Origin of the sequence: Pedobacter sp. ASV1-7, assembly GCF_040203335.1 — a bacterium.
GTDB lineage: Bacteria > Bacteroidota > Bacteroidia > Sphingobacteriales > Sphingobacteriaceae > Pedobacter.
Map to the genome: position 1 here is coordinate 57,672 of NZ_JBEHBV010000008.1, position 57,671 is coordinate 115,342.

The 57,671-nt window shown below is 36.3% G+C and carries 44 protein-coding genes (1 of these 44 only partly in view); 40 read left to right on the forward strand and 4 right to left on the reverse strand.

Translation table 11 applies throughout. The features are described from left to right. The 35 genes from ABDJ41_RS17635 to ABDJ41_RS17805 all read left to right on the forward strand — a co-directional run. A protein-coding gene (locus ABDJ41_RS17635; protein WP_349787402.1) for a SusC/RagA family TonB-linked outer membrane protein crosses the window boundary here: on the forward strand, window positions 1–3,143 show its 3' portion. The gene continues 115 nt to the left of window position 1, outside the view; 3,143 of the gene's 3,258 nt are visible here — the last part of the coding sequence; its start codon lies off the left edge, out of view; the stop codon is at window positions 3,141–3,143. 15 nt (window positions 3,144–3,158) lie between these two features. Beyond that, the gene (locus ABDJ41_RS17640; protein ID WP_349787403.1) at window positions 3,159–5,021 is read left to right on the forward strand and encodes a RagB/SusD family nutrient uptake outer membrane protein; all 1,863 of its coding nucleotides are present in this window, start codon (window positions 3,159–3,161) and stop codon (window positions 5,019–5,021) included. Window positions 5,022–5,038: 17 nt separating this feature from the next. Beyond that, complete coding sequence (locus tag ABDJ41_RS17645) at window positions 5,039–5,992, forward strand: DUF5017 domain-containing protein (RefSeq protein ID WP_349787404.1); 954 nt, start codon at window positions 5,039–5,041, stop codon at window positions 5,990–5,992. A gap of 37 nt (window positions 5,993–6,029) precedes the next feature. Then, window positions 6,030–6,941, forward strand: coding sequence for a hypothetical protein (locus ABDJ41_RS17650; protein WP_349787405.1), 912 nt, complete (start codon window positions 6,030–6,032; stop codon window positions 6,939–6,941). Between the two features lie 26 nt (window positions 6,942–6,967). Then, a complete protein-coding gene (locus ABDJ41_RS17655; protein ID WP_349787406.1) occupies window positions 6,968–10,594 on the forward strand; it encodes an FG-GAP repeat domain-containing protein in 3,627 nt (1,208 codons plus the stop codon). A gap of 35 nt (window positions 10,595–10,629) precedes the next feature. Further along, window positions 10,630–11,325 carry a DUF1961 family protein gene (locus ABDJ41_RS17660; protein ID WP_349787407.1) on the forward strand — a complete coding sequence of 232 codons (696 nt, stop codon included), beginning with the start codon at window positions 10,630–10,632 and terminating at the stop codon, window positions 11,323–11,325. A gap of 13 nt (window positions 11,326–11,338) precedes the next feature. Then, entirely contained in the window at window positions 11,339–12,655 is a 1,317-nt protein-coding gene (locus ABDJ41_RS17665) for an acetylxylan esterase (protein ID WP_349787408.1), read from the forward strand. 126 nt (window positions 12,656–12,781) lie between these two features. Next, entirely contained in the window at window positions 12,782–13,927 is a 1,146-nt protein-coding gene (locus ABDJ41_RS17670) for a prolyl oligopeptidase family serine peptidase (RefSeq protein ID WP_349787409.1), read from the forward strand. Between the two features lie 132 nt (window positions 13,928–14,059). Next, the gene (locus ABDJ41_RS17675; protein ID WP_349787410.1) at window positions 14,060–17,278 is read left to right on the forward strand and encodes a SusC/RagA family TonB-linked outer membrane protein; all 3,219 of its coding nucleotides are present in this window, start codon (window positions 14,060–14,062) and stop codon (window positions 17,276–17,278) included. Window positions 17,279–17,292: 14 nt separating this feature from the next. After that, window positions 17,293–19,161 (forward strand): RagB/SusD family nutrient uptake outer membrane protein, encoded by a 1,869-nt coding sequence (locus tag ABDJ41_RS17680; RefSeq protein ID WP_349787411.1) that lies wholly within the window; start codon window positions 17,293–17,295, stop codon window positions 19,159–19,161. A gap of 35 nt (window positions 19,162–19,196) precedes the next feature. Continuing rightward, window positions 19,197–20,147 carry a DUF5017 domain-containing protein gene (locus tag ABDJ41_RS17685; RefSeq protein ID WP_349787412.1) on the forward strand — a complete coding sequence of 317 codons (951 nt, stop codon included), beginning with the start codon at window positions 19,197–19,199 and terminating at the stop codon, window positions 20,145–20,147. Window positions 20,148–20,151: 4 nt separating this feature from the next. Next, window positions 20,152–21,276: a right-handed parallel beta-helix repeat-containing protein gene (locus ABDJ41_RS17690; RefSeq protein WP_349787413.1), complete on the forward strand. Its 1,125-nt coding sequence runs from the start codon at window positions 20,152–20,154 to the stop codon at window positions 21,274–21,276. 7 nt (window positions 21,277–21,283) lie between these two features. After that, entirely contained in the window at window positions 21,284–23,671 is a 2,388-nt protein-coding gene (locus tag ABDJ41_RS17695; protein ID WP_349787414.1) for a hypothetical protein, read from the forward strand. 140 nt (window positions 23,672–23,811) lie between these two features. Continuing rightward, window positions 23,812–25,017 carry an Nramp family divalent metal transporter gene (locus tag ABDJ41_RS17700; RefSeq protein ID WP_349787415.1) on the forward strand — a complete coding sequence of 402 codons (1,206 nt, stop codon included), beginning with the start codon at window positions 23,812–23,814 and terminating at the stop codon, window positions 25,015–25,017. Between the two features lie 15 nt (window positions 25,018–25,032). Then, a complete protein-coding gene (locus tag ABDJ41_RS17705) occupies window positions 25,033–26,049 on the forward strand; it encodes an NAD-dependent epimerase/dehydratase family protein (protein WP_349787416.1) in 1,017 nt (338 codons plus the stop codon). Beyond that, entirely contained in the window at window positions 26,049–27,113 is a 1,065-nt protein-coding gene (locus tag ABDJ41_RS17710) for a dihydrodipicolinate synthase family protein (RefSeq protein WP_349787417.1), read from the forward strand. The genes ABDJ41_RS17705 and ABDJ41_RS17710 overlap by 1 nt, the downstream gene beginning before the upstream one ends. Before the next feature lie 25 nt (window positions 27,114–27,138). After that, window positions 27,139–28,521, forward strand: coding sequence for an enolase C-terminal domain-like protein (locus ABDJ41_RS17715; protein ID WP_349787418.1), 1,383 nt, complete (start codon window positions 27,139–27,141; stop codon window positions 28,519–28,521). Between the two features lie 37 nt (window positions 28,522–28,558). Then, complete coding sequence (locus ABDJ41_RS17720; RefSeq protein ID WP_349787419.1) at window positions 28,559–29,332, forward strand: SGNH/GDSL hydrolase family protein; 774 nt, start codon at window positions 28,559–28,561, stop codon at window positions 29,330–29,332. Window positions 29,333–29,335: 3 nt separating this feature from the next. Next, window positions 29,336–30,478, forward strand: a complete 1,143-nt coding sequence (locus ABDJ41_RS17725; protein WP_349787420.1) for a plastocyanin/azurin family copper-binding protein — start codon at window positions 29,336–29,338, stop codon at window positions 30,476–30,478. Further along, window positions 30,475–31,968 carry a DUF7133 domain-containing protein gene (locus tag ABDJ41_RS17730; protein WP_349787421.1) on the forward strand — a complete coding sequence of 498 codons (1,494 nt, stop codon included), beginning with the start codon at window positions 30,475–30,477 and terminating at the stop codon, window positions 31,966–31,968. The genes ABDJ41_RS17725 and ABDJ41_RS17730 overlap by 4 nt, the downstream gene beginning before the upstream one ends. A 107-nt stretch (window positions 31,969–32,075) precedes the next feature. Next, complete coding sequence (locus ABDJ41_RS17735; RefSeq protein WP_349787422.1) at window positions 32,076–32,435, forward strand: c-type cytochrome; 360 nt, start codon at window positions 32,076–32,078, stop codon at window positions 32,433–32,435. 205 nt (window positions 32,436–32,640) lie between these two features. Beyond that, complete coding sequence (locus ABDJ41_RS17740; RefSeq protein ID WP_349787423.1) at window positions 32,641–33,855, forward strand: Gfo/Idh/MocA family protein; 1,215 nt, start codon at window positions 32,641–32,643, stop codon at window positions 33,853–33,855. A gap of 44 nt (window positions 33,856–33,899) precedes the next feature. Then, a complete protein-coding gene (locus ABDJ41_RS17745) occupies window positions 33,900–34,475 on the forward strand; it encodes a DUF5017 domain-containing protein (protein ID WP_349787424.1) in 576 nt (191 codons plus the stop codon). Window positions 34,476–34,486: 11 nt separating this feature from the next. Next, a complete protein-coding gene (locus tag ABDJ41_RS17750; RefSeq protein WP_349787425.1) occupies window positions 34,487–35,782 on the forward strand; it encodes an acetylxylan esterase in 1,296 nt (431 codons plus the stop codon). Between the two features lie 57 nt (window positions 35,783–35,839). After that, window positions 35,840–37,240, forward strand: coding sequence for a polysaccharide lyase 6 family protein (locus tag ABDJ41_RS17755; protein ID WP_349787426.1), 1,401 nt, complete (start codon window positions 35,840–35,842; stop codon window positions 37,238–37,240). A 7-nt stretch (window positions 37,241–37,247) separates the two neighbouring features. Beyond that, a complete protein-coding gene (locus ABDJ41_RS17760; RefSeq protein ID WP_349787427.1) occupies window positions 37,248–38,780 on the forward strand; it encodes a glycoside hydrolase family 26 protein in 1,533 nt (510 codons plus the stop codon). Between the two features lie 103 nt (window positions 38,781–38,883). Continuing rightward, window positions 38,884–40,086: a hypothetical protein gene (locus ABDJ41_RS17765; RefSeq protein WP_349787428.1), complete on the forward strand. Its 1,203-nt coding sequence runs from the start codon at window positions 38,884–38,886 to the stop codon at window positions 40,084–40,086. A 257-nt stretch (window positions 40,087–40,343) separates the two neighbouring features. Continuing rightward, window positions 40,344–41,360 (forward strand): Gfo/Idh/MocA family protein, encoded by a 1,017-nt coding sequence (locus ABDJ41_RS17770; protein ID WP_349787429.1) that lies wholly within the window; start codon window positions 40,344–40,346, stop codon window positions 41,358–41,360. A gap of 60 nt (window positions 41,361–41,420) precedes the next feature. Continuing rightward, window positions 41,421–42,776 carry a Gfo/Idh/MocA family protein gene (locus ABDJ41_RS17775; protein WP_349787430.1) on the forward strand — a complete coding sequence of 452 codons (1,356 nt, stop codon included), beginning with the start codon at window positions 41,421–41,423 and terminating at the stop codon, window positions 42,774–42,776. Between the two features lie 9 nt (window positions 42,777–42,785). Next, window positions 42,786–44,120 (forward strand): sugar MFS transporter, encoded by a 1,335-nt coding sequence (locus ABDJ41_RS17780; protein WP_349787431.1) that lies wholly within the window; start codon window positions 42,786–42,788, stop codon window positions 44,118–44,120. Between the two features lie 19 nt (window positions 44,121–44,139). Then, window positions 44,140–45,549, forward strand: a complete 1,410-nt coding sequence (locus ABDJ41_RS17785) for a putative oxidoreductase C-terminal domain-containing protein (RefSeq protein ID WP_349787432.1) — start codon at window positions 44,140–44,142, stop codon at window positions 45,547–45,549. Between the two features lie 113 nt (window positions 45,550–45,662). After that, window positions 45,663–46,892: an N-acetylglucosamine-6-phosphate deacetylase gene (nagA, locus tag ABDJ41_RS17790; RefSeq protein ID WP_349787433.1), complete on the forward strand. Its 1,230-nt coding sequence runs from the start codon at window positions 45,663–45,665 to the stop codon at window positions 46,890–46,892. Window positions 46,893–46,896: 4 nt separating this feature from the next. Next, window positions 46,897–47,655, forward strand: a complete 759-nt coding sequence (locus ABDJ41_RS17795) for a glucosamine-6-phosphate deaminase (RefSeq protein ID WP_349787434.1) — start codon at window positions 46,897–46,899, stop codon at window positions 47,653–47,655. A gap of 122 nt (window positions 47,656–47,777) precedes the next feature. Further along, window positions 47,778–48,842 carry a LacI family DNA-binding transcriptional regulator gene (locus ABDJ41_RS17800; protein ID WP_349787435.1) on the forward strand — a complete coding sequence of 355 codons (1,065 nt, stop codon included), beginning with the start codon at window positions 47,778–47,780 and terminating at the stop codon, window positions 48,840–48,842. Window positions 48,843–48,845: 3 nt separating this feature from the next. Then, the gene (locus ABDJ41_RS17805; RefSeq protein WP_349787436.1) at window positions 48,846–49,499 is read left to right on the forward strand and encodes a carbohydrate-binding family 9-like protein; all 654 of its coding nucleotides are present in this window, start codon (window positions 48,846–48,848) and stop codon (window positions 49,497–49,499) included. A gap of 3 nt (window positions 49,500–49,502) precedes the next feature. Here ABDJ41_RS17805 and ABDJ41_RS17810 read toward each other — a convergent pair whose 3' ends face one another. Then, a complete protein-coding gene (locus tag ABDJ41_RS17810; protein WP_349787437.1) occupies window positions 49,503–50,198 on the reverse strand; it encodes a YdcF family protein in 696 nt (231 codons plus the stop codon). A 137-nt stretch (window positions 50,199–50,335) separates the two neighbouring features. Here ABDJ41_RS17810 and ku point away from each other — a divergent pair, with 137 nt between their 5' ends. The 3 genes from ku to ligD are packed head-to-tail and all read left to right on the forward strand — an operon-like array spanning window position 50,336 to window position 53,641. After that, a complete protein-coding gene (gene ku / locus ABDJ41_RS17815) occupies window positions 50,336–51,100 on the forward strand; it encodes a non-homologous end joining protein Ku (protein WP_349787438.1) in 765 nt (254 codons plus the stop codon). A gap of 14 nt (window positions 51,101–51,114) precedes the next feature. Then, the gene (locus ABDJ41_RS17820) at window positions 51,115–51,720 is read left to right on the forward strand and encodes a DNA polymerase ligase N-terminal domain-containing protein (RefSeq protein WP_349787439.1); all 606 of its coding nucleotides are present in this window, start codon (window positions 51,115–51,117) and stop codon (window positions 51,718–51,720) included. Continuing rightward, window positions 51,698–53,641: a DNA ligase D gene (ligD, locus tag ABDJ41_RS17825; RefSeq protein WP_349787440.1), complete on the forward strand. Its 1,944-nt coding sequence runs from the start codon at window positions 51,698–51,700 to the stop codon at window positions 53,639–53,641. Before ABDJ41_RS17820 ends, ligD begins: the two co-directional genes overlap by 23 nt. A gap of 4 nt (window positions 53,642–53,645) precedes the next feature. Here ligD and ABDJ41_RS17830 read toward each other — a convergent pair whose 3' ends face one another. After that, window positions 53,646–54,233: a DUF4142 domain-containing protein gene (locus tag ABDJ41_RS17830; protein WP_349787441.1), complete on the reverse strand. Its 588-nt coding sequence runs from the start codon at window positions 54,231–54,233 to the stop codon at window positions 53,646–53,648. 448 nt (window positions 54,234–54,681) lie between these two features. Between ABDJ41_RS17830 and ABDJ41_RS17835 the strand changes: the two genes are divergently transcribed. Both ABDJ41_RS17835 and ABDJ41_RS17840 read left to right on the forward strand, forming a co-directional pair. After that, window positions 54,682–55,152, forward strand: coding sequence for a hypothetical protein (locus ABDJ41_RS17835; protein ID WP_349787442.1), 471 nt, complete (start codon window positions 54,682–54,684; stop codon window positions 55,150–55,152). Window positions 55,153–55,162: 10 nt separating this feature from the next. Further along, on the forward strand, window positions 55,163–55,537 hold the full coding sequence (locus ABDJ41_RS17840; protein ID WP_349787443.1) for a GreA/GreB family elongation factor: 375 nt from the start codon (window positions 55,163–55,165) through the stop codon (window positions 55,535–55,537). A 64-nt stretch (window positions 55,538–55,601) separates the two neighbouring features. On the opposite strand, the gene ABDJ41_RS17845 is transcribed toward ABDJ41_RS17840, so the two are convergent. Both ABDJ41_RS17845 and ABDJ41_RS17850 read right to left on the reverse strand, forming a co-directional pair. Further along, window positions 55,602–57,017, reverse strand: coding sequence for an aminotransferase-like domain-containing protein (locus ABDJ41_RS17845; RefSeq protein WP_349787444.1), 1,416 nt, complete (start codon window positions 57,015–57,017; stop codon window positions 55,602–55,604). Between the two features lie 44 nt (window positions 57,018–57,061). Beyond that, window positions 57,062–57,445, reverse strand: a complete 384-nt coding sequence (locus tag ABDJ41_RS17850; protein WP_349787445.1) for a GNAT family N-acetyltransferase — start codon at window positions 57,443–57,445, stop codon at window positions 57,062–57,064. Between the last annotated feature and the right edge of the window lie 226 nt (window positions 57,446–57,671).

The window sequence follows — 57,671 nt, forward strand, 5'->3', positions numbered from 1 at the left end:
ATGCTTCAGCCAATTTAAAAAGCAAGCTATTGCAGCAGCAGACTGTAGTAACGGGTAAGGTTACTGATCAGGATGGTATTGGGATACCTGGAGTAACGGTACAGGTAAAAGGTACGACAAACACTCGTACTACTAATGAATCTGGAAATTATAGTATAAGTATCCCTAAATCTGGCTCTACGCTAGTATTTACTTATATAGGTTTTAAAACAGAATCGAGATTAATTACAGATCAGAAGGTTGTGAATATTAAACTGACTTCTGAATCAACTACGCTAGATGATGTGGTGGTAATTGGATATGGATCTGTTAAGAAAGTCGATTTAACCGGATCTGTAGGTCAGGTGGATATGAAAGATATGATGGAGGCTCCTGTTGGGAATTTTGAAGAAGCTTTAGCTGGTCGTGTAGCTGGTGTACAGGTATCCTCGGCTGACGGACAGCCAGGGAGTTCTATGGAGATCGTTATTCGTGGAGCTAACTCTTTAACTCAGAGTAATGCACCTTTATATGTGATTGATGGTTTTCCTATGGAAAATCCTGATAATGCAGCCATTAATCCGGAAGATATTGAATCCATTAATATTCTGAAAGATGCTTCGGCAACTGCGATTTATGGATCAAGAGGAGCAAATGGTGTAATTATCATTGAAACAAAAAAAGGAAAGATAGGTAAGCCCGTGATTTCATTTAACGCTTCATTAGGTTTTCAAAAGGTGCAAAAAACTATGGATATGATGTCTCCATGGGATTTTGTGAATATGCAAATGGAAATTAGTCGTACTAGAACAAGAGAGATTTATACTAAAGCCGACCTGGATCCTTCAGATCCATTATATGATCCTGAAGGCAGAACCCTGGAAGATTATCGAAATATGAAAGGTATTGACTGGCAGAACATCATATTTCGTAATGCTTTGATGCAGAATCATAATGTTTCTATACGGGGAGGAAACTCAAAAACTAAATATTCCTTATCAGGTTCTCTTTTTGATCAGCAGGGAATTATATACAATTCAGGTTCAAAACGTGCCCAGGGAAGAATTACTATTGATCAAACAATCAGTAAACGGATGAGAGCAGGTATAACAGCAAATTATAGTGAGAATATAAGATATGGTCAACCAGTTAATCTTGGTGGTGGTGGTACCTTTACATCTTATTTGTTATATCAGGCATGGGCATATAGACCTGTATCTGGTACTGACGGATTAAACCTAGAAGAGATAGAGGATGACGATGCTGAATATGTGAATCCATCAGATTTGAGATTTAGTCCGAAAGTAACTGCCGAAAACGATTATACACGTACCAACAGCACTAGTTTTTCTTCTAATGCATATCTAGAATATGACATACTTAAAAACTTGAAGTTTAAAGCCACTGGATCAATAAGTAACTCATTGACCGAAGCAAAACGTTTTTATAATTCATTGACTCCACAGGGAAGTCCGAGAAATAATGGATTAGCAAGACAGATAAATGGATCATATGGTTACGTAGAATCTAATGTATGGTCGAATGAGAATTACCTGACCTATAATGCAACACTTAAAAAACATCATAAGTTCAACATCGTTGCAGGATTGTCTTTTCAGGAGGGGCTAGCTGAGTCCTTCGGCTATTCATCTGAAAGGATAACCCAGGAGGCACTTGGAATGTACGGATTGGAATATGGTAATCTTTATGGAAAAAATGCTAGCGGCGGGGAATTTGGATTGATGTCTTTATTCGGAAGAATGGAGTATAATTATAAATCAAAGTATTTAGTAACAGCAACTATGCGATCTGATGGCTCTTCAAAGTTTGCTAAGGGAAATAAATGGTCAAGGTTCCCATCTGCTGCAGTGGCTTGGAACTTGAAAAAGGAGAATTTTATGGCTGGAATTGACTGGCTTTCTGAAAGTAAATTCAGGCTTGGTTATGGAGTTACAGGTAACAACAGGATTGGAAATTACGATTACTATTCGCAATTGACTTATAATGTGGGAAACACTTATCCTTTTAACAACAATGGTACACCTGATGGTGCAATTGTTCCTTCTAAAGTTGGAAATGAGAACTTGAAGTGGGAAAGTACTGAGCAAATGAATATTGGGTACGATTTGGGGCTGTTCAAGAACAGGCTGAGTTTAACAGTAGACTATTATCGTAAAAAAACCAAAGATTTATTATTGAATGCTGACCTGCCTTCGGCAACTGGATTTCCGAGGACCTTTAAAAATATTGGTTCCATAGGAAATAATGGCCTGGAATTTACATTGAGTACTACTAACATCCAAACCAAGACTTTTTCGTGGCGTTCAAATTTCAATATAGCATTCAATGAGAATAAGATTTTGGCACTAACACGTAATCAGGAGAGCTTGTTTTCATTAATGTCAGTTGCCCAGAATAGCGCCAATCTGTATGTTTCCAGGATTGGATATCCTGCTGGAATGTTTTATGGTTACATATGGGACGGTATCTACCAGGTAGAAGATTTTAATCAGAGTAGCTCCGGTGTGTATAGTTTGAAAAGTAATGTACCAACTAATGGTAGTGCGAGAGAGGATATACAGCCTGGCTATATCAGGTATAAGGATATAAATGAGGATGGAATTGTTGATAACAAAGATATGACTATAATTGGTCGTGGACAACCCATCCATACAGGAGGGTTTTCAAATAACTTCTCTTACAAAGGCTTTTACTTAAATATATTTTTGCAGTGGTCATACGGAAATGATATTTTCAATGCCAACCGGATGATGTTTGATGGTAATTATATCAACATATATAATGTAAACCAATATGCAACCACAAATGATAGGTGGACTCCTGAAAACAGGTCGAATACATTGTTCAAAATCGGGGGGCAAGGTCCTGCCGGTAATTTTTCTAACAGGGTATTGGAAGATGGTTCTTATCTGCGTTTAAAGACGGTTTCTTTAGCTTATACGATTCCAAAATCTATTACTAAGCAGCTTAAAGTAAATAAAATAAGTTTTAAAGTTGCTGCCCAGAACCTGCTGACTTTTACTAAATATACAGGAATGGATCCGGAAGTATCAGTTAGACATAGTGTTTTAACCCCTGGTTTTGATTATTCACCATATCCACAAGCGAGAACAATCACTTTTGGCTTAAATGTTATTCCTTAATTAAAATTGAATATTATGAAAAGTAGATATTATTTTTTATTGACACTATTAATTTTAAGTGTTAGTTCCTGCAAAAAGATATTGGATAAGGAACCTTTGGATTTTATAGCTGATATGAGTGAATATTACAATACTCCGGAAAAGCTGGAATCGAGTATGTTAGGTATTTATGATGTGCTCCAATCTGGGGACCTGTATGGTTTTCAAATGCTTTATATTACTGGTTTTGAAGCGGACGAAGGATATTATAATAGGGAGTCACCTTCTGATGGACCACATATGAATAGCTTTTCTGCCGGGAACTCCAGGGTTAACAACTTCTGGTCAACACTCTACAGAGGGATTGGTAGGGTAAATACCTTATTAAGATTTGCAGATTCTAATCCTGATATTGATATGAAATTTAGAGATAAAATAAAAGGTGAAGCGAAGTTTTTAAGAGGATACTTTTATTTTATGTTGGTACAGAATTTTGGTGGAGTGCCTCTGATACTTGAGCCCTTGGGGAATGTTGATGATGTTGATATTCCCAGAGTAACCGCTAAACAGGTGTATGAACAAATTATACAAGATATGGAAGAGGCGGAAAAGGTAGTTCCGGGAATCAGAGAATTGGGTTTTGGTGGTAGGGTGAGCAAATCAGCCGTACGTGGTATCTTAGCCCGGGTTAATTTACATATGGCAGGTTACCCAGTAAGGGAAACAACAAGATTTGCTGAAGCAAGGAAATGGGCCAAAATGGTTATGGATGATAAAGAAGCGAGTCACTCTTTAAACCCGAGTTTCAGCCAGATTTTCATCAACTATGCACAAGACAAGTATGATATTAATGAAAGTATCTGGGAGGTTGAATTTACAGGAAATGGAACTGGTGGTGCATACTCAGAAACTGGCGGTGTAGGCTATTTAAATGGTCCACAATCTACAAATACAACAATTGGAGACAGTTTTGGTGGGGTTAAAGTAACTTCTAAATTGTATAAGTCTTATGAATTGAATTATGGCACATTAGCTGTTGGCGACTTAAGAAGGGATTGGACTATTGCAAACTTTACTTATAGTGGTGCTAATAAAACATTTATCACTTCTACAACACCGGCTAACCTGTATACCAGATTTTGTGGTAAATTTAGAAGAGAGTTCGAGACGCTTACCCCAAAACATAGAACACAAACTCCCCAGAATTTTCCTCTACTTAGATTTTCCGATGTCTTGCTAATGTTTGCGGAGGCTGATAATGAAGTAAACAATGGACCAGGTCCTGATGCTATTGAAGCTGTAAATAAAGTAAGACGTCGCGCCCTGGCGATTGGAGGCATTAAAAACTTTGGTATAAATGCAGCTGGAACGGGTTATAAGGCACCACCAACTATTAAATTGATAAATGGTGGCGGAACAGGTGCATCTATAAAAGCTACAGTTAATACTGCTGGAGGAATTTCTGCTCTTACACTTGATATTGACCCTGTAACTGGTGTTAAAATGGGTTATAATTATGTAGGTAATAACTTATATGTAGAGATAACACCAGCAACATCCGGAGGAACAGGTGGTAGAGCAAATGCACGTATCTGGCAGGAGGCAGAAGCTAATATGACTACTGCTCAAACTTCATCAGCAGAGTCCTTTAGTGAGTTTATTCAAACTGAGAGATTAAGAGAACTTGCTTTTGAATGCTTAAGAAAAGGCGATTTACAAAGATGGGGAATTTATGTTTTTGAAATGAAAGCTGTAGCTACACATATTGAAAGTAGTGGCTTAACTGAAAGGTTCTATTACCAGCCATACAAAAACACATGGAGTAAACATAATTTATGGCCTATACCGGCTAGAGAAATGAATCTGAATAATAAGCTGGTTCAAAATCCTAGCTGGTAATTAATTAATTGTATATCATGAATAGAAAAATTGAAACCATTATATTAAGTGCTGCCTTACTGGTATTTGGCGCTTGCAGTAAAGATATTCCATTGACACCTGGGCTAGACCAGTTTAATGTAACTTCTTCAGCCTTGACTTATAAATTAGGGGATACTGTTAAATTTTCACTTGTAGGCAATCCAGATCTGATTTCCTTTTATTCTGGGGAATTATATAAGCAATATGAGTATAAAGAAGGCCGGGATATTACTCTGGGTGAGGCAGAACTTTCATTTAGTTCAGCATATCCTCCATTAGCTGCAGGTTCTCCAGCTCCGCAAGTAAACCCCTTATCAGTGATGTTATCTACGGATTTTAATGGTAAATACAATAGCTATGAAAATGTAGATAAGGCCACTTGGACGGATATCACCAATAAATTTGTTTATGGGGATAACGCGACTTATAAAGCTTCCGGTAAACTAGATATTACAAATTATATTGTTCCCGGAAAACCACTTTATCTGGCTTATAAATATGTGACTAAGCCTATTGCTGCAAATGGCCCTGCAAGGTCATGGTATGTATATAATATTGAGTTGACCAGTAAATCTATTTATGAATCACATTTGCTGGGTAACCTGATCAGTTCTGAATTCAAGCTTGTTGAAAAAGTACCTTCGGTCCCTTCTTTGTCTACTTATACTACTACGCGGATTACTTTGTCCCCATATAGATATGTAGAAACAACAGATCCGGACCCTGGAACTGAAACCTGGGCAATTAGTAAAGCTTTTAATATGGAAATTTTAGATAAAGGCCCTGATAGACCATTTATTATCAAAGGAAATGAAGATGCAAAAGTTACCAACTTTTCACATGTATATACAGAAGAAGGAACGTATAAAGTCCACTTTATTGGAACGAATGCAAATGTAGATGGAAGCGATAAAAAGGTTATTGAGATGACAATTAAAGTTGTAAAGTGATTTTTGAAATCAACAATATTTAATTAAAAACAAAAAGATGAAAAAGACACTCTTAATATTATCATTATTGATAAATGGCTCAGTATGGGCTCAGACAGGCTCCTGGACAAATAGTGGTAGCAGCTGGGTTTATAATTGGGGAAAAGGTGATGGTACTTTAGGAAAAAACGTAAAAGGTGATGAGCTTCATCATGTATCAACTTCCGGAAGTAAAGCAACCTTTTTACCTATACCTCCATCAGGTTCTGTTATGGTCTCATCTGTAACAGGTACCCCATCCTTTACTTTAGCAGGGTCTGGTGATGCTGCGGGATTAAAAATAAATGGATCAAGTAACAATGGTTCCGCTGTTAAGTTTGCTGGTTACGATATTCAGAATGCAACTCAAGTAGTTAATCTGTCTTTCACATTAGATCTGGAGAAAACTTCGGCAACTAAGGAGAACTGGTATTTTGTATTGGGAAGAACTGCAGCATTATTTAATCAGCCTAAAATGGGACTTGCGATTAATAGGACAGGTACTTCATCAAATACTTCAATTTTTGCCTGCTTCAGATTAATACTGGATCCAACAAAACCTGATAACATGAGGTTTCAGGTCCGTACTCATGCTGATTTAGCTGATGAGGTAGGATGGACTGGAACGAATGCTAATGTGTTTAAAAAAGGAAGCTCAAATAAAGTAGAGATTTTTTGCAATAACTCTTCGGCAGTTCAAAATTATAATATGGGAGGTAAGGGAAATAGTCTTGATGCAAGAAGTTATCATATCTGGGTAAATGGCAAACAGGTTGGTGGAACCTATGCCGGTAATGGAATGCCTGCCAAACGAAATATTGATGCCTTTTTGATCATGTCCAGAGATGCCAGTATGACTGGAGAAACAGCTGATAATGCTGCTGCAATTACTGTCAAAAATGTAAAGCTTAATTATTCGGCCGTAAAATAGATTAATGCATTTTAAAAAATAAAGAGATGAGACAAATATGGCTCGGAATAATTCTGGTAGGGATGATGTGCCCCAGGCTAAATGCTCAAGGGATGAAGCAACAGAATCTGTCAAAGCTGACACAAACTATTACAAAGTCATTGCCTGCGGAATTAAAGGCTTATTTTCCTCCTGAATTTATAGCAATGGCCAAAGGGAAAACGGCCAATGCTGTTATCGTAAAGGGTGATCGGGAAGGAAGTGCTGAAGCTGCACTAACAATTCAGCAAGCATTAAAGAAAAATTGGAAACTGGAATTCCCGATCGTAGATTGGGAAACTGCCAGAAAAACAAATGTGAATTTGATTTTATATGGTGGTGTAACTGATAATACACCATTAAGACAATTGAATGCAAATTCAATTTTGGGTAACAATACACTTGGTTACGAACTTAGAACTATACCTAATGCCCTGGACTGGAAGAGAGATGTTATTTATATCGGAGCACATAATGATCAGGAATTAAAAGAAGGACTATCAGTTCTAACTGAGAAGATTAAAAATCCTGAAAGGATACCTTATCTGGTCGCTTGTAAAGGATGGGATAAACCAGCTGATCCGGTAGCAGTTGCTGAGATGGTAGATAAGGTAAAAAAGCATTATGAAAACAGTGGAAGTTATGTGCTTTCGCAGACAGTGATCAGTGAAATGTTAAAACAGGTCGCAAATTTGTATAAGATGACCAGTAATGATGTATATGCGAAGGCGTTTGCTGATATGCAGAATTTTATGTTTCAAAATTATGGCAAAACATTGAACGGACGTACAGAAACACCTCCAAGTTTTACCTTTCATTTATATCCTCAGTTTCTTTATTCGATTGAAAATTCAAAAGCATTTACTGCCGGGGACAGGTTGAAATCAGCCGAATTTATCCGTAAGATGGTAGAGGAAATGATGCTGCATTGGGAAATGAAAATCCCATTGGATTTGTATAAGAATTCAAAACAGGATTATTTAACCAATCATGCTTGTTTTGCTTCACGTTCTGTTTCTTCATCATCCAGATATCTGCTTGCCAGGTATGATTATGCACCTGCCATATTTTGGAAGGAAGTAGCAGATAATGCATTTGCAGGAGTAGCACCAAACCCTTTTTCACCTGAGGATGCTGCCGGTTATCAATATCTTGTTTACCAGATATTTATTGATTATGCAATGGCTAGTGGTCAATATGATCTTAGCTTTTTTAAGAATCCTCGTTTTGTAAGTTATCTTGATTATTCTAAATTTCAGTTCAATCATCTGGGCTATACTGCGGGCTTTGGTGATGCTTATCCGATAGGACATAATAGTGCTTATCCAATTTTAAAACAATCGATGGATATTCTTGGTGATAAAGAGTCTGAGTATATAATTAATCTCATTGAGGGTAGAAGCCCACATTTGGTAAAGGGTAATCAGAAACAAATTGAAAGTATTCAGCCTCCTGGAAAACATACTATTGGATTAAACTATCAGGAAGTCGTACCATTTAAACAGCAACAATATGGTGTAGAAAATTTTTATAAAAAGCCAACTCTGGATAAAGGGGTGATTAGAAGTGGCTGGGATAAGTATGCTGATTTTATTTCACTGACAGGTATTAACGGAGATGGTTATAACCACAGTCATTTTGATGCGAATGGAATTAGTCAGTATATTTCTGGCGACAGACTTTGGTTATGGGAAGGTGATTATATTAAAAAGTTTCCTAATGATCATAACTCAATTGTTGTAAGTAAAGATGGAGAGTTAACTGACCAGAGCAGGAGCTTGAGTAAACGTCGGAAATCTTCATTATCGCAAGTATTGGCAGCAGTAAATAATACTGAGAGAACATCATCAATATTTTCCTTATTACTTGAAGATTATAAGGGAGTGAACTGGACAAGGAATATTAATTATGCTTCCAAAAATGGTTTTTGGGTAATTGATGAATTGGATATAACACAAGATGGCCGTTATATAATAGAAGCCAATTGGAGAAGTACCGGGACAATGGTTCAGCAAGGGCAAACCGTAGCTTTTACACAAAAGAAATCTGATGATAAGCAGATTGCAAATCATTTCTTTATTACTGAAGGTAATGGTGCTACTCAATTAACTAAGTCGGTGTGGGATGCAGGTCATGGTCGCAAAGATGGAAATTTAACTGGTTACCTATTTTCTGATAGAAGTACGAGGTATGTCATTCAGCGTATGGAGGGTAATTATAGAAAAGGAGATAAAAAGTTATTTGTTAACTTTTTACATGCTATTCCCGGATCGGCTCCAAAAGCTCCTGTACTGAAAAAAATATCGCCAACAGCATTCTTAGCTGAAAGTACAGGTGTGTTACGCCTGGCTGTTATTAATAATTATAAAGGGGAGAATATTGATATTCAGGCTGAAGCTTGTTTTGTCGGACCAGAAGGAATTGTAGCTCGTGGTGCTACCCGGATTAAAGTGGGAAGTATTGATTGGAAATCAGATACTAAAAAGGACATTGCCATTGATTTACCGGCTGATTTTAATCAGGTTCAACTGAGTCAGCTACTAGGTAAAATGATGCCTGAAGCCGAAGAATTAAAACCAAAACCTATCACTAATTTATCTGTAAAGGAAATTAAAATAGCAAGCAAAGATATTTATAAATCAAATGTAAGTGTGATCGCTTCTGGAGATGAAAGATTTGCTATTGGATCCAGAGATGGAGTATTTAGCATCACTGATCTGCAGGGCAAAATGTTGGCTAGTTATAAGTTTCCGAGACCAGTAAGTGCGATTACTGCTGTTCTGACTCCTTCTGGGTTATTTTGGGCAGTTTCAACTGCTGCACCGGGTGATGGAAAGATTTATTACTTAAATAGTGAGGCCGAAATTATTTGGGAAAGGAAGATTCCTGTATATCAGAAACGGAATGGCACGGTGACTACTTTGTTTACAGCTAATGTTGGTGATTTAACTGGCCCCGCGATTATTGCTGGTTCTGAAGCATGGCATTATTATGCTTTTTCTGTTAGTGGCAAGCAATTATGGAAGCAAACAATTTTCCATGGGGCAACAGTTGGTGCTGCGGGTGATATGGATGGTAATGGAATTGATGATATTGCTGCAGGTACGGAGTATTATTACCATTCAATTATACAAAACGGAAAAGTAATGCCACATAAGGTTACTTCTCCATGGGATTATTCGTTAGCAATAGCTGATTTGAATAATGATGGATTGAAAGAGGCTGTATTTGGAAGGGGAGATGGTTATATATATGTTCAGGCAGTTGATAAAAATCCGGTAAAAACATGGAGGTTAAATGTAGGAGGAAAACCGACAGCAATTGTTGCATTAACTGATCAAACCGAAAAATTAGCTGTAGCTAATGAACTTGGGAATATAGTTTTTGTTAATGGAACAGGAGAAGCTACCGGATCGGTTAACTTACCAGCAGGTTTAACGGACATGAAAATGTGGAAGAATCAATTACTTGCATTATGTATGGATGGCTATGTGTATGCTGTTGATCTTAAAGGGAAAGTTTTAGCAAAATATCCTTATACGGTGGATAATATGTCTATTTATGAACCCAAACTTGCCGTGAGTGAAGAAGTAGCTCTTGTGTTTTCTGGAAATAAAACTTTTACTATTAAATAATGAAAGCCTGCTTTAGTCTAATCCTATATATAATCATGTTTAGCTCCATAAGAACATCTGGCTTTCCTTATGAAACGCACCAATCTGGTTCTGTTTTGGATACAGTGCTTGTGGGAGGAGATAAGTATCAGGTTAAATGGCTCATCAAAGAAAATTTTATGGATAGTAACTGGAAAAACAGGTGGGAAATAGAAAGTACCGATGCCATAGTCAAAGTATTAAATGGAAAGCTATTTATTACAGATCATGGGATTGGTACTACGCTTTGGAATAAAATGGAATTTCCTGAAAATTTGATTGTTAAATATACAGTAAGGGCAGAAGGGAAAAAAGAAGACAATAAGACCAATTTTAATTTATTCTCTCATGCGAAGGGAATCGATGGGAAATCATTGGTAATTGGAAAAGATAGCAAAAGAACAGGTGCATATAGCCAATACCATAATGTTCCTAATTATATCTCAACATTTACATTTAAACATTCAAGGATAAGAAAAGATCCAGGCTTCATTTTATTAAGTGATAGCAAGGAGTCTTCTGTAACAGAAAAAACCTATCAAATTGTTTATGCTGTTAGTAATGGGCGTATCAGATATTATGTTGATGGAAAAAAAATACATGATGTAACAGATGATTCTCCCCTTGAAGGTGGTAAAGTTGGAATTAGAACCTGGGATACGGAAGCCTGGTGGGATGATATTGAGATTGGGATGATCATAGAAAAAAGATAAAGACAATAATATTATGGTATTTAAAATTAAGTTACATCGATTATTATATGTTGGAGCATTAATATTAATGGTTTTCCAATGTAGTATTTCATCAGCTTATGCACAACCTAAACCCGAATTGGTAACCGTTAATGTTTCTGCTGATCATAAAGACTGGGTTTATAAACCTGGGGAACAGGTTAAGTTTCTTGTTAACGTCTCTCATAAAGATACGCCTCTTGAAGATATAAAAATCAATTATGAAGTTGGTCCTGAAAAAATGCATCCCGTAATTAAAGATAGCACTGCATTGATAAATGGAAAGTATGAGATATCTGGTGGGACAATGGATAAATCTGGTTTTCTTCGATGTGTAGTTACTGTGAAGTTCCAGGGGAAGACCTATAGAGGCCTAGCTACAGCAGCTTTTTCACCGGAGCTTTTGCAACCGACAACTAATGTACCGGTAGATTTTAAAGAGTTTTGGGATAGAGCAAAAGCTGAAAATGCAAAGATACCGATGGATCCTAAACTGAGGTTACTGCCTGAGCGTTCTAATGATTCTATCAATGTGTATGAAATTAGTGTTCAGAATTTTGAGGCTGGTAGCCGGATTTATGGGATTCTTTGTGTTCCGAAAAAAGCAGGAAAATATCCGGCAATATTAACTGTTCCAGGCGCCGGGGTAGGGCCAAAAGCGGGTGATCTGGGAATGGCTGCCAAAGGATTTGTTACGCTCCAGATAGGTATTCATGGAATTCCGGTAACAATGGCAGATAGTGTATACAAAAGATTGGCAACTGAGGAGAAGTATAAGAGATACCGTGTTTCTGGTATAGAGCATAGGGATAAGTTTTATTTTAAAAGAGTGTTTTTGGGTTGTGTAAGAGCAATTGACTTTATATATAGCTTGCCAGAGTTTGATGGCCAGAATCTGGCTGTAGCAGGTGGTAGTCAGGGTGGAGCTTTGACTATTGTAACAACTGCGCTGGATAACAGGGTCAGATACCTTGTGGCTTTTGCTCCTGCAATGTGTGATTTAACAGGTTATTTGCATGATAGAGCCGGAGGTTGGCCGCATACATTTAATGCTAAAACCTATCAGACCAAAAACAGGATTGAAACCTCAAAATATTATGATGTAGCGAATTTTGCCCGATTTATTAAGGTTCCTGGATTTTATAGCTGGGGCTTTAATGACGAAACTTGCCCACCAACTTCTATGTATTCAGCGTATAATGTAATTACTGCTCCAAAAGAACTTTTCATAGCCAAAGATGCCGGACATTGGTATTATCCGCTGCAGAATAGAAAGAAAAGCGCCTGGCTTATCAAAAAAATGATTAATTAAAGTATATAAATAAAAAAATAACTATATTCGGGTACGCACCCGGATTTGCTTAACAACCAAATATAACTTTTTTTACAGAGCACTTATTAAGTATTAACCACTCTATAATGGCTAAAATAATGAACGATGATAATTAAAAAAACAACCCTCCTTTTTGTAATAGTTATATTCTCTGTGCAGTTAAAAGGACAGGGAATTAAACGAACAGAGTCTCCAGCAAAGAAAAGTACCTGGGAAAAGATTTCACCCTATTTTTCACCAACCGCTAGCTATAAAGATGAATATGGTAAATTCAGGTCACCGCTAAAGTTTTATAACGGTGCAACTGTAAAGACAGCTGCCGACTGGTCCAGAAGACGTAAAGAAATTGCCGATAAATGGAATGGTATGATGGGTAAATGGCCACCTTTTCTTAAAGATCAAAAGATGGAATATTTAGATACCATCAGAAAAGATGGATTTACTCAATATAAAGTGCGCTTTAAATGGACTCCAAATGAAGTAACAGAAGGTTATCTTTCAGTACCGGATGGCAAAGGTAAAAGACCTGCAGTAATTACTGTTTTTTATGAACCTGAAACAGCAATTACGAAAGGAAAGCTGGAGCGTGATTTTGCATATCAGTTAACGAATAGAGGCTTTGTAACTTTATCTATTGGAACTAAACAGGCTTCATTGGACAAAACATATTCTATTTATTATCCAAGCATAGAAAAAGCGCAGATCCAGCCACTTTCTGCTTTAGGATATGCTGCTGCAAATGCATGGTATGTACTTTCAAAAGCCCCAGAGGTAGATGCAGAAAGAATAGGTATTATGGGACATTCTTTTGGTGGCAAATGGGCAATGTTTGCTTCTTGTCTGTTTGATAAATTTGCTTGTGCAGTTTGGTCTGATCCGGGAATTGTGTTCAACGAAGCAAGGGAGTCCGTTAATTACTGGGAGCCTTGGTATCTGGGATATTATCCAAAGCCATGGCGAAAAAGAGGACTGATTACTAAAGAAAATCCAGTAAAAGGACTTTATCCAAAATTAGTTGCTGAAGGTTTTGATTTGCATGAGTTACATGCATTAATGGCACCCAGGCCTTTTCTAGTGTCGGGAGGCTCTGAGGATCCGGAATCACAATGGATACCATTAAATCACACTATAAAAGTAAATAACTTATTGGGTGCTAAAAATCGGGTAGCGATGACAAATCGCCCGCTACATTCTCCTAATCCGGAATCCAATGAGGTTGCATTTGAATTTTTTGAATATTTTTTAAAATAGCATATGATATAAGAAGTGTGAAATTGCTTATAGATAGTTTTACTAATTAATGTCGGGTACGTACACATTTGTACGTGCCCATCTCGAAATAACAGAATCATTTCATTATCAATCATTAAAACCTAGTACTGTATGAAGAAGAAATATCTCTGGTATACGAAGATCTGCCTCTGTGCTGTTTTCTTTGCAAGCTGCTGGATTCTTCCCCAGAAAGGAATGAGCCAGTCTTTAAAAACAATAACAGGCACAATTCTGGATGCTGATACGAAGGAACCAATTCCGGGTGTCAGTATCTTTCTAAAGAGAACCAATGTCGTTGTCTCATCAAATGTTGAAGGTAAGTACTCCATTAAAGCAGGTGCTAATGATCTTCTTCTTTTTTCATTTCTTGCTTATGAAAAACAAACAATTCAGGTAGGAACGAAAACCTCTATTAATGTTTCTTTAAAACCAGAATTGAATTCATTGAATGAAGTAATGATAACGGGGTACAGCTCTGTTCGAAAGGCTGATTTAACAGGTTCTATTGGCCAGGTAAAAATGGATGATCTGGAAAAGGCTCCTGTACTATCTTTTGATCAGGCGCTAGCAGGCAGGGTTGCAGGTGTTCAGGTTTCTTCAGGAGATGGGCAACCGGGATCAGAAGGAATCAATATTGTTATCAGAGGCGCGGGGTCCTTAACTCAATCTACAGCTCCATTATATGTTGTTGATGGATTTGCTATTGAAGGGTTTGATGCGGGTAGTTTAAATATTGATGATATAGAATCAATAAACATATTAAAGGATGCTTCTGCTACGGCTATTTATGGGGCCAGAGCCGCAAATGGTGTAATTCTTATTCAAACTAAAAGAGGGAAATTAGGGGCGCCCGTGATTAACTACAGTGGTTCATTTGGATTTCAAAATGTGAACAAACAAATGGAAATGATGAGCCCTTATGAATTCGCTAAATACCAGGTAGAAAGAGGGGGAATAACTGCAAAAAAAACTTATACACCCGGGGATTTTCTTCCAACAGAAGATGGTTATAAAGAAGGTGGTAATACATTGGAGAGTTATAGGAATATTAAGGGGATTAACTGGCAGGATCAAATTTTTCAAACTGGCTCTACATACATTAATACGCTATCTCTACGAGGTGGTACAGCGCAAACAAAATACGCTATTTCCACCTCTTTGTTTAATCAGGAAGGTGTAATTATACATAGTGGCGCTGATAGAATCACAGGTAGAATAGCGGTGGATCAGACTATAAATAATAAGGTAAAAGTAGGGATCAATGTGAACTATAGTAATTCACCAACGTATGGTCAGATTGCTGCAGCAAATGCTGGATCTGCTGGTCATGCATATGGTTATTTAATGTATGCAGCATGGGGTTTCAGGCCAATTACAGGAAGAGAAACACTTGATGATGGTATTGATGAAGATTTTTTATATGAGGAGGTTGATGAGGAAGCCGGTACAGGTTCTGCAATGTCAATAAATCCTGTACAGTCTTTAAAAAATGAAGATACCAAAAGAAGAAAAATTGGTCTCAATACCACTGCTTATTTAACTTATGATATTAATAAATATTTGACTTTTAAGCAAAGTGGTGGTTATAATTCATCAGATTCTGAAGGTTATAATTTTTATAATACCAGAACAAATCGAGGGTCTCCAAGAGCGTCGGATCGAGGAGTCCAGTCTGATCTTAGTTTTGCTAAGATGAATACATGGATTTCTACATCAACATTACAATATAAGCAAACGCTAAGAAAGATTCATAATCTTGACGTTTTATTGGGGGCTGAATTTCAGGGTGTAGAAACTAAATCATATGGATATGGAAGTCAGCTGATTCCGAACGAATCTTTAGGTTTGAGTGGAATGGATGAAGGGCTTCCGGTGTCTCAACGGGTTACACTTTCAAATAATAGGTTGGCCTCTTTTTTAGGAATAGCATCTTACGATTATAAGTCTAAATATTTGATTAAGGTAAATTATAGAGCCGATGGTTCTTCTAAATTTATGGCTGGTCAGAACTGGGCATTTTTCCCATCCGGATCAATGGGATGGAGGATTAGTAAAGAGGATTTTATGAAAGAACTAACTTTTATTTCTGATGCTAAGCTACGAGCCAGTTATGGACTGACAGGGAATAACAGGGTGACAGATTTCCCATATCTCACTACAATTTCAGGAACAAATATAGCCCAATCGTATTCATTCCAGAATAACAGCCCAACAAGGGGGATGTATCCAAACACATTAGGCAATAGAGATTTAAAATGGGAAACTACGGTTCAGGCAGATTTAGGATTAGATCTGTCCCTATTTAAAGGAAGAATTGAACTAACTACCGATGTTTACCGCAAAACAACTAAAGACCTTTTGTTAAATGCCAATATTCCGGAAATATTTGGCTATACCAAATTTTATAAAAATATAGGTAAGCTACAGAATGAAGGGCTTGAATTTACCTTAAGTACGATCAACCTAAAAAATAAAGACTTTAGCTGGTCCAGTTCTTTTAATATCAGTTTTAATAGAAATAAAATAGTTGAACTTACCAATGACGAAAGCAGAATGTACTCGCAGGCGTCATGGGATAATCTTCACAATGGTTCCTCTTTATGGGTTGCGCAGGTTGATCAGCCGGTGGCATTGTTTATGGGATATATATTTGATGGAGTCTATCAATATGAGGATTTTAACAAAGTCGGAAATCAATATATTCTAAAGAGCACAGTGCCTAATAGTGGTAATACAACAACACTGCCTGGTGATATCAAGTATCGTGATGTAAATGGTGATGGAATTGTAAATAGTTCAGATCAAACTATTATTGGAAATCCTATGCCTAAACATCAGGGGGGATTTGGTAACGATTTTAGCTACAAAGGTTTTAATTTAAATGTGTTTTTGCAATGGTCTTATGGCAATGAGATTTTTAATGCAAACAGGATCTATTTTGAAGGTGGAAGACCACAGAGTGCTAGAAATCAATTTGCTAGTTATGCAGATCGATGGACGCCTGATAACCCAAGTAACACACAATTCAGAGCTGGGGGTCAGGGTGAGCTTGGTAGGTACTCATCTAAATATATTGAAGATGGATCGTACTTACGTTTAAAAACAGTTGCATTATCTTACAGATTTCAACCAAAGCTGCTGAAAGTAATTAAAGTAAAAGCATTAAGTATAAACGCAACTGCCCAGAATTTGTGGACGCTGACCAATTATTCAGGAATGGATCCGGAAGTATCCACTCAACGTTCATTAGGTGCGTTAACTCCAGGGTTTGACTGGTCAGCTTACCCTAGAGCGAGAACTATTGTTTTTGGTGTTAAAGTCACATTATAATTAAAGAAATTGTTATGAAACGTATAACCTTATTATATAGCATTGTTTTAATATTGACAACTTTAAGCTCATGTAAAAAGTTTTTGGGTACTGATCCACAAGACTTTCTAACTCCTAAAAGTTTTTATGATACAGAAGAACAGCTAAACCTTTCACTTGCTGCAGTATATTCCCCATTAGGCGATGCAGCCTTATATGCAGGTAGAATAGGAAGGAGTGGTCTTGATGCAGACGATGGTTTTTATGATCGTTCTACAGATATAACCGGAGTTTCTTCTTATAATGTAGCTGCGGCTGACCCAAATGTTCGTTCCTGGTGGTCTACCTGTTATAGGGGGATTAACAGGGCAAATTTGTTGCTGGCAAATATCGATAAACCGGTAATGAACGAAACCAATAGAGCGGTTATTGAAGGTGAAACGAAGTTCCTTAGAGCGTATTATTATTTTTTGCTGGTCAGTAATTTTGGGGATGTTCCATTACTTTTAAACCCTACTGAAACAATTGAGACGACTGCAGTACCTCGTACTCCTTTGAAAGATGTGTATGCAAAGATTATTGCCGATATGGAAGATGCAGAAGCTAAAGTTAAAACTGCTCAAGCTGTAGGATTTGGAGGTCGGATAAACAAATCGGCTGTCCGTGGACTATTAGCACGTGTAAATTTGTTTATGGCTGGGTTTCCACTTAAGGACGAAACAAGATATGCAGAAGCACATAAATGGGCAAAAATGGTTAAAGATGATGCAACACATGCATTGCTGGGAGATTTTAGCCAGGTGTTTATCAATTATGCCGCTGATCTTTATGATATTAGAGAGAGTCTCTGGGAAATTGAGTTTTTTGGAAATACTCAAGGAGTGTTCCGTGAAAGTGGGCAGGTTGGAACTAATCTTGGTATAACTTATAACTCAGAAACGACAGCTAATAACGATCCAAATCAGGCTTATGGTTACGGATTTCTTAATGCTACCGGCGTACTTTGGCAGAAATATGAAAATCCTACTTCATTATTTTCATATGATTTGCGTAGGGATTGGTCAATTGCTCCTTTTACACTGGGAGCAGGTAATCCTGCAAAGGAAACACCAAGGCCAATCACCGAGATCTATCAGAGAGATGCAGGGAAATATAGAAGAGTTTACGAGACAGTTTTTCCTAAAGAAAAGAACTATTCACCTATGAATTATCCGGTGTTAAGGTTTTCTGATGTATTGCTGATGTTTGCTGAAGCAGATAACTTTATTAATAAAAAAGCAACGCCTGAAGCTATTGAAGCTGTGAATATGGTAAGAAGAAGAGGCTATGGTAAATATCTTAATGGAATTGGACAGAACTCTCAAAGCATTAAAAGTATTACAATTACAAAAGCAGGATCGGGCTATACAACACCTTTAACAGTAACTATTACTGGTGGCGGAGGAATTGATGCAAAAGCAACAGCGACTCTGGCAAGCGGAGGAGTTTCAAAAATTACACTGACGAACCCAGGCAAGAAGTTTAATGGAACACCTATTACAATAAGTTTTTCAGGCGGATCCGGGACAGGAGCAGAAGCAACTGCAACGTTGACAACTAATACAGATGCTGATTTAACAGCAGATAAAACAACTTCTCAAGAGGTTTTCTTAAAAACTATTCAAGATGAGAGATCCAGAGAATTATGTTTTGAAGCTTTAAGGAAAGGCGACCTGGTACGTTGGGGATTGCTGGTCGAAAATATGAAGATTGTTTATGCTCATATTCTGGATAGCACTTTGCCTTCTACTATGGAATATATTCAATGGCCTTATAGAAATGTTTCGCAAAGGGATGTGGTATGGCCAATTCCCGCTTTTGATATGGGATTGAACTCGGCTCTTGTGCAAAATACAGGATGGTAATTGTTAATTATAAACCAATATTAATTTAACAGATCATGAAATTTTATTATATAGTTGCTTTAATGGCTTTTGTATTGCTAAATGCCTGTACGAAAGTAGAAGTGAAAGAACCTGATTTTATCGTTACCCCCAGTTCAACTACGGCAAAGGAAAATGAAGAAATCACCTTTAAGTTCTCTGGAGATCCTGATCAGATTACATTTTATTCTGGCGAGGTTTTAAACGATTATAATTTTAAGTCAGGGAGAATTTTAGAATCAACAGGATTGGATGTTTCTTTTGCTACTCATGTAGCTTATGGTACACATCCTAATTTACTTTCTGTATGGACTTCTACCGATTTCAATGGTAAATATACGATAGATGATGTTTTGGCAGCAACATGGACTAATGAGATTACCAGTACTTTTATTCTGGCTCCACATTCTATGAATACTACAGATGGAGCACAGGCAGTTAAATCAGGTGTTAAAAGTTTAATGCCACTTGCAGAAGAAGGAAAACCAATTTATATTGCTTTTAGATATAAGAAGAAGCCGGATACAGATCCTCAAGGCGGTGGTCAGAGGAATTGGTTTGTTCGTGATTTCAAAGCAGAAGGCCAAACTGAATTGGGTAAAAAAACAGTGGCCGATGGTAAAAGTTTTACGCTTGTATATGATAAGAATTTTACTAGTGATGATGTGGCAGTGAAGAATAGTGTAATTAATGCTGCTTCAGGAGTAATGACAATTAGAATTCCAAGTTCTATGGGAACATTAAATGCAGAGGTATGGAGTGTTTCGCCTGATTTAAATACTGGCAAAACTGATTTAGGGCCAGATAGAGGAGTTCCGATAAAAGGATTTGTAGATATTAGGGCTTCTGAATATAAATATACTTTTAAAAAGGAGGGGACTTATAAGGTCACTTTTGTTGCCTCGAATGCCAATATATATGGAGACAAAGAAATAATCAGACAAATCGATATAACCATAACCAAATAAACACATGAAACTATTCTCACTTCTCCTGGGGCTTTTGATCGCCGGGGTTTTTAACACAAATGCTACCGTTATAAAATATGTAGCTCCTGCACCTTCAGGCAATGCAAGCGGTAGCTCTGTATCTGATGCAGCAGACTTTCTGGATGCAAAGTTTTGGTCTGAAGTTCAAAATGCATTAAAGAAGGATCAGGTCATAGTAAAGTTTATCAGCGGAGATTATGTACGAGCATATACTGAGAAACCATTAGTATTGGATAAAATGGGAAATTCTAAATATCTTTTATCATTAGAAGGTGATAAAGATAATACACTGTTCAATGTTCCGGTTGGTCATCCGAAAAAGGCTGTGCTTATTGATGTTAAGAATTCTGAAAATATAATGATCAAAAACTTTCGCTTTACTGGTAATGGAAGTTTAGGTTATGCTCTGCGAATTACTTCCACCACAGGAAATACAACTAAGAATATTCGTGTTGAAGACTGTATATGGACAGATATGCGTGGTATTATTTTCGGAACAACAGGTGTACATCAGAAAGGAACAAGTAATGTTACCTACAGGAACTGTACGTTTAAAAGGGTAGGAGTAGATAGTCATTCTCATTTTATGTATCATTCTTATCATTCTTCCAATATCAATGTATTAGATTGCTATTTTGAAGATTGTACTGGAGATTACGTGCGTTTCAGAGCAAATTGTGATCGTGGAACTGTAAAAGGATCAACCTTTGTAAGAACTAAGGATTTTCCTGTGTATCCATTTATTTCTATTCCATTATTTAATAATGTTGATCCCGGAGATGAAACTTTTGCTACCAATTATGTTTTTACCGGAAATAGTTTTAAAAACACAAAAAATGCAATTGCTTTTCATCATTATGGATTTGATCCGCAAGGCTATAATTACTTGCTAACTGCGGAAGAAGGTCAGATTTTAACGGCAGGAACAGATGCAGAGAAGAGAAGTATGGTGTTAAATAACTTCAAAGTTGATCTGGAGAAAGTAAAAGTAGGAAACAATAAATATGAGGATATTACATCAAGGGTAGTTTTCGGAAGTTTTCCAAACTATGGGGCGAAAAGTAAGGGCTGGAAAGGCTGGGCTGATATTAGTTCATTGATTAAGTAATTTACACATGGAAAAGAAATTGAATCAGGACCAGTTACTGAGTAGAAGAAAGCTGCTAACTACACTTGGAATTGTAGGAGCTACTGCAGCTTCTGGAACTGCACTAGGAAATACTGGTGTTGCAATGCCTGCGAAAAAGGAAAGATTGGAAAGTTATGGTAGTGTTGTTGAAATGCTGAAAGACCAGTCACTTAAAGAAGGAGCATTAGTACAAACTTATGGTTATTATAATGCTGGTGATGGCGGTGCAACAAATTATAAAATTGAAAAGGCAAAGTCTGATGATAAGAAGGACATTGATTTAGGATTAAAATTAAACAATGGGTTGATTGCTGTTTTAATTAATGTTCAAAGTGTAAATTATAAGATGTTTGGTGCTGTGGGGGATGGAGTAAATGATGATAGCATTCAGATTAAAGCCGCGCATGATTATGCAAATGCACATGATATGCCTGTTATTAATTTTAGTGGTGAATATTGGCTCAAAAAAGCAAATAATGTAGAAATATATACAAATGTAGATTGGGGCAGTAGCATATTTCATATTGATGAGACTACAAACACCCCCGGTAATGGAAGGTTTAAAATCTTACCGCGTAAAGCCACCATAAAAATTGAACTTAGTGAAAGTGAGAAGAAAAGCTTTTTGAGTAGATTTAAACCTGGTGTTAAAGTGATACCAGAGCTTGCTGCTTTTAAGAATTGCCTGGTAAATATATCTGATAAGAACGATAAAATAGGTTTCCGTGCAGGGGCAAAGTTTGACGGGCAGTCCTGGGCCCGTGAAGAATTGTTTTATGTAGAAGAACATGGAAGTATTATAGGTGATATTGCCTGGTCTTTTAAGGATTATACTAGTTTTACTGCATTCCCGGCTGATACTAGTTATTTAACCGTTAATGGAGGTACTTTTTATTTATCGGGCGACAGTCCGGGGACTAAATATGTAAGAAACGGATTTGCTATATCAAGGAGCCGTACCATTATTCAAAATCAATGGGTTGGTCTTGAACCTGGTAAATCAGATATCTCAATGAGTCCACGCAGTGGATTTTATTCTTACTCCAATGTTTATGATGTAAAACTTGAAAACATAAGACTGATACCTTATGAACAGGATCGGGAAGGGACTGCAAGAGATGTTTCAGCAGGAACTTATGGAATTGGCGGAGCAAGAATATTGAATGCATTGTTCAGAAATATAACTGCAGAAGGTGGACCAATACACTGGGGTGTTTTTGGTACTAACCTTAATAAAAATTTTAGGGTCGAAAATTGTAAGTTAAACCGTATTGATGTTCACTTTCATTGTTGGAATTTATATATAAAAGATTCTTCAATTGGATATAGAGGGATTTCCGTAACTGGTGGTGGAGATTTATCTATAGAAAATACTTCTTGTTTCAGTCGCAGTTTTATAAATTTTAGAAGAGATTTTGGTTCAAAATGGGATGGGAATATCTTAATGCGCAATTGCCGTTTTATTCCTTCAACATTAGGCGAAACTTCAGTTCTGGATTTTAATCCACAGGATTTTGATTATAAGTATCCTTTGGGTTTTGGTCGCTCAATAATTGTTGAAAATCTGCTGATTGACTTTAAGACAGTATCTGATTCTGTTGCTGCATGTTGGTTAATGAAGATCCCGGCTTTTTCTAAGACTAAATCAGGTCATAGACTATTTTTTCCAAACTATGTTGAGTTTAGAAATGTAATGGTGCAAGGAAGAGAACAAGGAGTAAGGCTGTTTGGGATTATAAATCCACAAAATTATCAGGTAGATAAGGTTGGTGGTTATGATGGAGCTCATTTAAATTCAAATTCACAGATTGTATTTAACCAGGTTCAATTAGAGGATTTATCTAAAGTGGCTAGCAGAAAAATAATACCTTTTCATTTTGTAATTCTTGGCGATAAGAATAATAAGTATGAGGATCAATATGCACTTTACCCGGAAATTAGAATGGTAGATTGTAAAAATGTAGTGGCAATGTTTGGTGATAGCAAAGTAGATGTTGCTTTTGATCGATGCTCCTTATCTAGTGTATCAGGAACTAATGAAGGGAAAATGCCAGGAAGATTTACTTTCAATAATTGTTTATTTAGACCGACAAGTAAGTCCGAAATGACACATTATTATCTTTTAAAAGCTGAATTGGGGACTAGTTTAACAAATTGTACTATTTCTGCGCCTGTAATTAATGGGGTGCACAAACCGGAACAAATAGATCGTTTTGATATTATAGTGCCGAATAAAACCGTTCGTTACAATCATTTAAATACACAATTGGGAAATGACATTATTGCTTATTATAAACAGAAAGGACTTGCAATTAATCCTAAGTTTATCAGTATGCTGAAAAGTCACCATCAGCTGGAAGCAGAGAATATTTAAGTAGTTTTTAAAAAAACTGCATAAGTTTTTTAAAATAATAGATTTTTCAAATTTTTATTAATAGATTCGGGTACGTTAACGGAATAAAGTAATTCAACATTATTTAACCTGATTAACAATAACCGAATTAAACCATATGTATGATATCAACACTTAAAAAGGGACTATTATCTCTTGGGCCCGGAATTATTACTGCCGCCTTAGTCTTTGGACCAAGTAAAATGACGATTACCTCAAAATTGGGTTCCGATTATGGCTATAACCTGCTTTGGATAGTAGGAGTGGCTATTTTTTTTATGGCAATTTTTACCCTTATGGGAGCAAGAATAGGGGTGGCCAGTAATCAATCTCTGCTCAATACGATTCGTCTTAAATGGGGAAATTCTGCTGCTGTAGCTATAGGTATTGGGATTTTCTTTGTGGCAACTTCTTTTCAGGCTGGTAATTCTATTGGAGTAGGTATTGCTGTTGGAGAGGCTACAAATACTTCACACATTTTATGGATTGTAATTTTCAATTTACTAGGAATAAGCCTGCTTTTCTTTCGTGCCTTTTATAAAGTTCTCGAAAAGCTGATGATTTTTTTGGTTGCACTTATGCTTTTTGCATTTGTAACTACACTCTTTTTTGCAAAGCCAAGTATATCGGGAATAGCTGGCGGACTTGTGCCGCAGCTTCCTATGGGTTCAACTGGTTTGGTTATCGCTTTTTTTGCTTCTTGCTTTTCTATTGTAGGTGCTTTTTATCAATCTTATTTGGTTCAGGAACGTATAAAACTCAATCCAGAAATTAAAGAGAAAAATAGCAATAGCATTACAGGTATTGTGATTCTGGGAGTTATGAGTGCTATTGTTATGATTTGTGCTGCTGCAGTTTTAAATGTTAAGGGTATTAAAGTAAATAATGCTTCAGATATGGCGAGAGCATTAGAGCCTTTATTTGGACATGCTGCTGCTTCTTTCTTCCTTGTAGGTCTTTTTGGAGCTTCCTTTTCTTCTTTGGTTGGTAATGCAACAGTTGGGGGGGCTTTATTAGGTGATGCTTTCGGACAAGGAAGTCAGTTGAATTCAAAGATGGTAAAGATCTTTATTGCCTTAGTAATGATATTTGGCGCTGCAATAGCCATAAAGTTTGGTAAACTTCCATTGGAACTTATTGTTTTTGCGCAGAGTGTTACCATATTCCTGGTACCATTTATTGGTATTGCCATGTATGCCATTTCTAATGATCCTAAAATTATGGGTAAACATGTAAACTCATTGTCTGTGAAGATAATTGGAGCAATAGGTTTACTGATACTGATTTTCCTGGCACTAAGTAATGTAAAAGAACTTTTTTTTAAATAATAAACGCGTAAGACAATGACTGAACTAGAACAACTGGAACAAGAATTATTAAGGCCATCTGATAGATTGATAGCTGATCTGTATAAAATTGAAGGTGACATTATGTTACTTGGAGTTGGTGGGAAAATGGGGCCAAGTATGGCAATGTTAGCTAAATCAGCAATAGAGCAAGCAGGAATTAAAAAACGTATTATTGGTGTATCCCGATTCTCTGATGCATCAGCCCGTGAAGAACTGGAGGCTGCAGGTATAGAGACTATAGCTGCAGATTTATTAAATGAAGACGATCTTGCTGCTTTACCTGATGTACCGAATATCATTTATTTGGCTGGTACTAAATTTGGAACTACAGGAAAAGAAGCATTTACATGGGCTATGAATGCTTATTTGCCTGGTCGTGTGGCTGAGCGCTTTAAAAATTCCCGTATTGTTGCATTCTCAACTGGTAATGTATATCCGTTTACTCCAGTAACCAGTGGCGGAATGTCGGAAGAAAATCCGGTAGCACCTGTTGGTGAATACGGACAATCTTGCCTTGGACGTGAACGTATATTCCAGTATTTTTCAGAAAAGAATAATACTCCGACTTTAATTTATAGACTTAATTATGCAATTGATTTACGTTATGGCGTATTATTAGAGATTGCTAAATCTGTAAATGAAGGAAGACCTATAGACTTAACTACCGGAACTGTGAATGTTATTTGGCAGGGTGATGCAAATGAGATAGCCATTCGTTCATTATTGCATTGCAGTACACCTACAAAATTGCTGAATGTAACTGGTCCTGAAACCCTTTCAGTAAAATGGCTTGCAGAACAATTCGGATTATTACTAGGTAAAACACCATTATTTGAAAATGAAGTACAGCCTACTGCACTATTGAATAATGCCTCTGAAGCACATAGACTTTTTGGTTATCCAAGAGTAACTATCAGAGAAATGATGGAGATGACAGTAAGCTGGCTACAAGGTGGTGGAAAGATTTCTAACAAACCAACGCATTTTCAAGAAAGGAAAGGACAGTTTTAATGACAAATCAACTAAAACCTGAATTAAAACAATTTTTGGATGCAGGAACTTTCATTCCTGCCCATCCACTGGCATTAACTGCTGATCGTAAGCTGGATGAACAAGGTCAGCGACTGCTTACTCGTTATTATATGGCTGCTGGATCAGGTGGGATTGCGATTGGTGTGCATAGTACTCAGTTTGAAATTAGAGATCCAGAAATTAATCTTTATGAAACTGTTCTTAAACTCGCTGCTGAAGAGATAGATAAAGCAAATCTTGATCGTCCTTTTATAAAAGTAGCCGGAATTTGCGGACCAACAGAGCAGGCAGTTCAGGAAGCAAAAACAGCACTTAAATATGGATATGATATAGGTCTTTTAAGTATGGGAGGGCTACAGGGATGGACAGAAGCAGAGATTATTGATCGTGTTAAAGCCGTTGCTGAAGTAATGCCCGTATTTGGGTTTTACCTTCAACCTAGTGTAGGAGGAAGGATTTTTACTTATGACTTCTGGCTGCAATTTGCTGAAATTAAAAATGTAGTGGCCATAAAGGTAGCTGCTTTTAATCGTTACCAGACATTGGATGTAGTAAGAGCAGTTTGTCATTCAAGCAGAAGAGAAGAAATAGCACTATACACAGGTAATGATGATAATATTGTTGCAGATCTATTAACTCCCTATAAATTTGAAATTAATGGCCAAAAGATTGAAAAGGAATTTGTAGGAGGTCTTTTAGGTCATTGGGCTGTTTGGACGCATGCTTCTGTAGCTTTATTAGAAGAGATAAAAAACTGCAAAGCCAATGGGCGTTCGAATGTGACATCATTGTTGGCTAAAGGTGTGGAAGTTACTGATATGAATGCTTCAATATTTGATCCTGCACATGCTTTCCATGGCTGTATTCCTGGAATTCATGAGGTTTTAAAAAGACAAGGATTAATGAAAGGAATCTGGTGTCTGAATCCTGATGAGAAGATGTCTGAGGGACAGGCAGAAGAAATAAGCAGAGTTTGTGCAGCCTACCCACACTTAATTGATGATGATTTTGTAAAGGATTTTCTTAGTAAACAATCGTTTTAAAATGTAAAGTTGGTTGCCCCAGAAAATGATGGACAGAAGACAATTTTTAAAAAATACAGGACTTATTACAGCATTTTCCGGAGGCGATTTTTCCGAAATTATTCATCCTATACCACAAACTATGAAGAATATTAAGGTAATTAAAACGGACTCAGATTTTGAACGTGAAAAACTTGTACGACCATTTGGCTTTAAAGGAGGGTATCTTTCAGAGCTATGGCAGGTAGCTTCAAAGTTGGAATCTTCATCAGGACATAGTAAAATAGGTGTTGCAACTCAAAGTGTGTTGTATGGAGATGCCGATTTGTTTAGTAGTTACTCTGAAGCTGGAGGAAATGCATTAATGTATCTGGTAGTCAATAAAGCCCTGGAATTAATTAAAGAAACTCCTTTTACGAATCCTGTATCTTTACTTGATACCATATTTCCGGAATTGCTTGTTCAGGCTGAACAAATAACAGGGAGACAGGATCTGAATGTTAATTTTATATACAACGCTCTGGTTAGTACAGATAATGCCGCCTGGTTATTATATGCCGCCGAAAATCAATTCAAAAACTTTGATGAAATGATACCTGAAAATTATAAAAAGGGGCTTTCTCATCGTAATGATAAAGTGGCTATTATGTATCAGATACCTTACGGTATGCCGATGCAGGAGATAAAAGATGCAGCAAAAGCCGGCTTCTTTGTTTTTAAGATAAAGACAGGATACCCAGGTAGTCAGGAAGTAATGTTGCAAAATGACATGGAAAGACTTACTGAAGTACACAAAGCGCTTAAAGGACTCAGGACAAATCAAACTAAAGATGGTAAGCTTATCTATACTATGGATGCAAATGCCAGGTATGAGCGTAAGGAAACCTTAATGCGGTATCTTGATCATGCCAAAAAGATTGGTGCATATGAGCACATTCTTTTTTATGAAGAACCATTTACAGAACATAATGAAGAGAATGTTTCGGATGTAGGCATCAGGATTGCAGCAGATGAAAGTGTGCATAATGAAATGGATGCAATACGCAGAATTGAACAAGGTTATGGAGCGATGGTATTAAAGGGAATAGCGAAGACACTTAGTCAATCAATGAAAATAGCCAATCTCGCTGCAGAACGAAAAATTCCTTGTTTGTGTGCAGACCTCACTGTAAATCCAATTTTGATTGATTGGAATAAAAATCTGACAGCACGTTTAATGCCTTTTCCTGGAATAGAGATGGGGTTCATGGAAACCAATGGAGATATGAATTACCGGAACTGGAAAAATATGCTGGGGTATCATCCTCAATCGGGGGCTTCATGGACAAAAGCAAGGAATGGTGTGTTTGAATTAAATGATGATTACTATAAGCGTAGTGGTGGCATTTTTGAACCTTCGGCACATTATACTGAAATGTTTAATCCATAAATTCATTATAGGCATTTTATACTGATAACAAAACAAAATGACTGAACAAAATAATACCTCAGACAGACGGAGTTTTCTAAAAAAAATATCTTTGGCAGGGGCTATGACACTTGGTATTCCTGAAATTGTATCCGCAGCTTTAATAACTGAAAAGAAAGCTGATAAAGTAAGCTTAAGAGCAAATGATATTATTCTTTTTCAAGGTGACTCTATTACGGATGCTAAAAGGAAAAGAACTGATCTGATTTTCAATAGTGCTCAGGGAATGGGCTCGGGATATGCCTTTCTGGCAGCATCAGAATTGCTGAGTAAACACTTTAATAAAGATCTCAAAATATATAATAGAGGTGTTGGTGGCGATAAGGTATATCAATTGGCTGACCGATGGGAAGAAGATTGTATGAAATTAAAACCTACTGTATTAAGTATTCACGTAGGTGTAAATGATCACTGGCACGTGAAATCAAAAGGATATACTGGAACTATAAAGACATATAGGGATGATTTTAAAAACTTGTTAGACAGAACAAAACAAAAGAATCCAGATGTACGACTTATCATAGGAGAGCCATTTGGTGTAGCTGGAATTAAAGGAAATTATGAAGTATGGGATCCTGCGTTCAAAGAATTTAGAGTAGCTGCTAAAGAAATAGCCGATCAGTATAGCGCATTCTTTATTCCTTATCAAAAGGTTTATGATATGGCACAAAAACAGGCGCCTGGTATATATTGGACCTGGGATGGTGTACATCCAACAATGGCCGGGGCGCAGCTGATGGCACAGGCATGGTTAACTTCAATTAAAGGATAGAATATGTGCTTGAATAAAAATTATATTTTGCTATTGGTCTTCGGGCTACTTAGTCTTAAAACAAAAGGACAGGCTGTTAATAATGCGGTGAAAACCATTCAAATGAAGGTAGAAACCGGTTTGCAATTTGATGTAGTGCGCTTTAATGTCAAACCTGGTCAGGCAGTCAAAATTGTATTTGAAAATACAGATGACATGGATCATAATATGCTCATTACTAAACCTGGTGCACGTGAAGAGGTGGTTATGGCAGCTTTGAACCTAGGTGAAAAAGGCCCTGAATTGAATTATATTCCTAAATCAGATAAAGTGTTATGGTCTGTACCGGTAATTTCTCCTCATCAGAAAAAAACAATCGAATTTATAGCACCAAATGAGCCTGGTGTTTATCCTTATGTATGTACTTATCCAGGCCATGGCTTTGTAATGTATGGTGCTATGTATGTAAATGCGACGGGTAAAATGCCGGTATTGGAAAAGGATATGAATATCCCTCCAAATAGAAGAGGTGCAGAGATGTCCGATGGAGAAAAACATGACGATATGCATGCTGGGCATAAAATGCCAGTGTCTCCTAAACCTTTGCATCCTTATAAACCGGTAGCACCCTATTTGTATCGGGTGTTTATTGCCGGCGCAAGTCCGGCGGCTATTGCTGTGAGTTTACCGGATGATTTGTCTTACTGTTGGGATGCTGGAACTTGTCGATTACGTTTTGCATGGAAAGGTGGATTTTTAGATAATTCAGAGTTATGGAAAGGTAAAGGTGATGTTTTAGCAAAAGTAGTTGGTAAGATATATTTTAGAGATAATGCTTTCCCTTTTCGTTTAGCTGAAAATGGCAAAGAACCTGTAATAGCTTATAAAGGGTATAAGTTGATTAATCGTTACCCTGAATTTCATTATACAATAGATGGAATGTCAGTATATGAAATGATTAAGCCTGCCCATAATAAAAATGGCTTAATAAGAACATTCAGAATACCTAAAGCAAATAAAACAGTCTGGTTTTTTACTGATGAAAAAGACGGTGTGAAATACGCATCATCCAAAGGTAAATGGACTAAAAACAAACTTAAGCTTACTGCGACTGAAGCCAAGGGCTTTACGATTACCTTAACTGCAAAAGAAGGAGCTGAATTATGAAATTAAAATTAATCACAGGATTATGTATTGCAGTTCTTTTTACCAGTGCTGTTAACAAACATGAAGATCCGGAAAAGAAAGTGTCATATCGGGTAGAGACCATAAAAATGCCTGAAGGTTTAACCAGTGAGAATGGTGCTGTTGAGTTTTTACCAGATGGACGTTTGGTAGCTTGCTTCACTCGTGGTGAGGTCATGACTTATAATACCAAAACAAAAAAATGGAAATTATTTGCAGAGGGCTTTCATGATCCACTAGGCATATTGGTAATCAGTAATAGTGAAATGTTGGTTATTCAACGTCCTGAATTAACCAGAATCAAAGATACAGATGGTGATGGGGTGGCAGATTTGTATGAAAATGTCACTGACGCCTTTGGCATATCTGGAAATTATCATGAATATAATTACGGGCCTGTTAAAGATAAAAATGGTAATCTTTTTATTGCACTAAACTCATCTTCACCAGGTGGAAGTATGCGATCTGAAGTTAGAGGGAAAATTGATACGATGGGTAGAGATGGTGCTAATGGATTGCGACAAATGTTTTCTGCAGTGCCTTATCGTGGATGGATTATGAAACTTACACCAGATGGGAAATTACATCCATATGCTTCAGGTTTTCGCTCACCAAACGGACTTGGTTTTGATAACAAAGGAAATTTGTTTGCTACCGATAATCAAGGTGATTGGGTTGGAACTAGTCCTCTTTTTCATATCAAAGAAGGAAATTTTTACGGGCATCCGGGAAGTTTAATCTGGACAAAAGGTTGGAATAAAGGAAATCCTTATCATCTGTCAAAGGATGTATTAAATGGAATGCGTACAAAAGCAGCAGTCCTTTTTCCACATGGTATAATAGCTAATTCTCCCACTCAACCATTGTGCGACAATACAAATGGCAAATTCGGACCTTTCGGTGGTCAGCTTTTGATTGGAGAGATGAATAAAGAACGTATTGTAAGAGTAATGTTGGAAACTGTTGATGGTGAAATCCAGGGAGCATGTATCCCATTTTTAGATGGTCATGGCCTTAGAAAAGGAAACAATAGAATTGCTTTTGCACCAGACGGAAGCCTTTATGTAGGTCAAAATTCTCATGGCTGGCTTGGAGATGAAGGAATTCAAAGAATTATTTTTACAGGTAGAACACCTGTTGATGTGTATACCATGAGTTTAACAAGTACTGGCTTTGATCTGACTTTTACTCAGCCTATTGATCGTAATACGGCCATGAATAAGAGTAATTACAAAATGAGACATTATTACTATGAGTATCATAAGAAATATGGCTCTGATCAGTTTGGCTTAGGGAGTGATTTGATAAAAAATATCACAGTATCTGCTGATGGGAAAAAAGTTTCATTGACAATTGATGCGTTAAAGGCAGGATATGTATATGAATTGGGCTTGGATAATATCAAAAGTCAAAAAGGAGAACCACTTGATAATAAGTTGGTTTGCTATACATTAAATAAATTAAGGAAATAAAAACAATGAAAATTTACAAGAAATTGAAAATATTTAGATATTTATTCAATTGATAAACAGAAATATTATATTTTAGCTGAAACACATAATCCTAAAATACACACAAAATGAACAGAACCTTAATATTTTCATGTTGCTTTGCTATCGGTTTATTAGGTAGCGGAGTGGCAAAAAGTCAAGCGACAGATCCAAAAAAGGATATAGAACTTGGTAAAGCATTGATAGCAAAGTCTGACTGTTTTGCTTGTCATAAACCTGATGGTAAACTAGTAGGACCATCATATGCTGATATCGCAAAAAAGTATAAGAACACAGAAGCTAATACTACAATGTTAGCTGGTAAAATAATCAAAGGAGGTAGTGGTACATGGGGGCAAATTCCAATGGCTGCACATCCAAAAATTACTCAGGTAGATGCGAAGAAAATGGTAGCATTTATTCTTTCTCATAACGCTGAAAAAAAATAGACTTATATTTATTATAATCGATTAGAATGCTTTATTTCATTTGATTTTATCAATTTGGGATAAAGCATTTTTTTTATAATATTTTGTTTTTATCTACAATAATATTTCATTTTTTCAATTATAATAAATATCTTCGGTAACGTACACGGTTGTGGTATCACTTTAGTATTGACAACTTTAGCATTTAACTTTTATTATCCTAAGAATGGCACATTTTAATATTTCCAGAAGAAAATTTTTATCTAACGGTTCTATAGCATTGTCTGGTCTGGCAATGGCAGGTTTACCTAATCTTGCTTTCGGGCAATATGATCAACAAGTAAGGATTGGTTTGGTAGGCTGTGGCCAGAGGGGAGCGGGAGTTGCCAGTATCATTAAAACCTTGCCCGGGATGGATCTTATTGCTTACTGTGACATTGTTGATGCGCATTTGCAGCCAATGAAACAGTATTCTAAATCCGCAAATCCAAAATACTATAAGCATTATCAGGAGATGTTAAGGAATAAGGAGGTTGATGCTGTATATATTGCTACTCCGCTTAATTTACATTATCAGATGGTGGTTGACGCTTTGGATGCCGGAAAACATGTTTACGTGGAAAAGACCATGACTTATGATATCAAGCAGGCTGTAAATCTGGTGCATAAAATGAAGGGTAAAAACCTTGTGTTACAAGTGGGACATCAATATCGCTATTACGCTATGTACCATAAGATAAAACAGATTATTGATGACAACTGGCTTGGTCAGGTTACACATATAGAAAGTCAGTACAATAGGAATGACAACTGGCGCAGACAAGTTACTGATCCTAAAATGGAACGTCAGATCAATTGGAGGATGTATCGTGAGTATTCTGGTGGTGTGATGGCTGAACTTGCGGCTCATCAAATAGATATAGCGAATTGGATGCTTGGCGGTCACCCATTGAAAGTTGTAGGATTGGGAGGAATAGACTATTGGAAAGATGGAAGAGAAACTAATGATAATGTGCGCGCCATCTATGAATATGCAAACGGAGTGAAATCCAGTGTTACCTCAATTTTAAGTAATCAAAATAATAGTTACGCTATAAGAATTCTTGGATCTAAAGCTACTCTTGATATTAGACGTGGCAGTGCTGTAATTTATCCCGAGCCAACAAAAAAAGTATTGGGTATTGTAGATGGTGTAACTGGAGCAACAATTGAATCTATAAAACCAGGACAGGGTAAGCCATTGTTGTTTGAAAGTCCAGATAATAAAAACCTAGATCCGACTGCTTATGCTTTTATGGCATTTGCTGATTGTATTAAGAATGGTAAAAAACCTGAATCAAACGTATTTACAGGACGGGATGCTGCTATAGCGGTTCATATGGGGAATGCTGCTGCAGATACGGGAGTGATGCAGTTGTGGAAGCCTGAATACTCGGTATAATAACCACCATAATAAAAATAAACCTAAACCAATAAACCAACCATATGAACAAATTCTTTAACCCAATGAAACATTGTTTTGCTTCAATTATGCAAGCATTAGTTGTTGTTTTATTTATGACATTTGCTGCATCCGCACAAAATGTGGTAAAGACAACAAAAAACAGCCTGTCATTCTCTACTCAGACTATGTTTGGAGCACAAAAAAATAATCTTACAATAGTTGTATCAACAGATTTCAATGGAGATTATACTATAGAAGGATTAAACAAAGCTACATGGACAGACATTACCAAAATGTTTGAACTGGCTGATAGCAAAGAATGGAAAAAATCAGGTGAAGCTGATATTTCAGCCTTGATTGCTTCCGGAAAACCTTTTTACGTAGGATTGAAATACATTGGTAATAAATCAAGTGTGGGACCCACTCAAAGAATGTGGGGGATTAATGACATGTATTTTAACGGGAAAGAATTGCCATCAGCAGAGTGGAAGATAGTAAATGATCCTAATAATTTTGAGGGGTCAGGATATTTTAGACCAAAAGCCGGAGGTATAGTTTTCAAATCAAATCTGTCAGTAATAAGATCTGAGAGTTGGGGTATTGTTAAAGTCATATAATCCGGTAAAATATGAGAAATCTTAATATTAAGTTACTGCCAATAGGTATACTATCGGTTATCGCATTGCAGTTGTGCATTGCTACAATAAGTCTTGGGCAGGTAAAAATTGTAGTGAATACTGATCGCCCGGACTGGGTGTATAAAGTAGGTGAGCCTGTAATCTTTACCGTTTCAGCAATGAATGGTAGTCAATTGCTAAAAGATGTTAAACTAAATTATTCTATTGGACTGGAAAGGATGGTGCCAACTAAAAGAGGTGCTTTGGTTCAAAATAAAGATCAGGAACAAATAGAGGGTGGAAGTCTGGATAAGCCAGGATTCCTGCGTTGTGTTGTAACCGCACAGATAGATGGCAAGAACTATAAGGGGATGGCCACTGCTGCTTTTGATCCTGGAAAGATTAAACCAACCACAAATATGCCAAAGGATTTTGTAGCCTTTTGGAACAAAGCAAAAGCCGATGCAGCAAAAATTCCTATGGATGCTAAAATGGAACTTATCCCTGAAAAAAGTACTGCTACTGTAAATGTTTATGAGGTAAGTTTTCAGAATTATAAATTGGGTTCAAGGATTTATGGAATGTTAAGTACCCCAAAAAAGGAAGGGAAATATCCTGCAATATTAAGGGTTCCTGGAGCTGGAGTGAGAAGGTATAGTGCAGATATTGCAACTGCAGATAAAGGGTTTATTGTACTTCAGATTGGTATACATGGCATTCCGGTAAATATGGCAGATAGTGTGTATACACGTATAGCAAATACTGAGTTAAAAGGATATCCATTTTTTAATAATAACGACCGCGATGAGTATTATTTTAAGCGTGTTTTTATGGGATGCGTAAGGGCTAATGATTTCTTGTTTGGTTTGCCTCAGTTTGATGGGAAAAATTTAGCAGTTGCTGGTGGAAGCCAAGGGGGAGCACTTACTATAAGCACTGCTGCTTTGGATACCAGAGTAAAATATATGGTTGCTTATTTCCCTGGATTATGCGACCAGACTGGTTACCTGTCTGGTAGAACAGGTGGTTGGCCACATTCTTTAAGAGATGTTAAAGTGAGTAAAGAGCAAATTGAAACCTCTAAATATTATGACATAGTTAATTTTTCCAGCTTGTTGAAAATACCTGGTTTTTACAGTTGGGGCTTTAATGATGAAACTTGTCCACCTACAAGTTGTTATGCTGCATACAATATGATAACCTCTCCTAAAGAATTATTGATTATAAAGGAAGCGGGACATGAATACAAACCAGAGCAAAGAGTAAAAATGAACGAATGGCTTGTTAAAAAGCTGTCTGGTAAATAATTGTATATTATACCTCCGATAAATGATATACAATCTGAACAGTCAAACAAGTGTATTATGGATAAAGAATGGTGCATCGCAGCCACTAAGCAGCTGGTTTTACTATTGTTTTTTTGTTTTTTTGCATCCCATGAAATTTTTGCTCAAAATGGTTCAAGAGGGATAAAAGCCAGAATTTATAAAATCAGTTCTGCTGCTGAATTATCAGCGATAATGCTAAATCCTGGTGATAAGGTAATCATGAAAAATGGAGACTGGAAGAATCAGAAGCTTATTTTTAAAGGAAAGGGCACAAAGGTTTTACCCATTGTTTTGATTGCCGAAAATGCAGGTAATGTAATACTTAATGGAAACTCATCGCTAATTATTGACGGAAGCTGGTTGGTAGTTGATGGGTTGAATTTTAGGGATGGATATACGCTGACCGAAAATGTGATTACATTTTCAGAACAATCCGAAAATTGCAGGCTAACAAATACTGCTGTAGTTGATTATAATAATCCAGAGAAGAAAGTTCGAAATAGCTGGATAGTTTTATATGGAACGAAAAACAGAGTTGATCATTGTTATTTAAAAGGGAAAACCCACGTTGGTACAACAATAGGAGTATATGTTTCGAATACGCCTAATTACCATCGGATTGATCATAATTATTTTGCAGACAGACCTCCATTAGGTAGAAATGGTGGTGAAATTCTAAGAATAGGAACTGACGTTTGGTCTATGCATGATTCATTCACTATTGTAGAAGAGAATATATTTACTCATTGTGATGGTGAGGTAGAGATCGTTTCCAATAAATCTACTAACAATACTATACGAAATAATCTGTTCTATGAAAGTAAAGGAGGATTGGTATTGCGACATGGTAATAAAGCCAACGTTTATGGTAATTATTTTATTGGAAATGGCAAAGAAGGAGCAAATGGAGTTCGGGTTATTGGTGAAGAACACAAAATTTACGACAATTATTTCCAGGATCTTACATCAGCGTTTCTAATCAGAAATGCCTGGGTTAACCCGCCACTTTTTGGTTATTGGCAGGTGAAAAATGCTGAAATTACTGGAAATACAATCATAAACTGTAAAGAAAATTTTGTGATTGGCGCAGGAAAGGATGAAGAAGCTATGCTCCCACCAGTCACTACTCTTATTAGAAATAACCTTATTTATACGAATCAGATCTTAATCTCATGGTTGGAAAAAGAAGCTGATATAACGTTTAAGGGAAATGTAGCGTATGGCATGCCTGATAAAGATTTACCAGTTGGGATTAAAATTTTAGATCCAAAGCTAAAGCGAATTAAATATGGAATATATAAGTCGGACAATGTTTTCGCTTCAACTGTCGGCTCAAAAAAAATGAATGAATTTCAAAAAGCTGTTTTTGAAATTAAAGGAATAGGCATTTCCTGGATGAAGATGCCTGAATTGTTTAAGAATAGTATGATTAAATAGCTGATAGATGATAAATTACAAATTTTTATTGCTCTATTTTCTGGTGCTTTTAGAGAGTTCAGTAATGGCACAAAAGATAACTTCAAATGCAAAACTCATTGGAAGCATAGTTTATGATGCGGAGGATAAAGGGAGTGTAACAGTTGGTAATTTAAGCATAGGTAAATTTTATCGCTTTTCAAGAGAGCCGGATACCACTTATAAAGACGAATATCCTAATAATTGGTCTGATGGTGCTAAACTTACAGATGAAGTTTTAAATACAGGCCCAGAATTGAATACTGCACAATATGTAGGATGGAAAGGAACTCGGGATTTGGAAATTACAGTAGACCTGGGGCGTATCCAAAGTCTGGAAAAACTAAATGTTAATGGGATGGCATCTGTCCAATTGAATGCACAGGAGCCAGTTGGTGCAGCCGTTTTTGTAAAGCAAGAAAAGAATGGTAAATGGGTACTTTTTGCTAAGCAGAGCTTTGCCAACAATAAGGCCAGTACTGGAAATAAACCTTTTTCTATTGAAGTTGGAGGTCCGGCAATGAAAGCAAGGTTTGTAAAGGTGGTTTTGAAACCATCATCTATTGGTGGTAAATCGGGATTGATACTCTTGGATGAACTCAGTTTATTGGGAAAAATAAAAAATACCTGGCGTTCTGTTCCAGCTGAAGGTTGTTTTCATGGAGCATTCCCTACTTCTGTAGGGTATAGCAAAGAAGAGCTTGCAGGGCGTAAAGGTATGGTTGTTGATCTGTTCGAAAAACAAGTTGGTAAACAACTTTCAATGGTATTGTGGTATCAAGGAATGGCAAAAGGAAGAGGCTTTTTGGAAATACAGAAACACAGAGAAAACCATCTGAAAAAAGACTATAACGGTGTAAGACATCTTTCTATAGGCTGGCTTCCTAAAGAATTGAAACCACTGGCGACTGGGGGATATGATGAATTTTTTACGAATTATTTTAAAGATTCAGTTGATCCGACAATATTAAAAGGAATGAACGAACCAATCTGGATAAGACCAATGAACGAATTTAATGGTGGTTGGGTGCCTTATGGATTAGATCCCATTACTTTCAAAAAAGCCTGGCGAAGAATGTATAATATTGCTGAACAGTTAGGTGCAGCTTCACATCATATTTTTGTGTGGTCGCCTAATTACCTGAGTTTTCCGGATAAAGACTGGAATAAAATGGAGAAATATTATCCAGGAGATCAGTATGTAGATTGGGTTGGGATAAGCTCTTACCCTCCGGGAAAAAAGGCAGCTAAAAGTGAAGATATGAGATATCCTATAGAAAATATTAAAGAGGCTTATGAGAAGTATGCGCATTATAAACCTTTTATGATTAGTGAAGGTGGATTCTCTGATGATATTGATCCGGTTAGGTGGGTTAGGGAATGGTTTGAATTTAAAACTAAAAGACCTAATGTCAAAGCTGTGATCTGGGAAAATCACAATGATCGTGTGATTTCACGTAGTCCAGAAGCTCTAGAACTTTACCGGAAAATGGTTCAGGATAAATATTGGTTAGCAAATTAACTATAATGCATTATTTATAGTTTTTATTATAAATAAGGGAAATGGTGCAGAATGATTATTGAAAGGTGAATTAATCAAATAATTAATCATAAAACCAATAAGCATGAAAAGATTATTATTATCAGTAACTGCAATCACTTTGATAGCATTTCAATCTTGTAGGAAGTCGGAAACACCTTCGGCTTTGCTCAATGAGCAATTAGATAGGAAATCAAATAGCGAAATTTTGGGTATACTTTCAACCACCACTATTAACGTTAATCCGTCAACCACTTTAAACACGGCATTTTGGACTGGAGTACAGACCGCATTAGCCAGTGGTCCTGTAGATGTGATTTTTGATGATGGGACTTATACTCTCGCTTCTACTATTGCTATTAATAACATAGGACATACCACTAATCTTTTAACACTTAAAACTGCAGTTACAGAAGGTGGAGCTATTTTTACAGGTTCAATTGCTACTTATTTATTTTTTACTTCATGTAAGAATATTAAAGTGGAGCGTTTAAAATTTACAGGAGCGTCATCAGGTTATGCAATGAGGATGTCAAACTGTATAGATTTCAGTCTTGAAAAATGCTTTTTTGTAGATTTACCTAGTGTAGCATATGGAGCCCTTGGGATTCATTACCCTTCAACGAACCGTGTTTTAGTTAAGAATTGTACATTTGAAAACATTGGTACTACTTCTTCTGCACATATGATTTATTGTGCTTATGGAGTGCAAAGGGTAAGTTTGGTAGGAAACTATTTCAAAAATTGTGCTGGATCATTTGTGCGTTTTAGGGGTGATCTTTCTGATAAAGGTGTAGTATATGACAATGACTTTATTTCTACAGGGACATATTTAACAGGTTTTAATCCACCATTTATAGAAATTCCGGTTTTTAACGATGTTAATCCCGGAGACGAAAAGATGGGGACTAATTTCATGATTACTAAAAATACATTTAGCTATGGTACAGTTGGATCACAGGCTACGCGTTATAATCTTGTTTTCCATAGTTCGGGTTATAATCCTACTGGGAGAACCTATTTGATCAGCACTGCTGATGCAGGATTGTTATCAAGTGGTACACTACTGCAGAAAAGAAGTGTAATGTCGGGGCAGCTTGGCCTTGATGGTGATGCTATTCGTTTTGGTGGAAATACCAATTCTAATGTACAATACAATGTGATTTACCGTTGCTGGAATGCTTATGGATCGACAGGTCCATGGACTGGACTGGCAAGTATCGGTACCGCAGTAAATTCAACAGGGCTTGCGACTACTGAAGCTGCAGCCATCGGGTATTATCCTTAAAATTAGTGTGGTCCCTCATAAGTGTCTGAATTATATAGTTATATAGGTGCTTATGAGGGATTTATTTACTTCGATGAAAAATTGTATCCAAATAAATTTGCTTGTTAAATAATTAGTGTGTATTTTCGGGTACGTACACGAATGATGGCAAGAATAAATGAGGTTGGAAAGAAAAAGGAGGATATGAACAAGGTATAAGTGTATTTTAAGATAGGTTATAAACAAAATTGTAAATTAAATTTATAGATAAAATAATTATGAGTAATTACGATCGAAGAAATTTTATAAAAATGGTAACCATAGCCGGTGCTGGCTTAGGGGTATCGGGTAGTTTAAATCCTTTGTATGCTATGTCTGGTTCACTCGCTGGAAAAAAAGTAGGAATTATTGGTCTGGATACTTCTCACGCAGTTGCATTCACTAAAACTCTTAATGCGGCAGATTCGCCAGCTATTTACGGAGGTTATAAAGTAGTAGCTGCTTATCCAAAAGGAAGTAATGACATTAAAAGTAGTGTGGATCGTATCCCTGGATATATTGAAGAAGTAAAAAAACTGGGAGTAGAAATTGTAGGCTCTATAGCGGACCTTTTAAAAAAGGTAGACGTAGTCTTTTTAGAAACAAATGATGGTCGTTTACATCTTGAACAAGCTTTGCCTGTATTAAAAGCCCGTAAACCTATGTTTATAGATAAGCCTATTGCTGCTTCATTAGCAGATGCTGCGGCAATATTTGCGGCTGCAAAAAAATACAATACTCCTGTTTTCTCTTCATCTTCATTAAGATATATAGATGGTATTGAAGAAGTGAAATCAGGTAAAATAGGTAAAGTACTTGGTGCAGAGACCTATAGTCCGGCAAAATATGAAGTGACACACCCGGATTTATTCTGGTATGGAATACATGGTGTAGAAATGCTGTTTGCAGTGATGGGAACAGGATGTAAAACTGTAACGCGTGTTTATACACCAGATGCTGATGTTGTGGTAGGTGTATGGAATGATGGAAGGATTGGTACTTTTAGAGGAACACGAAAAGGTAAAAGCGATTACGGAGGTAGAATCTTCGGTGAAAAATCGAATGCTACATTAGGTACATTTAAAGGATATAATCCATTGTTAGAACAGATTGTCAAGTTTTTTGAAACGGGAGTAGTGCCAGTGCAACCAGAAGAAACTCTAGAAATTGCTGCCTTTATGGAAGCTGCCGACGAAAGTAAAGCTAAAGGTGGTAGTCCGGTAAGTATGGAAAAACTTTTAAATAAAGCTAAATAACCAGTAGCTGTAAAATTATATAATAAGAAATAATCAATTTTAGATCTAAACACAAAACACATGAATGAACTAGATGATAAAAACAGAAGAGATTTTATAAAAACTGCAGTAACGGGTGTAGCGGCACTATCTGTTGGAGGTATTCTTCCAGGTTTCAGTGCAAAAAGCTATGCGAATATAATGGGGGCAAATGATAAAATCAGAGTCGCCATGATGGGAGTAAATGCACGTGGATTAGCTTTAGCTAATAACTTTGCAATACAGCCGAATTGCGAGATCACTTATGTTTGTGATACAGATAGCCGTGCGGCAGAAAAATGTATCAGTCAGGTAGAAAAGAAACAAAATAAACTTCCTAAAGCGCAACCTGATTTTAGAAAAGCTCTGGAATATAAAGATGTTGATGCTCTTGTGGTGGCAGCACCTGATCATTGGCATGCCCCTGCAGCAATATTAGCTTCAAAAGCTGGTAAACATGTTTATTTGGAAAAACCATGCAGCCATAATCCAAATGAAGGGGAAATCCTTTTAGGAGCAGTAAAGAAATATAAAAATGTTATTCAAATGGGTAACCAGCGTCGTTCATGGCCAAATATTGTTAAAGCGATCAGTGAATTACATGGTGGTATAATCGGAAGACCTTATTTTGCAAAGACATGGTACACTAATAATCGTCCATCTATTGGAATAGGAAAAGAAACTGCTGTGCCATCATGGTTAAATTATGATCTATGGCAAGGGCCAGCACCTCGTATGGCCTACAAAGATAATATCCTGCATTACAACTGGCATTGGTTCTGGAACTGGGGTACTGGTGAGGCGTTAAATAATGGTACGCACATGGTTGATATTGCAAGATGGGGACTTGGTGTTGACTATCCTACAAAAGTGACCTCTTCAGGTGGGCGTTACAGATATCAGGATGATTGGCAGACTCCGGATACTCAAGTTATATCTTTAGAGTTTGGTAAAAAAGGTGCCATTACATGGGAAGGTAGAAGTTGTAATGGTCGTAATGTAGAGGGAGCAAGTGTTGGTGTAATTTTCTATGGTGAAAGTGGTACACTACAGATCAATGGTACAAACGGCTATACCATTCACGATTTAAATAATAAATTAGTAAAAGAAGTTAAAAACGATGTTGTCGTTGATGCAAGAAGTCTTACCAATCCATCACAAGCCCTGGATGCACTTCACATTAATAACTTCTTTGATTCAATCAGAAAAGGAACGGCTTTAAATTCAGATATCTTAAGCGGACATCAAAGTACATTACTTGTCCAGTTGGGGAATATTGCGCAACGTACAGGTAGTACGCTTAATATTGATCCAAAGAATGGTCATATATTAAACAATAAAGAAGCGCTTAAATACTGGAGCAGAACTTATCAAAAAGGTTGGGAGCCCACTATCTAATTGTAATTCATGAAGAAAACAAATTTAGCTTCCGTAGACGTAAGTTCGTTAAGTAAGCGTGATACCGTAATTTCTATTCTGATTATTGGCTTGTTGTTTTTTATTTTCGGCTTTGTAAGCTGGGTAAATGCAATTCTGATTCCATATTTTAAAATTGCGTGTGAACTCAATAATTTTGAATCCTATCTGGTTGCCTTTGCATTTTACATCTCGTATTTTGTAATGTCTGTTCCCTCCTCATACTTGTTAAAGTCTGTAGGGTTTAAAAAAGGAATGATGATTGGTTTTTGGACGATGGCTGTTGGTGCGGCAATTTTTGTTCCTGCAGCATTTTCGCGTACCTATGAAATCTTCCTTTTAGGATTGTTTACACTTGGTTCTGGACTAGCTATTCTGCAAACCGCGGCTAATCCTTACATTACTGTATTAGGGCCAAAGGAACGTGCAGCTCAACGAATCAGTATCATGGGTATATGTAATAAAGGTGCAGGAATTCTTGCACCCCTATTATTTGCTGCTGTAATATTAAGAGCTACAGATGGTGATCTTTTTAAACAGCTTCCTTTGATGGATGAAGTCGCAAAAAATGCAGCACTTGATGAATTGATCAGAAGGGTAATATTACCTTATTCTGTTGTGGCAGCAGTATTGGTAGGATTGGGCTTATTTGTACGTTTCTCTCCTCTTCCAGAAATTAATACCGAGGAAGAAAGCGAAGATGTGGCATTAGCTAACTCTGGCAAAACCAGTATTTTTCAATTCCCACATTTAATTTTGGGCGCCTTTGGTATTTTTTTACATGTTGGTACACAGGTTATCGCAATCGATACGATTATTGGTTATGCAGGGTCAATGAATATTCATTTGCTTGAAGCTAAGGCTTTTCCATCTTATACCTTGTTTGTAACCATATGTGGTTACTTACTTGGGATTGCTACAATCCCAAGATTTATCAGTCAGGCAACTGCATTAAAAATATGTACATTTCTAGGCGCGATCTTTACCCTACTCATCATCTACGCCAAAGGCAATATCACACTTTTTGGACATACTGCTGATGTTTCTATCTGGTTTGTAGTTTTACTGGGTTTTGCTAATTCAATGGTATGGGCTGGAATTTGGCCTTTGGCTCTAGATGGTTTGGGGCGTTTTACCAAAGTTGGCGCTTCTTTAATGATCATGGGTTTATGTGGAAATGCAATAATGCCTCTTTTTTATGGCTATTATGCCGACTTATTTGATTTGAGAGTTGCATATTGGGTTTTATTTCCTTGCTATCTATACCTCATATTTTATGCAGTTTATGGTCATAAAATCAGAAGTTGGTCTTTTAAAACAGCTTAAACAATTTAAAAACTATTTTATGCTTTCAAGTAAAAATTATAGTTATAAGTACGCGCAAAAACGTGTTTCGCTAGTACTGGGAATGCTTGCAATGTTGGCTTTTGGATGTCAGAATAAGGAGCCAAAAACTGATGAACTTCAGATCAATTTGCTAACCCTTGATCCTGGACATTTTCATGCTGCACTTGTGCAAAAGTCAATGTATAAGGAAATTAGTCCGATAGTGCATGTTTATGCACCAGAAGGACCTGAGGTCGAAGCTTATTTAAAACTAATTGAGAAGTACAATACAAGAGCTGAAGCGCCTACAACCTGGCAGGAAAAAACTTATAAAGGAGAAGACTATCTTCAAAAAATGCTGGATGAGAAAAAAGGTAATCTGGTAATTCTTGCAGGTAACAATCAAAAGAAAACAGAGTATATCCAAAAATCTGTAGGTGCTGGTATTAATGTACTGGCTGATAAACCGATGGTAATCGATGTAAATGGCTTTGGACAGTTAGAAAAAGCATTTGAAACAGCTGAAAAAAATAAGGTGGTTCTGTATGATATCATGACTGAGCGTTATGAAATCACAAATATGCTTCAAAAGGAATTGTCTTTACAATCAGAAATATTTGGTTCACTTGAAAAAGGGACAACAGAAAACCCTGCAATTACAAAGGAAAGTGTCCATCACTTCTTTAAATTGGTTTCAGGAGCTCCATTAATTCGTCCACAATGGTACTATGATGTAAATCAGGAGGGTAATGGTTTAGTTGATGTAACTACACATTTAGTTGATATGATTCAATGGGAGTGTTTCTCTGATCAAAACATTGACTATAAAACTGATGTCAATATGATCTCTGCAAAACGTTCGGCAACTGCGATCAGCCCTTCACAGTTTAAATTAAGTACAGGCGCTGCAGAATATCCTGCTTTCCTTAAAAAGGATGTAAAGGATAGCATACTGAATGTATACTCCAATGGTGAAATGAATTATACAATTAAAGGAGTACACGCAAAAGTATCTGTGATTTGGAATTTCCAGGCACCGGCTGGAGCAGGAGATATCCATTATTCGGTAATGAGAGGAACAAAAGCAAATCTGGTTATCAAGCAAGGAGCAGAGCAACAATACAAACCAACTTTATACATTGTTCCTTTAAAAAATAATGAAGCAGGATATGAGGCTAGTCTGAAAAAAGCTTTTGAAAAAGTAAGTAAAATCTATCCTGGTTTAGCACTAAAATCTAATAAAGAGGGCTGGGAAGTTGTTATACCTGAAACATATAAAGTAGGGCATGAAGCACATTTTGCAGAAGTAACTAAAAAGTATTTGGGTTATTTAAAGGAGAAAAAACTTCCGGAATGGGAAAAAAATGCTTTGTTGAGTAAATACTACACCACAACAAAAGCACTTGAAATGGCCATGAAGAGTAAATAAGGTATTAATAATTAAGAACAAGACACAATTTAACAATTTACTCGGGTACGTACACAAAAACCATCATTATTGGTATATTTGTACGCAATTTCTGCCTTGAAATCACATCAATTATGCGTGACGAAAAAATAAAAATATATAACGGTACCATTATAACACCCTATCGTCTGATAAAAAATGGAACAGTTATCATAACAAACGGTATTATTACCGGTGTTAGTGAAGGGAATGCCGATGTGGCAGATGCAATTGAAATAGATGCAAAAGGTAAATACATAGCTCCTGGATTTATAGATATGCACATACATGGTGGCGGAGGTTATGATTTTATGGATGGAGATGTAAATTCCTTTCTTAAAATTGCTGAGACACATGTTAAGTATGGAACAACAGCGATGTGTCCTACTACCTTAACCAGCGAGTTGAGCAATTTATTGCAAACTTTAGATCACTATGAGGAAGCTAATAAACTAAATACTTCAGGCTCTCAGTTTCTGGGCATGCATTTGGAGGGACCTTATTTTTCCAAAAATCAATGTGGAGCCCAAGATCCAAGGTATATGCGCAATCCAGATCCTGAGGAATATAAGAAGGTACTTTATCATTCTCATTCTATCAGAAGATGGAGTGCTGCACCTGAATTAAAAGGAGCTCTTGAATTTGGAAGATATCTGAAATCATTGGGAGTAATCGCTGCAATAGCGCATACTGATGCAATTTATGAAGAGGTATTGGAAGCATTTGAAAGTGGATATACCTTAGCAACTCACTTTTACTCGGCAATGTCTGGAGTAAGTAGAAGAAATGCATTTAGGTATGCTGGTGCAGTAGAGGCAGGATATTTAATTGATGAAATGGATGTGGAAATCATAGCCGATGGAATTCATCTGCCACCACCTTTATTGAAATTGGTTTATAAAATTAAAGGTGCATCCAGAACAGCTTTGATTACTGATGCTATGCGAGCAACAGGTATGCCTCCAGGCAAAAGTATATTAGGAAATATCAATGATGGCCTGGAAGTGATTGTGGAAGATGGAGTGGCTAAACTGATGGATAGATCTGCTTTTGCCGGAAGTGTGGCAACTGCTGATAGACTGGTAAGAACTATGGTTAAGGATGCTGATGTACCATTACTGGAAGTTATACAGATGATTACTTCTACTCCAGCAAGGATATTGGGAGTGGGAAATCGGAAAGGTTCAATCCTGGAAGGAAAAGATGCTGATATCGTTATTTTCGATGCAGATATCAATATCGATATGACCATAATTAAGGGGGAGGTGATTTACAATGCAAATAACGAAATGCATAAAAATTCGTTGAGAATAATAGAAGGATAGAATAATGATTAAAGAAATAAAAAAGGATAACCTTAATATAAAAGTATTAGAAGATAGAAAATTATTAGGTGCATTAGCTGCGGAACGTGTTTATAAGCAAATTACTGAGTTGCTGAAAGATGAACCCTATCTGAATATGATTTTTGCAGCTGCACCCTCTCAAAATGAGTTTTTATCTACATTATTGGAAAAGAATATTGACTGGAGTAGGATCAATGCTTTTCATATGGATGAGTATATCGGATTGGAAGCTGATGCACCGCAGGGTTTTGGTAATTTTTTAAGATCAAGACTATTTAATAAAGTTAAATTCCGTACCGTTAACTATATTGATGGAACAGCAGTTAATCCGGTCCAGGAATGTGAGCGCTATGAAAGTTTATTGAAGCAATTCCCTCCACATATTGTTTGTATGGGGATTGGTGAAAATACACATATTGCCTTTAATGATCCTCATGTTGCAGATTTTGAAGATAAACTAATGGTTAAAGTTGTTGATCTGGATTTAGCATGCAGACAACAACAAGTTAATGATGGTTGTTTCAGTACGATTGATAAAGTTCCTGAATATGCAATTACTTTAACAATACCAACACTCTTTGCTGGTAAATATCTTTTTTGTATGGTTCCCGGACAAAATAAAGCCAAAGCTGTACACAATACCGTTACGCAAGAAATAGATGAAAAATTCCCTTCCACAATATTGCGTAGACATCAAAATGCCAATATGTTTACTGATGCAGAAAGTAGTATTTTTCTCTAGGTATCGATGAATTAATTTTAACGCTCTTTTAAAAAAACGTAATTTTGTTATTTTATAATTTCATTCATTTTATTTGATAAAATAAATGCAAATTTATATTAATAAGATTACCTGAAAAAATAATGAAGAAAACCGAAGAGAAGACATTAGTTGGCGTAAGGGAAATAGCTAGAAAGGCAAATGTGTCTATAGCAACTGTCGATAGGGTTTTGCACAATAGAACTGGGGTTTCTGCAAAAACAAAAGAGAAGATTGACGCCATTATAGAGGAGTTAAATTATAAACCTAATATCCTTGCAAGGAGATTAGCTTCAAAGCAAATCTTAAGGTTTGCTGTTTTAATTCCATCTGTTTCAGCAGAAACTGATTATTGGTCTGCACCTTTGAGTGGTGTTGAACAAGCAGAATCAGAGATTTCAGCATATGGTATCGAGATAAAAACCTTTCTTTTTGATCAGAACGATAAGAAATCATTCACAAAACAAGCTGAGAAAGTACTTGAAGCAAATTTTAACGGTGTACTTCTGGCACCAATGTTTATTGAAGAATCAAGCCGTTTTGTTGAAGAATGCTCAAAAATGAATATTCAATGTGTATTTATCAATTCGGACATTCCTGATAAAAACAGCTTGTGCTATATCGGTCCAAATTTGTACCATAGTGGTTATCTTACGGCACATATTTCTGGTTATCTTTTAAAAGAAAATGATCGGGTATTGATTGTAAATATTTCAAAAGAAATAGATAATCATCACCACTTACTTAGAAAGGAAGAGGGATTTAGGAAATATTTTGTTGACAACAATAAAACAAATGAAATTTTAAAAGTTGATATTAGAGATACAGCTTATGAATCTGTAAAAAACAGTCTATCAAAAGCATTGAAAAATAATGATATAAACTTGATTTTTGTAACCAATTCACGTGTATCTTCTGTCGCTCGTTATTTGGAACAGGAAGGTATAGAAAATATCAAATTGATAGGGTTCGACTTTTTAAACGATAATATAGAGTATCTTAAAAAACAGACAATAGATTTTCTTATTTGTCAAAAACCAATTGAGCAAGGCTATAGAGGTATAATGGCACTTTATACACATTTCGTTCATTCAGGAGCGATAGAAAAGCTGTATTATATGCCGATAGATATTATTACAAAAGAAAATTATCAGTTTTATAGAAACTAAAGTATGACGAAAGTGATTGATGTTCCCTATGTTGGGGACAATGAAAAGGATTTACATGCTCTTGATTTACTATTAAATAAACAGCCTTTACAACTTATTGATAATAGTCCATGGCCCGAATACAAAACCACTGCAAAAGCAGGCTTTTCTATAGCCCATAATGGTACTTCTATTCTGATCAGATATGAGGTTGAAGAAAAGGAATTAAAATCAGTTACAAGGGATTATAATCAAAATGTTCACAAAGATAATTGTGTAGAGTTTTTTATATCCTTTGGTACAAATGGAGTTTCTTATTATAATATTGAGCTTAATTGCTTGGGTTCGTTAAAAATTGGCTATGGAGTGGGAAGAGGGAAAAGATTACCGTTAGCTGCAGAATTTTTGGACCAGGTAAGAATAAATACTTCAATTAACTATATACGGGATAATGGTAATAATGTTGTTAAATGGCAGCTTTTGCTGAATATCCCTGCAACAGTATTTTCTGAAGATAATATCACATCTTTTAGTGGAATAAATTGTAAAGCTAACTTCTATAAATGTGGTGATGATCTTCCTGACCCTCATTTTCTATGTTGGAATCGAATTGAAGTTGAAAGTCCGGATTTTCATCGTCCAGAATATTTTGGACAATTGAATTTCCTTTCTAAATAACAGTTAAGCTACTGATAAAGATTTCTGTTCAGTAAGCGCTTTAACGTGATCAAGTGCTTCCCGGATCTCATCTATAGGGAAGTCACCTCGTTCACCATAAGTCAGTAGTCTCAAATATTCACCCCATACTAATCCACGACCATATTCTGTTTTAGACCACATTTGTCTGCTGATTGGATATTTCAAAAAATCAGTAGGTAAAGGGAGAGGAATACAATGCAGCTCAATTTCAGGAAAGTATTTCTTTAATGACAATGCTGCTCTTGTAGAAGCATAAGAATGAGATAAGAAGGTCATGCTTCTAATATTTTTGAAAGAAATGATCTTCTTAGCCTCAATTATATTTTCAATGATGTTTTTTGACTGGCTCTCTGTATAAATCCTTTTGTCTTTATATTTTTCCAACGGGATAAAAGATTTGATCTGTTCAGATTCTGCCTGGTTTTTATAGAAAGAGCCATTGTAATTGGCAATCCCACCTGTTATTAAAACCTGGTCAACAAGTTCATTATCCAGCATGTATTTGATGATGTCTGCAATTTCCATGTGTTGAACATTAGAGCCAAAAACAAAAAGCAGGTCAGACCCGGTTATGCTTTCTTCTTGAAAACATAAATCCGTTAAGGCTGAAATTAGTGCATTGTCCATATCAGGACATTCAGGAACTTTCGAAATTTCCCTTTGTAATTCTTCTGACATATAGTTAGATAGTTTTTACATAGACGTATCTTTTATAAGAATCGCTACAGGCAATGAGAAATATTTTCTCAACCTTTTATCAAACTACTTGTTTAATTATAAAACAGTTTTTGAGTTTTTATTTAAGCATTTAAGAAATGAGATCAATATGGAAAGGTGCGATAGGTTTTGGATTAGTAAATATTCCTGTCAAATTGTTTTCTGGTGTACAAAGTAGTTCGTTAGACCTGGATATGTTGGACGAACGCGACCATTCTAATATCAGATTTAAAAGAGTTAACGAAAAAACGCAAAAAGAGGTTCCCTATGATCATATTGTTAAAGGCTATCTTTTAAACGAACAATACATTGTACTAGATGAGCATGATTTTGAAGAAGTAAGGCCCGAGAAAACAAAAATGATAGAGATTGAGAGCTTTGTAAATATCGCTGAAATTAATCCGATTTATTACGAAACGACCTACTATACACAGCCTGAACCACAGGGTAAAAAGGCATACAGCTTATTATTAAAAGCACTTGTTAAATCAAAAATGGCAGGTGTAGCACGATTTGTTTTACGAAATACTGAGAACTTGTGTGTGATACATCCCTTAAATGGAATTATTGTTATTACTAAGATTCGTTTTCAGGAAGAAATTCGAGATACCAAAGAGATGGAAATGAAGGGGGGTGTAACCATCAATCCAAAAGAACTAGAGGTGGGTTTGGCTTTAATCAAACAATATACCACCACTTTTAACATCGATGTTTTTAAAAATGACTATTCCGCTGAGCTTTTAAAAATCATTAAAGCAAAAGCAAAAGGACGCAGGGCAACAGTCAAAAAGATTAAGCCTAAGAAAGCAGTAAGTGAGGATCTGTATGAGCAACTAATGGAAAGTTTAAATAAAAAAGCCTGATCTGATTTTAAGATATGTCTTTAGAGAAATATAAAAAGAAAAGAGATTTCAGTAAAACTGCTGAACCTGGTATTGCAAGTAATAAAGCTGCGGTAAAAGGTAAAGTAATTAAGGGGACTGAAAAAGACAAAACTCTTGTATTTGTAGTCCAAAGACACCATGCTTCTCATTTGCATTATGACTTCCGTTTGGAAATGGATGGAGTGCTTAAAAGCTGGGCAGTTCCGAAGGGGCCATCCTTAAATCCTGAAGATAAACGTCTGGCGATGATGGTGGAAGATCATCCTTATGATTACCGTACGTTTGAGGGAGAAATTCCTGCTGGAAATTATGGAGGTGGTGTAGTCAATATATTTGATTCCGGAACCTATACGGCATTAAATGGTGGCACGGAAAAGGATTTGAAGCATGGTCTTCACAAGGGTAATTTAAAATTCAAGTTGGATGGAAAGATTTTAAAAGGAGAGTTTGCGCTGGTTAAAATTAACAGTTCAGAGCAAAACGCATGGCTGTTAATTAAGCACAATGATAAATATGCCATTCAAAAGAAGTTTAATATTGAAGATCTCGTGTCTGCTGCTATTAAGAAAAGTGGACTTGATTTTAAAAAAAAAAGCTAAAGCGGGATCCAGACGATTAGTAGCTGATAAAGTTAAAGAACAGGATGAAACTGATCAGGATATTTATAAGCCAATGCTGGCTAAATTATCTGCTGAAGTATTTGATGATCCTGGTTGGATTTATGAACATAAATTAGATGGTTACAGGGCCCTGGCTTTTATTACGATTAAAGGCGAAGTCAAATTGATCTCAAGAAATGGAATTGATTTTGGTAGTAATTACCCAACAATTATTGAGGCCTTAAAAAATCTTGGGATAGATGCCGTAATTGATGGAGAATTGATTGCAGAGAATAATAAAGGAAAAAGTAGCTTCCAGTTACTTCAGCATTATGACCATACAAAAGACGAAGCTATACTCAAATTCTGGGTATTCGATCTATTGTCTTTAAATGGACAGGACCTTCGTGAAATGGAACTAATAAAACGGAAAGAGTTATTAAATACGATTATTAGCCAACTAGCCAATCCACTGGTACTTTATAGTAAACATATTACGGAAAGAGGAAAATTACTTTTTGAGGAAGTCAGGAAAGAAGGAGGAGAGGGCATTATTGCAAAAAATGGAGCAAGCCATTATTTCAGTGGAAGACGATCTGAATCCTGGTTGAAATTTAAGTTAGAACAATCTCAGGAGGCGATCATTATTGGCTATTCAAGGCCAGAAGGTGAACGTCAGTATTTTGGTTCACTAGCCTTAGGTATGTACAATAAGGGAGAATTGGTTTACATTGGTAATTGCGGTACAGGGTTTAATGAAAAGAGCCTGAAATTAATTTACGATCAACTACAGACACTGATTATTGAGCAGAAGCCTATTGACCAGAAAGTCCACAAAGAGCATAATTTTACATGGGTTAAACCAGAATTGATATGCGAAGTGACATATGCTGAATGGACTGCAGATAAACATTTACGTCATCCAGTATTTAAAGGAATAAGAACAGATAAAGAAAAGGAAGATGCGATTGCAGAAGTACCATTGATTTCAAACGAATCCAAAGAAAAAGATGATATGCCAACAGAAAAAGTAGAACAATTTGGAAAGAAGAAAGTAACGCTGACAAACTTAAACAAACTTTACTGGCCTGATGAAAAGATAAGCAAGGGTGAGTTGATTAATTATTATAAGGCAATTGCACGATACATATTGCCGCATTTAAAAGATAAACCCTTATCCCTTAACCGGCATCCAAATGGAATCACAGCCCCAGGTTTTTTTCAGAAGGATTTGGATACAGACAAAATTCCTTCATGGATAAAATCTGCTCCTCTGCATTCAGAAAGTAATGATAAAGATATTGATTATCTGATTTGTAATGATGAACCTACTTTGTTATGGATGGCAAATTTGGGCTGCATTGAGATTAATCCCTGGTTAAGTACGTATAAAAAACCAGAAGTACCATTGTATGCAGTGCTAGATCTTGATCCACATGATATCGATTTTAAGGAAGTAATTGTAGTAGCTCAAACAGCAAGAAAAATATTAGATGAAAGAGGAATTACATCTTTTGTGAAGACTTCTGGCTCAAAGGGATTACACATTTTTATTCCAATTAGCGGAATATATAATTACGACATTACGAAAGAATTTATTCATTATATCGGACAACTGGTTTTCGAGAAACATCCACATCAGACCAGTTTAGAGCGTAGCCCTTCAAAACGTAAGGAGAAAATTTATCTTGATTTTTTGCAAAATAGAAAGGGGCAGACTATCGCAGCACCTTATTCAGTCAGACCAAAGCCAGGTGCAACAGTATCAGCCCCATTAGATTGGGTAGAAGTTAAAGATGGTTTAAGTATTCAAAAATTTGACATCTTTAATATGGTACAGCGTATAAAAGAAAAAGGAGACTTATGGGAAAATATTAATAAGGTCAAAAATAATCTTAAAGAAGCTTTGAGTCAAAGCTAGTTTATTATAACCCTATTTTATTATGTACTGAGGTTGCTTGTTTATAGTTCCATTCCAATGTTTTTAACGCCCCTTTTGCGAAGTTTTGAAGCGGGCTATCGCCAGATGTTGCCGCTCCTTTATAAAGATCAAGTGTTTTGATATGGTTTTTTACGATCATCCCCATGTAATGCTTCTCAAATCCTGCAACATCCATTTTTTGTAATTCAGCAAGGTGTGCCTGGTCTGCATCTTGTAATGTGGCAGGTAAGGTTATTTTTTTACTCTCCGCAAGTTTTTTCAGTTTTTCTGTTATTTTGGTATAATCTTTTACCATCATTTTTGCAAAGTTCTTAACCTTAGGGTTTGTTGCTTTTTGTAAAGCTAGTTTGCTCAGCTCAAGCTCTAGTAATCCAGTATAGCCAGCATCATGTATAAATTCAGTAGTACCCGCACCTCGGTTAATACCTGCAGTATCAGTAATCAAATCTGCTTTCATGGCAGAGTCAACTGCGGCAGAATGAGCTGTTGACTCGTTTGTGCCTGTATCGCGACAGGCTTGCGCCATCAAAAGGCCAAGCAGTGCAATGGTGAGTAAACTTATTCTTTTCATGATTTAAAATATTAAGTGTTTAGTTTAATAATTACAGTTCAGGAGCAAAAATGTTTTAAAAAAAAGTGATTAAATATCTAATGACTATGGTCTCTCATCTGGGAAGTTTGGCATAATAGTGTAATAAAGATAGCCAAAAGTTACCTATATTTTTTTATCTTGCTTATAAGGTTACCTTTGTAACAATGAATCCGTATAAGCAATTAAATAAAGTATCCGATGAACAATCTGCAGTACAGTTGCAGGTGGCTAAGGCTATATTTAATCGTTTTCTATCCCTTCAATCCGAGTTGGGGGATGCTTTCCTTAAAAGCAGCAAAGACTTTATTAATTAGACCCCACCTTTTTTCAAAGGTACGGGGTAAAATCTGCTAATTATACTTTCAGTTTGGTTGTCCTGCGGCTTTTTGCTGTGCAGGCTTTAATTATTTCACCTTTAATTTTAGCTATGTCAGATCATATTATATTTTCTTTAATTCTTATTGCTGTAGCTTTTGTAATCCTATTGGTCAAAAATTACAGAAAATGGAATACAAATAGAGGAGAACGTTTAGATACTTTCTCAACGCAGATAGCTTCAAGCAATCGGATGAAGCTTTCCATTACAGATCATTTTCAGAAAAAAACTCTGGGTTTTGATGAGCTTAAAAATAAGATGCTTTATATAGACCTTGGGAATAATATTGTCCAGGTTGTCGATATGAATGATGTTGGCGATTGTAAACTCATTAAAAAGCAGGTAAGTATTCAGCTTGAACTGAATTATCAGGATCAGGAAAAAGACCCTTTAACCATTACATTTTACAACAAGTTCAGAGACTATAAATGGATGAGAAGTAAACTCGAAAAAAAGGCTGTTTATTGGGAATCATTAATGAGCCGCGTAATAACAGAAAGAATAAATCAAATCACTTATTAATTAAATAATTATGACTACATCAATCGTATTATCAACGGGTATATTTGACCTTTTAAAAGATCACATCAGAAGAAGACAATTAAGCAAGTATAACCAGGAAAAACTGGAACTTGAGCTTAAAAATGCTACACAGATTCTGAATAAAGAAATTCCGGAAAACGTTGTAACAGTAAACACCAAAGTACGTATTAAGGAATTGGAATCAGGTGAGGAGTTTACTCACATTATTCTTCCACCGGCAAAAGCCAGAAGAAAGCACAATACAATTTCAATTTTATCTCCAATTGGTGTAGCTATTGTTGGTTATCCTCAGGGCGCTGAGTTGAAATGGGAGATGGAAGATGGTATCAAATCTTATCGCATCGAAGAAGTAACAAGGCTGTAATAAAAGATTCTACTTGTTAGTATTTTCATTAAAAATAGCGCACCAAGATATCCCGGTGCGCTATTTATATCACTGATTTTACAATATTTCCCAGACGCTTCAGATCAAAATCAATATCCTCGTTCCATTCTTGACCATAATTTAATCTCATACAATTATTGTACTGATTATGTAGGGAGAACATCCGCCCTGGAGCAAAACTTATTTTCTGCTTAATAGCAATATCGAATAACTTGGCAGTATCAATTTTTTTATCCAGTTCAAGCCATAACATAAATCCGCCCTGAGGTTGAGAAATTTTAGTGTTGTTTGGGAAGTAATCTTCAATTGCTCCCTGGAATTTCAGACAACTGGTATAAAGTTTTGTTCTTATCGTCCGTAAGTGGTGGTCATATCTTCCATGCTCTAAAAAGTCTGCAATCACCTCTTGATACAAACTAGGAGTAGAAATTGTCTGTAAAAGTTTCTGTCTGATGATTTTGTCTTTAAATTTTCCTGGTGCTACCCAACCCACGCGATATCCGGGAGCTAGAGTTTTAGAAACCGATCCGCACCACATTACAATACCGGCTTCATCAAAAGCTTTGCAGGGTTTTGGACGTGTAGCTCCAAAGAAGAGGTTTCCATAAAGGTCGTCTTCGATTAAGGGAATATTATATTCGGTGAGCATTCTGACCAATTCCTTTTTATGCTCATCTGGCATTAGACAGCCCAGTGGATTACTGAAGTTACTGATAAAGCAACAGGCTTTCAGCTTTGGTAAAACCTTTTTAAGCGCCTCAAGATCAATACCAGTTAAGGGGTTGTTGGGGATTTCGATAACATTAAGTCCCATTGACCTCGCCATCTGCAGAATGCCAAAGTACACAGGTGTTTCTACAGCAATTGTATCTCCTCGTTGTGTTACCGCCATAAGACAATTGTAAAGCGCATTCATGGTGCCTGAAGTGGTTACTATATCATCTTCGGTAAGTTTACCTTCTAAAACCAGAGACCATTTAGCAACTGTTCTTCTAAGATTCAGACTTCCCTGAACAGGTTCATAACTAGTGCCACCATCATTAAGCTTTTGTACTACAGCAATAATACCTTTATTCAGTTTTGCAATTGGTAAAAGACTTTTGTCCGGAACACCAAGAGAAAATAGTCTTATATCTTTGTTTTCCAGCGTATTAAAAACTTTGCTAATGAGATCTTCGGGATGTTTTTCATCCTGTGAAGATTTAAGTCTGCTAACCGTTGGGAGTGAAAATTTTCGACGCGAGGTCTTGCTTATAAAATATCCAGACTTTGGTCTTGCTTCAATCAGTGATTTGCTTTCGAGTTCTAAAAATGCTTGTTTGGCAGTGTTAATACTTACATTATAGATTTTTTGAATACTTCGGATGGATGGAAGCTTATCACCTAGCTTTAACGTCTCACTATCTATTTGTTCTTCAATTACTTTTGCAATTTTTAAATATAGCGCTTCCTTCTTCATTTAGTTGTGTTTCTATATGTTTCAAACATTTATCAGCAGTATTGTTATGAGCAATTGTTTAACCATCTTACCAACCTCTCAGTAGCATTTTTAATTTTTTTTACAGCCTCCGGACCAGTGTCGAAACTTGAATTGACAGTACTTTTAGCTAGTTCTTCAAGGAATGGTTGTGTATTTGATTGACCAATTCCATTTTTATAGTATGATGTGATTTCAACTTCTTCTAATTCATTACACTTTGCAGATGCAAATCCTATCAACTTATTACCATGTTCTGCAATAGCTAAGGGTAAACCAAATTGCGTTGTTAATTTTTCAGAAGTAACATTTGATCCTGTTTCCTGATAAATATCTAAAACGGCTTTTAGGTCAGATAAATATACTTTTCGATAGGTGATTTCGTCTGTTTTTTTTGTAAATCCATTCATAACTCTAAATCTTGTAAAACAAATTTAGGAAAGCTATAGTGTTGGTTACAGATACAGAAATAGAATTATTTTAGGGCACAGATTTGCCTTGATATAACTCAAATAATAAACAAAGTAAGGTTTGTTGTCTAAAAAACTACGGCTAGAAATTATGGCATTTTGCAGACCGAGAAATTCGTAAGAAAAAGCCAGATTTGTCCTAACAGCATATATTGAATTACAAATA

Bases quoted from the DNA above. Each gene is read 5' to 3' on its own strand.
- ABDJ41_RS17655 (WP_349787406.1), top strand. From the start codon at position 6,968: ATGAGACAAATATGGCTCGGAATAATTCTGGTAGGGATGATGTGCCCC.
- ABDJ41_RS17750 (WP_349787425.1), top strand. From the start codon at position 34,487: ATGAGAAATCTTAATATTAAGTTACTGCCAATAGGTATACTATCGGTT.
- ABDJ41_RS17745 (WP_349787424.1), top strand. From the start codon at position 33,900: ATGAACAAATTCTTTAACCCAATGAAACATTGTTTTGCTTCAATTATG.
- ABDJ41_RS17775 (WP_349787430.1), top strand. From the start codon at position 41,421: ATGAATGAACTAGATGATAAAAACAGAAGAGATTTTATAAAAACTGCA.
- ABDJ41_RS17780 (WP_349787431.1), top strand. From the start codon at position 42,786: ATGAAGAAAACAAATTTAGCTTCCGTAGACGTAAGTTCGTTAAGTAAG.
- ABDJ41_RS17820 (WP_349787439.1), top strand. From the start codon at position 51,115: ATGTCTTTAGAGAAATATAAAAAGAAAAGAGATTTCAGTAAAACTGCT.
- ABDJ41_RS17685 (WP_349787412.1), top strand. From the start codon at position 19,197: ATGAAATTTTATTATATAGTTGCTTTAATGGCTTTTGTATTGCTAAAT.
- nagA (WP_349787433.1), top strand. From the start codon at position 45,663: ATGCGTGACGAAAAAATAAAAATATATAACGGTACCATTATAACACCC.
- ABDJ41_RS17660 (WP_349787407.1), top strand. From the start codon at position 10,630: ATGTTTAGCTCCATAAGAACATCTGGCTTTCCTTATGAAACGCACCAA.
- ABDJ41_RS17785 (WP_349787432.1), top strand. From the start codon at position 44,140: ATGCTTTCAAGTAAAAATTATAGTTATAAGTACGCGCAAAAACGTGTT.
- ABDJ41_RS17675 (WP_349787410.1), top strand. From the start codon at position 14,060: ATGAAGAAGAAATATCTCTGGTATACGAAGATCTGCCTCTGTGCTGTT.
- ABDJ41_RS17735 (WP_349787422.1), top strand. From the start codon at position 32,076: ATGAACAGAACCTTAATATTTTCATGTTGCTTTGCTATCGGTTTATTA.
- ABDJ41_RS17755 (WP_349787426.1), top strand. From the start codon at position 35,840: ATGGATAAAGAATGGTGCATCGCAGCCACTAAGCAGCTGGTTTTACTA.
- ABDJ41_RS17795 (WP_349787434.1), top strand. From the start codon at position 46,897: ATGATTAAAGAAATAAAAAAGGATAACCTTAATATAAAAGTATTAGAA.
- ABDJ41_RS17710 (WP_349787417.1), top strand. From the start codon at position 26,049: ATGACAAATCAACTAAAACCTGAATTAAAACAATTTTTGGATGCAGGA.
- ABDJ41_RS17725 (WP_349787420.1), top strand. From the start codon at position 29,336: ATGTGCTTGAATAAAAATTATATTTTGCTATTGGTCTTCGGGCTACTT.
- ABDJ41_RS17690 (WP_349787413.1), top strand. From the start codon at position 20,152: ATGAAACTATTCTCACTTCTCCTGGGGCTTTTGATCGCCGGGGTTTTT.
- ABDJ41_RS17800 (WP_349787435.1), top strand. From the start codon at position 47,778: ATGAAGAAAACCGAAGAGAAGACATTAGTTGGCGTAAGGGAAATAGCT.
- ABDJ41_RS17740 (WP_349787423.1), top strand. From the start codon at position 32,641: ATGGCACATTTTAATATTTCCAGAAGAAAATTTTTATCTAACGGTTCT.
- ABDJ41_RS17730 (WP_349787421.1), top strand. From the start codon at position 30,475: ATGAAATTAAAATTAATCACAGGATTATGTATTGCAGTTCTTTTTACC.
- ABDJ41_RS17810 (WP_349787437.1), bottom strand. From the start codon at position 50,198: ATGTCAGAAGAATTACAAAGGGAAATTTCGAAAGTTCCTGAATGTCCT.
- ABDJ41_RS17805 (WP_349787436.1), top strand. From the start codon at position 48,846: ATGACGAAAGTGATTGATGTTCCCTATGTTGGGGACAATGAAAAGGAT.
- ABDJ41_RS17845 (WP_349787444.1), bottom strand. From the start codon at position 57,017: ATGAAGAAGGAAGCGCTATATTTAAAAATTGCAAAAGTAATTGAAGAA.
- ABDJ41_RS17840 (WP_349787443.1), top strand. From the start codon at position 55,163: ATGACTACATCAATCGTATTATCAACGGGTATATTTGACCTTTTAAAA.
- ABDJ41_RS17765 (WP_349787428.1), top strand. From the start codon at position 38,884: ATGAAAAGATTATTATTATCAGTAACTGCAATCACTTTGATAGCATTT.
- ABDJ41_RS17770 (WP_349787429.1), top strand. From the start codon at position 40,344: ATGAGTAATTACGATCGAAGAAATTTTATAAAAATGGTAACCATAGCC.
- ABDJ41_RS17705 (WP_349787416.1), top strand. From the start codon at position 25,033: ATGACTGAACTAGAACAACTGGAACAAGAATTATTAAGGCCATCTGAT.
- ABDJ41_RS17850 (WP_349787445.1), bottom strand. From the start codon at position 57,445: ATGAATGGATTTACAAAAAAAACAGACGAAATCACCTATCGAAAAGTA.
- ABDJ41_RS17695 (WP_349787414.1), top strand. From the start codon at position 21,284: ATGGAAAAGAAATTGAATCAGGACCAGTTACTGAGTAGAAGAAAGCTG.
- ABDJ41_RS17835 (WP_349787442.1), top strand. From the start codon at position 54,682: ATGTCAGATCATATTATATTTTCTTTAATTCTTATTGCTGTAGCTTTT.
- ABDJ41_RS17760 (WP_349787427.1), top strand. From the start codon at position 37,248: ATGATAAATTACAAATTTTTATTGCTCTATTTTCTGGTGCTTTTAGAG.
- ABDJ41_RS17715 (WP_349787418.1), top strand. From the start codon at position 27,139: ATGATGGACAGAAGACAATTTTTAAAAAATACAGGACTTATTACAGCA.
- ku (WP_349787438.1), top strand. From the start codon at position 50,336: ATGAGATCAATATGGAAAGGTGCGATAGGTTTTGGATTAGTAAATATT.
- ABDJ41_RS17665 (WP_349787408.1), top strand. From the start codon at position 11,339: ATGGTATTTAAAATTAAGTTACATCGATTATTATATGTTGGAGCATTA.
- ABDJ41_RS17640 (WP_349787403.1), top strand. From the start codon at position 3,159: ATGAAAAGTAGATATTATTTTTTATTGACACTATTAATTTTAAGTGTT.
- ABDJ41_RS17830 (WP_349787441.1), bottom strand. From the start codon at position 54,233: ATGAAAAGAATAAGTTTACTCACCATTGCACTGCTTGGCCTTTTGATG.
- ABDJ41_RS17700 (WP_349787415.1), top strand. From the start codon at position 23,812: ATGATATCAACACTTAAAAAGGGACTATTATCTCTTGGGCCCGGAATT.
- ABDJ41_RS17670 (WP_349787409.1), top strand. From the start codon at position 12,782: ATGATAATTAAAAAAACAACCCTCCTTTTTGTAATAGTTATATTCTCT.
- ABDJ41_RS17680 (WP_349787411.1), top strand. From the start codon at position 17,293: ATGAAACGTATAACCTTATTATATAGCATTGTTTTAATATTGACAACT.
- ABDJ41_RS17650 (WP_349787405.1), top strand. From the start codon at position 6,030: ATGAAAAAGACACTCTTAATATTATCATTATTGATAAATGGCTCAGTA.
- ABDJ41_RS17720 (WP_349787419.1), top strand. From the start codon at position 28,559: ATGACTGAACAAAATAATACCTCAGACAGACGGAGTTTTCTAAAAAAA.
- ABDJ41_RS17645 (WP_349787404.1), top strand. From the start codon at position 5,039: ATGAATAGAAAAATTGAAACCATTATATTAAGTGCTGCCTTACTGGTA.